This window comes from Salmonella sp. 741265116_PST (assembly GCF_046567715.1).
Lineage (GTDB): Bacteria > Pseudomonadota > Gammaproteobacteria > Enterobacterales > Enterobacteriaceae > Salmonella > Salmonella enterica.
On the sequence record NZ_JBKFPH010000012.1, the window covers coordinates 57,433 to 115,103 of the forward strand.

Below are 57,671 nucleotides of genomic sequence, written 5' to 3' on the forward strand. Positions count from 1 at the left end.
GGCGATCTGTTTTACATTCGTGCTGAAGACAAACACTCCTATACCTCCGTTAACGATCTGGTGCTGCAAAATATTATTTACTGCCCGGAGCGTTTGAAACTCAATGTAAACTGGCAGGCGATGATTCCCGGCTTTCAGGGAGCGGAGTGGCATCCTCACTGGCGGCTGGGCAGTATGGGAATGAATCAGGCGCGGCAGGTCATTAACCAGCTTGAACATGAGAATAATGGACGCGATCCGCTGGCGAATGAGATGGCGGAATTGCTGTTTGGTCAACTGGTGATGACGTTAAAACGGCATCGCTACGCGACCGACGATCTTCCGGCAACCTCCAGAGAAACCCTGTTGGATAAATTAATTACCGCTTTGGCTAATAGCCTTGAGCGTCCCTTTGCGCTGGATGCGTTTTGCCAGCAGGAACAATGCAGCGAACGGGTGCTGCGGCAGCAGTTTCGCGCCCAAACCGGGATGACGATTAATCAATATTTACGCCAGGTCCGTATTTGCCACGCGCAGTATCTGCTTCAGCATAGCCCGCTGATGATTAGCGAGATTTCGATGCAGTGCGGTTTTGAAGATAGTAATTATTTTTCAGTGGTGTTCACGCGGGAAACCGGGATGACGCCGAGCCAATGGCGTCATCTCAGTAATCAAAGCGATTAACTGGCCATGCCTAAACCGACAATATTCGCCGCGATAATAATTACCACGCAGCCGAGGCTTAATACGGCAACGGGACGGCGGCCAGCATTTTTCCACTCTTTTAGCACCAGACCGACAAGCCCCCCGCACAGCACATAGAAGCTCATGTGCAGCATCCAGCTCATGTAGTCATATTGCGCGGGAATGCGCGCGTGACCCCAGGCATAGAAAAAGAACTGTAAATACCACATCAGACCGCCAAGCGCGGACAGCAGAATATTGCTGATAATCAACGGTCTTGCCAGCGAGAAGTCGGCTTTTATCGACAGATTTTGCACTTTTGCCAGGCGGATAAAACAGAAACCGAGGTTCACCAGCGCGCCGCCGCCCATAATCACCACGTAACTCGGCAGCGCGACATAGAGCGGGTCAACGCCAAGCGCGGCAGCAGCTTCATGCATCGGTTTCGCGGCGTTCATGGCAAAAGACATCCCCGCCGAGAAAATACCGCACATCACGGCCAGCAGAAGCCCTTTCTTCAGATTGAACTCCTCCGCTTTAATGCCCATTTTGCGTTCTTTTAACTGTCCGGCGCGCGTCACAATCCCGACGCCGATCAGCGCGACAAAAACGCCAAGTAGCGTCATGCGTCCCCCTTCGGTATGAATTAACACATCGAAGTTACCGTTGATGATGGGCGTCATCAGCGTGCCGACGATAAGCGTAATGCCGATAGCGATGCCGATACCCATCGACATCCCGAGATAACGCATGGTCAGACCGTAATTAATATTGCCGATGCCCCACATGGCGCCGAACAGAAAAACCGGTAAAAGGGTGGAGAGGTCAAACTGTCCATAATAGGCCCAGAAATCAGGCAGTAACAGAGCGCTAACTGTCCACGGCAGAATAAGCCAGGAGACAATGCCGCCCACTGACCACATGGTTTCCCATGACCACTGTTTCACTTGCTTGAACGGGGCATAGAAGCAGGCTGCACTGGCCGCCCCTATCAAATGCCAGAAAATACCCATCGTAATCGCGTTACTCATGACATGTTCCTCATTATTTTTTATGGCCGGGATACCCCTTCCGTTTGCATGAGTTTAAAAATTACGCAGTCTGGTAACCTTATAACGATTGCCGCCGTTGGGTGTATTCTGGCAATCAGCACGTTAATGAAGTGATTAACTTCACGTTTTAAAAAAGTCGGAGCGCATCGTGACCGTCTGGATGTTATTTAAATCAGTGGGTAATATTGGTTTTCTAAAATACCTTCATCATAACGACACGAAACGACTTAGCTGGCAGCAATGCAAAGAAAACGCTGCGTGAGCTCACATAATGGGAATAGTCTGACTTACCGTTTGATAAAAGGGTAGTTATACAGTAATTATTTAGTTGTTTTATTTGTATTTACAATTTAAATATATTGAAATTAACGTTAGGAATCAATGAAATATAAATATAAGGAAATCCCTATATTGGCTTTGTTGATGGTGTTTTGATTTTTATGTTATATGGCGAATATAAATTTCATTTATTTTATTTTGCTTTTTGAACATTATCCCAATTTTAAATTAAAGATCTTTGCCTATATTGTCGCCATTCACATTGCGTATTATGGTTGTGATGGTCTGACATGAAACAACGTTTTAATTTTAAATTAAATGGATCCTGTTATGAGAAAATCTCTTTTCTTACTATTACCTCTTGTTGTAACAAATGCGCATGCAGTATATGTCGATGTTCGTCATGAATATCTTGACGACAGTAAAGCTAACTATGACCGTGCGTATATTTCTCATCGTTTTGCGAATGGTTTTGGTTTTGCGATAGAAGCTATCTCAAAATCAGGCGGGGATGACACCAATAAAGCGTTTAATGACCTGGAAACACAGGGTAACGAATATACGATAAGCTACCAATTTAAAACGGGTGATGTCGCCTGGCAACCGGGTTTTGTGCTGGAAACAGGCGATGGTTACTCTACCTATAAGCCTTACTTCCGCGCGACGTGGACATTAAATGAAAGCTGGTGGGTTGGTGCGCGCTATCGTTTTGAATATGTACGCCGTTCTTCTGATATCCGGGATGATGATACCATCAATCGTATGGATGTCTGGGCAGGTTATAAATGGAACAACTTTGACTGGACAATTGAAGGGATTTATAAGAAAGCCGATAAATATGATCTTTACGATGGCGGCAAAGATAATTATGAATATAACTTCAGAACTGCCTATATTATTGACCAATGGTCGCCATTCGTTGAGGTAGGTAATGTTTCCGTCAATAGCAACAGCGATGAAAGACAAACCCGTTTCCGCGTGGGTATAGGCTACACATTCTAATCATTATCCCTGTTTATTATTTATTCTCTTTTCCGGCTACTTTATAGGTAGCCGGTTTTTTTTACCTGGTGATGACCTGCGGATAATTATTATCGCGCGTTGGCCGGATAAGACGCGAATCGCCATCCGGCAACGAGATGCGCAGGAAACTATGCGCTTACATGATGCCCAGTAGACGGGGTAAAAACAGTGTGATTTCCGGAATGTAGGTAATTAATAACAGAACGCCGATAATCGCGCCGTAAAAAGGCAGCAACGGTTTAATCACTTCCTCAACTTTGACCTTACCGACGCTCGCCCCGACATATAAACCACTGCCAACTGGCGGCGTAATGGTGCCAATCGCCAGGTTATAGATCATGATAATGCCGAAATGCACCGGATCGACGCCCAGTTTAGCCATGATCGGCAGCAGAATTGGCGTAAAAATCAGAATGGCCGGACCGATATCCATAAATGCGCCGATAATCAACAAAAAGACGGTAATGACTAACAGGATAACCAGTTTATTGGCGGAAATACCGAGGATCATATCGCTCAGCGCCGCAGGAATATTGGTGATCGACATCGAGAAGGACATCGCCGAAGAGGTTGCCAGCAGGAACATGATGACCCCGGTCATTACCACTGTCTGGAGCAAAATCGAAGGCAAATCCTTAATTTTCAGCGTGCGGTAAAACACCATCGTCAGCAATAACGTATACACCACGGCAATCGCGGAGGCTTCAATGGCGGTGAAAATCCCCTGCACAATGCCGCCGACAATAATCACGATCAGTAACAGGCTGGGAATGGCCTCAACGGCAACTTTTAGCGCCATGCCTTTTTGGACGGTGAAGAAAACCCGATAATTTCGACGCTTAGCGACCACCAGCGTGACCAGCATACAGCCAACGCCCCACAGCACACCCGCAACCAGACCGCCGGCGAACAGAGCGGCAATCGATGTTCCCCCGCTTGCCAGCGCATAAAGGATAAAAGCCGTGGTGGGTGGAATTAACATTCCCGTCGGCGCGGAGGCGATATTCACCGCGGCCGCAAAGCCGCGATCGTAACCTTCGCGCGCGCTCATCGGCACCATCACGCCGCCGATGGAGGTTGAGGCGGCAATTGCCGATCCGGAAATTGCACCAAACATCATATTGCCGACGATGTTGGTGTAAGAGAGCGAGCCGGGCAGTTTGCCAGTAAACAGTTTGGCAAAATTGACCAGCCGGGCGGCAATTCCCCCGCTATTCATGATCACCCCGGACAAAACGAAGAACGGCACGGCCAGCAAGGCAAAACTGTCCAGGCTGGAGAACATTTTTTGCGCGGTGGCGAACATCGAAATATCGAAAGGCAGTACCAGCATCATGGTGCTGAAAGAGGCGATAACGATGCAGATCCCGATAGGCGCGCCCATGGCCAGTAAAACAACAAAGACGGAAATTAGCGTACAGGACGCAAAAATAGGGTCAATCATGTGATTTCTCCAGAGTGTGCTCAGTGGTATCCGTGGCGGAATGGATAGCTTTCAGGGCGTCAACGATATTCAGCAGCCCATAGAGGATGATCAGTACGCCCGCGCAGGGGAGCGCGTAATAAATTTTTCCCATCGGAATGCCCAGCGCAGGGGAGATTTGCAGCATAGAAATCGCAGAAATCTTTAAGCCGCCGATAATCAATACCCAAATGGAAAACGCGATAAAAATGACCTGCAGGATAATATCCCACCAGCCGCGAATCGTCGGCGACACCTTATCCAGTAAGAGAGTCAGACTGATATGCTGTTTCTGACCGGCGACAAAAGCCATGCCCAGCATTGATACCCACACCAGGAGAAATCGCAGCATCTCTTCGGTAAGGGTGCTGGGAACGCCCAGAATGTAGCGGCTCACCACCTGCCAGCAGGCGATGCCAACCATTATCGCCAGCACCAGGCAACAGATAGCGCCCAGCAATAAATCAAGTCCTTTTCTGAATGTGTTCATCTTAATTTCCTGATTAGATTAATTTTTTGCTGTCTGGATACGTTGATACAGCCCGTAAAGCCGCGGTTTGTTTTTCAGACCGTCGTAAATAGGCTGTACCGCCTTCTGGAAGGGCTTTTTGTCGATCTCGTAGAATTCAACGTTGAAATCTTTTACCGCCGCCAGCCTGGTTTTCTCTATTTCCTTGTCCCATGCGGCTTTCTCAAATTCGATCGACGCCTTGATGGCGGCTTCGACGATGCGTTGCTGTTCCGGCGTCAGCTTTTCCAGCGTGAGGGTACTCATTAGCAGGATATCGGGAATGCGGGTGTGCATATCGTAGGTGTAATAACGGGCGACTTCGCCGTGGCGGGCGATGGTGAGAGCGAACTCATTGTTTTCCGCACCGTCGAGAATGCCTTGTTGTAACGAGGTATAGACCTCCGCCTGGCTCATGGCGATGGGCGAAGCGCCCAGCAGTTTGAGGGTTTGGATCGCCGTCTCACTCTGCATGACGCGGATCTTCTTCCCGCGTAAATCCTCAATGCGTTTAACCGGCGCTTTGCTCATATAAAAATTACGCGCGCCGGAATCATACCAGCCTACGCCGACAAACCCCTGTGCGGCGGTGGACTGATAAACAGGCTCCATCACCTGTGGGTTATCCATTACGCGGTAGTATTCATCGACGGTGGCAAACAGGTAGGGAAGTGAGAACACGCCGTACTCAGGCGAAAAACTCTCCATCAGCCCGGACGACACTTTAGTGATGTCGACGACGCCGACCTGCGTCAACTCCACCAGTTCGCGCTCGCCGCCAAGCTGTCCGTCCGGGAAGTACTGTACTTTGATATCGCCGCCCGTTTTCTCTTCAACTTGCTGCCCCAGGAAGTGCAACGCATCTTTTACCGGCTGGCTATTTTCAGCGTAGGCCAGGCGCAAAATGGTTTCGCCGTGGGAGAAGAAAGAGAGTGTGGAGAGTAAGGCCAACGTAGCCAGACGTATAAAACCAGGTTGCTTCATAATTCCCTCGCAATTGTAATAATTTACCGGGAATGTAATTGCATGGTGAAATTATAACCTTCTTGATTTTGCCACCGCTGACAAAAATTGGCACCAAAAGAAAGATTTTGAAACCCTGTTTCACATTTCATGATTTCCAGGAATTCATCAACAGGCGGTTTCGGTTGGAGGCGTAAAAAACGATTTTTTTCAGCGGATGCCGTAACGTTTATAACCCTGGAAAAAGTACGGCATTGATAATCATTTTCAATATCATTTAATTAACTATAATGAACCAACTGCTTACGCGGCGTTAACACTGTGCCGCTCGACAATAATGGAGATGATTATGAGTTATACACTGCCATCCCTGCCGTACGCTTATGATGCACTGGAACCGCACTTCGATAAGCAGACGATGGAGATTCACCACACCAAACACCATCAAACCTATGTCAACAACGCTAACGCGGCGCTGGAAAACCTGCCTGAGTTTGCTGACCTGCCGGTTGAAGAACTGATTACTAAACTGGACCAGGTGCCAGCGGACAAAAAAACCGTGCTGCGTAACAACGCCGGCGGCCACGCTAACCACAGCCTGTTCTGGAAAGGGCTGAAAAAAGGCACCACTCTGCAGGGCGATCTGAAAGTGGCTATCGAGCGTGACTTCGGTTCCGTTGACAACTTCAAAGCTGAATTCGAAAAAGCAGCAGCAACCCGTTTCGGCTCCGGCTGGGCGTGGCTGGTGCTGAAAGGTGACAAACTGGCTGTGGTTTCTACCGCAAACCAGGATTCCCCGCTGATGGGTGAAGCCATTTCCGGCGCTTCCGGCTTCCCGATCCTGGGTCTGGACGTGTGGGAACACGCTTACTACCTGAAATTCCAGAACCGCCGCCCGGACTACATCAAAGAGTTCTGGAACGTGGTGAACTGGGACGAAGCAGCAGCGCGTTTCGCCGCTAAAAAATAATTTGCATTGCACGTCTGTAGAAGCGAGTCTGATGACTCGCTTTTTTTGTATCCGCGTAAGGAGCAGCAGATGCATTATCCGGTTGACGTGTTTATTGGCAAAATTCGTGACTATGACGGCAGCCGCCCGAGCGCTATCGCCAAAGTGCAGGCCGATGGCGAACTTATGCTGACCGAGCTGGGTCTGGCAGGCGATGAGCAGGCCGAAAAGAAAATCCACGGCGGCCCCGACCGCGCGCTATGCCATTACCCCCGCGAACACTATGCTGATTGGATTCGCCAGTTCCCCGAGCAGGCGACGCTGTTTTGCGCCCCGGCGTTTGGCGAGAATCTGTCGACGGACGGAATGACCGAACACAACGTGTTTATTGGCGACATCTACCGCTGGGGCGAGGCGTTGATCCAGGTCACTCAGCCGCGCTCTCCATGCTTTAAACTTAATTTCCACTTTGCCATCAGCGACATGGCCCTCCTTATGCAGAACAGCGGAAAAACCGGCTGGCTGTATCGGGTCATTGCGCCAGGTAAGGTCTCCAGCGATGCGCCGCTGGAACTGGCGTCGCGTCTGAGCGATGTCTCGGTTCATGAAGCGGGTGTTATCGCCTGGTCTATGCCGTTTGATGACGAACAATATCATCGGCTGTTGAGCGCCGCCGGGCTGTCGGCGAGCTGGAGCCGCACCATGCAGAAGCGTCGTTTGAGCGGCAAAATTGAAGATAGCGCCAGACGACTGTGGGGGGATAAAACTCCGCCAAAATGAAAGGAAGGATTATGACTGAAGCTGAAAATGCGGTGGCGATCGTAAAAGAATTTTTGGTGGCCTCGATGATTCCCGATGCTGAACGTGCCGCAACGTATATGCACCCGGAGGTGAAAATTACCTTCACCGGAGGCCGGGCAATGGCTGGCGCGGCAGATATCGCGCAGTTTAACGGCGCTCGCTACAAGTGGGTGAAGAAGGCGCTGGGCGAGTTTGATGCGGTGCAGCATGATGATTACGTTGTGATTTATTCCAACGGTACGCTGTATGGGGAATGGCCCGACGGTCGCCCGTTTGCCGGTAATCGCTTTATCGATCGTTTCGAAGTGCGCGATGGCAAAATTACCCGGATGGACGTGTGGAATGACAGCGCCGAGTGGATTCTGGCGCCAGACATTTCCCGGTAAATCTCGACGGCGAGATAAAAAATCGGCCTGCATTCGCAGGCCGATGGTTTTTAGGTTCGCTTGTACAGCGGTAGCCACAGCGTGAGCCGCAACCCACCCAGCGGGCTATCGTCAGCCTTCACCCAGCCGCGGTGCTGCTGCATGGCGCTTTCAACAATCGCCAGCCCCAGCCCGGTGCCGCCAGACTCGCGGTCGCGCGCCTCATCAGTGCGATAGAACGGACGGAAGATCTGCTCACGGTCTTCAGGGCTGACGCCCGGCCCGTCGTCATCGACCGTGATCGTAATACCGTCTTTATCCACCGAGAAGCCGACTTCAATCTTCGTATGTGAATAGCGCAGCGCATTACGAACAATATTTTCCAGCGCGCTTTCCAGCGCGTTTGGGTTGCCATAGAGCGGCCACGGCCCCGGCGGATAATTTACCGTTAACGACTTGCCCATCTGTTCGGCTTCAAAGGCGGCGTTATCCAGCACTTCGCCCCATAGCTGATTGGCTTTCATCGTTTCGCTGACCAGCGCGTTTTTCTGTTGGTTACGCGACATCACCAGCAGGTCATTGATCATGCTGTCCAGACGCTGCGCTTCGGTTTCAATACGCTCCAGCTCTTTGCTTTCGCCGCCACGACGACGCAGCAGCGCGGTACCCAGTTGCAGGCGCGTAAGGGGCGTTCGCAGCTCATGGGAGATGTCTGACAGCAAACGCTGCTGCGAGGTCATCATCCGTTCCAGCGCCGTCACCATCTGGTTAAAACTGGCGCCAGCGGCGAGGAACTCCTGCGGACCCGCCTCCAGCTCCGGATGCTGACGCAGGTTGCCTTGCGCCACTTCATCAGCCGCGTTTTTCAACTTACGCGCCGGTTTCGCCAGACTCCATGCCAGCCATAGCAAGAGCGGCGAACTGACCAGCATCGTGACAATGAGCAACAGAAGCGGGCGGTCAAACAGCAGATTAATAAAATCGGATTGCGAACTGCTGGCCGGTCGAATCAGGTAAAGCTGGTAATTATCCTCTCCGTCGCGAACGGAGAACGGCCCCACCATCTCTACGCGGCCATATTTTTTCTTCTGCGGATGATCGGCGTTATCCGCCTGACCAATGAAGTTACGAATGATCTGCATTTCGCTGCGTTCAGCGCCGATCACGCGTCCTTCAGAGGTCACCAGTAATAACCGCTGTCCAGGCGGCGCCCACTTATCGATCGCGCGGAACAGGCGACGCCACCACATCAGGTCGTTGGGCGGATCGTTCGCAAGTTCAGCTTCTACATGTTGCTCTATCATCAATCCCTGGCGCTGCTCGCTGTCCAGCAGCTCGGTCATCTGGCGTGAATCGAGCTTGGGCAACATCAGTACCAGCATTAGCACCAGCGCCAGCGTCAACCAGAAGATGGCGAAGATGCGCGCGGTTAAACTTCCTATCATGAAGCGGAAACCATCAGATAGCCGCGACCACGCAATGTTTTAAACCACGGGTGACCGTCTTTGCGTTCCGGCAGTTTGCGGCGCAGGTTAGAAATATGCATATCAATGGCGCGATCGAACGGCGTCAGGCGCTTGCCCAGCACTTCCTGACTTAAATGTTCTCGGGAAACCACCTGGCCGAGGTGTTGCGCCAGCAAATAGAGCAGGGTGAACTCCGTACCGGTCAGCTCCAGCGTTTGGCCATCGAAACTGGCTTCCTGGCGGCCCGGATTAAGGCTTAGCGCATCGACTTCCAGCGTCGGCGAGCCGTTGTCGCTGCTCTGCTGCTGCTCGCTCCAGTGGGAACGGCGCAAAATAGCCCTGATACGCGCTACCAGTTCGCGGTCGTTAAACGGTTTGGGTAAATAGTCGTCCGCGCCCAGCTCAAGGCCGAGAACGCGATCCAGCTCGCTGCCGCGCGCGGTCAGCATAATGACAGGCGTCTGGTGTGTCTGGCGAAGCGCTTTCAACGTATCGATACCGTTTTTCTTCGGCATCATGACGTCAAGCAAAAGTAAATCGATGCTGTCATCCAAAAGCTCAAGCGCCTGCTCGCCGTCGTGGGCCACCAGGACATTAAAACCTTCCATTTCGAGGAGCTCTTTTAACAGGGAAGTCAGCTCTCGGTCATCATCAACTAACAGGATTTTATTCATTGTTTACGTACCTCCGAGGCAGAAATTACGTCATCAGGCGTCGCTAATCCATGACTTTACGTTGTTTTACACCCCCTGACGCATGTTTGCAGCCCGAATCGTAAACTGTCTCTCGTTGAATCGCGACAGAAAAGATTTTGGGAGCAAGCGATGCGCAAAGTTACCGCTGCTGTTATGGCCTCAACGCTGGCATTCAGTTTTTTAAGCCACGCAGCTGAAGTTGTTACAAGCGATAACTGGCACCCCGGTGACGGGGCCACGCAGCGTAGCGCGCAAAATCATATGTTTGACGGCATAAGTTTAACCGAACATCAGCGTCAGCAGATGCGAGATCTTATGCAACAGGCAAGGCACGAACAGCCTCCTGTTAATGTTAGCGAAATGGAGACAATGCATCGGCTTGTCACCGCAGAAAAATTTGATGAAAGCGCTGTGCGCGCTCAGGCAGAAAAAATGGCGCAAGAGCAGGTCGCCCGCCAGGTCGAAATGGCCCGCGTGCGTAACCAGATGTATCGCCTGTTAACGCCGGAGCAGCAAGCGGTTTTGAATGAAAAGCATCAGCAACGAATGGAGCAACTGCGCGACGTGGCGCAATGGCAAAAAAGTTCATCGTTGAAATTATTGAGTAGTAGCAACTCACGTTCCCAGTAACAACCCTGTTTTCCTTGCCATAGACACCATCCCTGTCTTCCCCCACATGATGTGGGGGTTTTTTTTATCTCCAGTTTGTCATTCTGTTATTAGCTTACTGTTTTAAACCATCCGTTATACTACCGGCAGAAGATAGCGGGAGTATTTATGAATCAAACCTATGGACGGCTGGTTAGCCGGGCGGCTATCGCGGCAACGGCGATGGCATCAGCGTTACTTTTGATCAAAATTTTTGCGTGGTGGTATACGGGATCGGTGAGTATTCTGGCGGCGTTGGTGGACTCGCTGGTGGATATTGCCGCGTCATTGACGAATTTGTTGGTCGTGCGTTATTCGCTGCAACCCGCAGATGATGAACACACGTTTGGTCACGGTAAAGCGGAGTCGCTGGCGGCGCTGGCGCAAAGTATGTTTATTTCCGGTTCGGCGTTGTTTCTGTTTTTGACCAGTATCCAGAATCTGATTAAGCCGACGCCAATGAACGACCCCGGCGTGGGGATTGGCGTTACCGTCATCGCTCTGATATGCACTATTATACTGGTCACGTTTCAGCGCTGGGTGGTACGCAAGACCCAAAGTCAGGCGGTACGGGCGGATATGCTTCATTATCAGTCTGATGTTATGATGAACGGAGCGATTCTTATCGCGCTGGGGTTATCCTGGTACGGCTGGCATCGTGCGGATGCCCTGTTTGCGTTAGGTATCGGCATCTATATTTTGTATAGCGCGTTGCGTATGGGGTATGAGGCGGTGCAGTCATTATTGGATCGCGCGCTGCCCGATGCGGAACGACAGGAAATTATTGATATCGTGACGTCATGGCCGGGAGTCAGCGGCGCGCACGATCTCCGCACGCGGCAGTCAGGGCCGACTCGCTTTATTCAGATTCATTTGGAAATGGAAGATAATCTGCCGCTCGTTCAGGCGCATTTTGTGGCTGACCAGGTAGAGCAGGCGATTTTGCGGCGTTTTCCGGGTTCAGATGTCATTATTCATCAGGATCCCTGTTCAGTCGTCCCCAGGGAAGGCAGGAAGTTCGAGCTTGTATAATTGATTGTTAAAAAGTGAGCCAGGCCAGCATTTTGTGTATAAATTACCGCCATTTGGCCTGACCTGAATCAATTCAGCAGGAAGGGATTGTTATACTATCTGTATATTCGTTGGATCGTTTCGAAGTGCGAAATCGGCTTCCGGCAATAGATTTCATTTTGCATTCCAAAGTTCAGAGGTAGTCATGATTAAGAAAATCGGTGTGTTGACAAGCGGCGGTGATGCGCCGGGCATGAACGCGGCAATCCGCGGTGTTGTGCGCGCAGCGTTGACGGAAGGGCTGGAAGTCATGGGCATTTATGACGGCTATCTGGGCCTGTATGAAGATCGTATGGTGCAGCTTGACCGTTACAGCGTATCTGACATGATCAACCGTGGCGGTACTTTCCTCGGTTCTGCCCGTTTCCCGGAATTCCGTGACGAAAATATTCGCGCTGTCGCGATCGAAAACCTGAAAAAACGCGGTATCGATGCGCTGGTAGTTATTGGCGGCGACGGTTCTTATATGGGTGCAAAACGTCTGACTGAAATGGGCTTCCCGTGTATCGGTCTGCCAGGCACTATCGATAACGACATCAAAGGCACCGACTACACTATCGGCTATTTCACTGCTCTCGGCACTGTAGTGGAAGCGATTGACCGTCTGCGTGACACCTCCTCTTCTCACCAGCGTATCTCTATCGTTGAGGTGATGGGCCGTTATTGCGGCGACCTGACGTTGGCGGCGGCTATTGCTGGCGGCTGTGAGTTTATCGTGGTGCCGGAAGTTGAATTTAATCGCGAGGATCTGGTGGCGGAAATCAAAGCCGGGATCGCGAAAGGGAAAAAACACGCTATCGTCGCTATCACCGAACATATGTGCGATGTTGACGAACTGGCGCACTTTATTGAAAAAGAAACGGGCCGTGAAACGCGTGCGACGGTGCTCGGCCACATTCAGCGCGGTGGTTCCCCGGTACCTTACGATCGCATTCTGGCTTCCCGTATGGGCGCGTATGCTATTGACCTGCTGCTGGAAGGCCATGGCGGTCGTTGTGTCGGTATCCAGAACGAGCAGCTTGTTCATCATGACATCATCGATGCGATTGAAAACATGAAGCGTCCGTTCAAAAGCGACTGGATGGAGTGCGCGAAAAAACTGTACTGATTGTTTTTGCGCGCCTGATGGCGCTACGCTTATCAGGCCTACAGGTTGCAGAAACGTGTAGGCCGGATTAGGCGCTAACCGCCATCCGGCAATCCCTCAGATTTATTCCTCGAAGTTATAGCCAATCTTTTTTTATTCTTTAATGTTTGGATCTCTTTCTGGCACGCTTTGCTCATCACAACACAACATAAGCGAGTCGGGCGATGAAAAAGTGGGGCGTGGGGTTCACATTATTGCTGGCGTCAACCAGCCTTCTGGCAAAGGATATTCAGTTACTTAACGTATCGTACGATCCAACGCGTGAGCTGTACGAGCAGTACAACAAAGCGTTTAGCGCGCACTGGAAGCAGGAAACCGGCGACAACGTCGTGATCCGCCAATCGCACGGCGGTTCGGGTAAACAGGCGACTTCCGTTATTAACGGCATTGAAGCCGATGTCGTGACGCTGGCGCTGGCTTACGATGTGGACGCTATTGCGGAACGTGGTCATATCGATAAAAACTGGATTAAGCGTCTGCCGGATAACTCAGCACCTTACACCTCCACCATCGTTTTCCTGGTCCGCAAAGGCAATCCAAAACAAATTCATGACTGGAACGATCTGATTAAACCCGGTGTGTCGGTGATTACGCCAAACCCGAAAAGCTCCGGCGGCGCCCGCTGGAACTATCTGGCGGCATGGGGCTACGCCCTGCACCACAACAATAACGATCAGGCCAAAGCGCAGGACTTTGTCAAAGCCCTGTTTAAAAACGTTGAAGTGCTGGACTCCGGCGCGCGCGGCTCAACCAATACTTTCGTTGAACGCGGTATCGGTGATGTGCTGATCGCCTGGGAAAACGAAGCGTTACTGGCGACGAACGAACTGGGTAAAGATAAATTCGAGATAGTGACCCCGAGTGAATCTATTCTCGCAGAGCCGACCGTTTCCGTGGTCGACAAAGTGGTGGAAAAGAAAGACACCAAAGCGGTAGCGGAAGCGTATCTCAAGTATCTCTACTCGCCGGAAGGGCAGGAGATAGCAGCGAAAAACTTCTACCGTCCGCGCGATGCTGACGTGGCGAAAAAATACGACGATGCGTTTCCGAAGCTGAAGCTGTTCACCATTGACGAGGTGTTTGGCGGCTGGGCGAAGGCGCAAAAAGATCACTTCGCTAATGGCGGTACGTTCGACCAAATCAGCAAACGCTAAACCGTTTATAAACCCGGTAACGTATTATGTTACCGGGTTTTTTCTTTGCCACCATTTTGCGTTACTCTTCCCCGTCTATGGGTCACAGGGAACGCATAACATGAAAAAAACAGGCTACTTTTTACTGGCGGTGATAGTGATGGTCGCCGCGGCGGGCGTCGGTTACTGGAAATTTTCCGGCAATCCTGATGCGTTACGGGAAATCGTGCTTGAACAATGCCTGCCCGATCAGTTACAGCATCAAAACCCAGCGCCTTGCGCGGAAGTCAAACCTCGCGCCGGCTATGTCGTCTTTAAAGATCGTCACGGTCCGTTGCAATATTTATTGATGCCCACCTACCGTATCAACGGTACAGAAAGCCCGCTATTGCTGGAACCCGCTACGCCCAACTTTTTCTGGTTGGCCTGGCAGGCTCGCGGCTATATGAGTAAAAAATATGGGCATGATATTCCGGATAGCGCAGTCTCGCTGGCGATTAATTCGCGGCTTGGTCGTTCACAGGACCATTTGCATATCCATATTTCTTGCATCCGTCCTGACGTTCGGGAACAACTGGATAACGATCTCACGCGCATCAGCACTCGCTGGCTTCCGCTACCGGGCGACCTGATGGGGCATGAATACCTGGCGCGCCGGGTAACTGAGAGCGAACTGGCGCAGCGTAGTCCGTTTATGATGCTGGCGGAAGAGGTGCCGGAAGCGCGCGATCATATGGGACGCTATGCGCTGGCGGTGGTACGCCAAAGCGATGGCTCTTTTGTCCTGTTGGCGACCGAACGTAATTTACTGACCTTCAATCGCGCTTCTGCCGAGGAAATTCAGGATCATCAGTGTGAGATCCTGAAGTAACCCTGGCGATTCTGGCGTTTACTCTACGTGCCTGTCCCCGTATTCTTGTTGAAAAAAACAACAGGAGACAGGCATGTCGCTCTGGCTTTCGCACCCTCTGTTTCTTCCTTCATTGGTTGTCGGCATTACTATCCTGCTTTGGGCCACTTCATTGTTGCCGGAATTTATAACCGCGCTGCTCTTTTTTACTATAGCGATGGCGACGAAAATTGCGCCGCCGGAAACGATCTTCGGCGGTTTTGCTTCTTCAGCTTTCTGGCTGGTATTCAGCGGATTCGTGCTGGGGATCGCGATTCGTAAAACCGGGCTTGCGGACAGAGCGGCGTGCGCGTTATCGGCTAAATTAACGGACTCCTGGCCTCTGATGGTTAGCAGTGTGGTGTTGCTTAGCTATGCTCTGGCGTTTGTGATGCCCTCAAATATGGGGCGTATTGCGCTGCTAATGCCGATTGTCGCGGCGATGGCGAAACGCGCCGGAATAGCGGATGGCACCCGCGCCTGGTATGGGTTAGCGTTGGCTGTCGGGTTTGGTACCTTCCAGCTTTCCGCTACCATTTTGCCTGCGAACGTGCCCAACCTGGTGATGAGCGGCGCGGCAGAAGGCTCTTATGGCATCCACCTGAACTATGTGCCGTATTTACTGATGCATACGCCAGTACTGGGATGGTTAAAAGGCATCGTATTAATCGCCCTGATTTGCTGGTTATTTCCCGGTGCGCCCCATGCGCCGCATGAGGCAGAACCGCCTGCGCCAATAAGCTGCAATGAAAAGCGGCTGGCGTGGATGTTGGCGGTAGTGTTGACGATGTGGGTAACGGAAAGCTGGCACGGTATTGGCCCGGCCTGGACCGGTCTGGCGGCAGCGGTAGTAACGATGTTGCCGCGAGTAGGTTTTATCAGCGGGGATGAGTTTGCCAGTGGTATTAATATTCGCGCCTGTATTTATGTCGCCGGGATTCTGGGGCTGGCGCTCACCGTAACGCAAACCGGTATTGGTAATGCGGTGGGGGAAACATTACTGCGCGTTATGCCATTAGATACGCAAAAACCGTTTACCAGTTTCCTTGCGCTCACGGGTATCACGACGGCGCTGAATTTTATTATGACCGCGAACGGCGTACCGGCGCTCTATACGACACTGGCGGAAAGTTTTGCGGATGCTACTGGTTTTCCACTGTTATCAGTCATTATGATTCAGGTGCTGGGTTATTCCACGCCGCTATTACCGTATCAGGCGTCGCCGATTGTTGTTGCGATGGCGTTAGGAAAGGTGCCGGCAAAGGCGGGAATGTTGCTGTGTCTGGCGCTGGCGGCGGTGACGTATCTGGTACTGTTACCACTGGATTACGCCTGGTTTCGAGTTCTGGGGAGATTATAGCTTTAACAGACTGTTAATTTTTTGTTTTGTGAGATGGTGAATTGTTTTATTTGCACCGATGCCGGTTAATACCGGAGCGCAGATGTGTGCGCTGGAAACTCAAGGAATGATTCATGGACAGATTGACCCCCATTCGCTGTTGGCCTGCCATCATTTCGATCGTGATTACGCTGACCATCTGGTTTGTTATCCCTTGCCCTGCAGATGTGACTCCACAGGCGTGGCATCTGCTGGCACTGTTTATCGGCACTATCGCGGCGATTATTGGGAAAGCCATGCCGATTGGCGCTATTGCGATTGTGGCGATTATGCTGGTGGCATTGACCGGCGTCACCCATCCCGGTAAACCTTCAGCGGCGCTGAACGATGCGTTGAGCGGTTTTTCTAATCAACTTATCTGGCTGATTGGCTTATCCATCATGCTGTCGCAAAGTTTGTTGAAAACGGGACTGGGCGCGCGTATAGGCTATGGGTTTATTGCGCTGTTTGGTAAAAGAACGTTAGGAATCGCCTGGGCATTAACGCTGGCGGAAACCCTGATTGCGCCGGTGACGCCAAGTAATACCGCGCGCGGCGGCGGCATTATTCACCCGGTAATGCGGGCGATTGCGGAAAGTCTTGGTTCCCAGCCTGGAAACCGTGAGAATGGCGCAACGGGCCGTTACCTCGCGCTGGTAAATTACAATATTAATCCAATCAGTTCGGCGATGTTTATTACTGCAACTGCGCCTAACCCGTTAATTGTTAGTTTCTTGACCAAAGGAACGGACGGGGTACTGAATATGACCTGGGGAATGTGGGCTATCGCCGCGCTCCTTCCTGCGGTGGTATCGCTGGTTGTGATGCCCATTGTGATCTGGTGGCTCTACCCGCCTGCCGTTACGCGTACGCCGGATGCGCCGCAGTTCGCCCGACAAAAGCTAACTGCGCTTGGCCCTCTCTCGCTGGCAGAGAAAATCACCCTCGCGGTTTTTATTTTGCTGCTTTGTCTGTGGGCCGGCGTTCCTGCCATGCTCATGGGGAGCGGCTGGACCGTCAATCCTACCAGCGCCGCATTAATTGGCTTATCAATTCTGTTGTTGACGGGAGTATTAAGCTGGGACGACATTCTGAAATGTCGTGGGGCATGGGATACTATTGTCTGGTTCGCCGCGCTGGTGATGATGGCTGATTTTCTCAGCAAACTGGGGCTGGTCGGCTGGCTGGCGACCAGCGTTGGTAGTGCCATCAATCATCTCGGTATGCACTGGAGCATAGCAACGCTACTGCTGATCCTGCTTTATGTTTATTCACATTACTTTTTCGCCAGCACCACGGCGCACATCACCGCGATGTTTGCGGCGTTCTTTGCTGCGGGATTGGGTCTCGGCGCGCCGCCGGCGCTGCTTGGGCTGATGCTCGGTTTTTCTTCTTCATTGATGATGTCGCTCACCCACTACGGTACGGGCACCGCGCCCATTATCTTTGGCTCTGGTTATGTTACGTTGGCGGAGTGGTGGAAAACAGGGCTGGTGATGAGCGTAGTCAACCTGATTATCTGGGGCGTGACCGGCGCTTTCTGGTGGCACTGGTTGGGATACTGGTAACGCGATAATGACGGGAGGTGAGTTCCTCCCGTCGCAACAACTTAAGCCTGTTTAGCCGCTTCTGCTGCTTTCACGATCACCGCGAAGGCGTCAGCTTTCAGAGAAGCACCGCCAACCAGCGCGCCGTCGATGTCCGGCTGCGCGAACAGTTCGGCGGCGTTGGACGCATTAACAGAACCGCCGTACTGGATAATGACCTGTTCAGCGATTTTCGCGTCAGCTTTAGCAATGTGGTCACGGATGAATTTGTGAACTGCCTGCGCCTGCGCAGGAGTTGCAGATTTGCCGGTACCGATCGCCCATACGGGTTCATAAGCGATAACCGTGCCTTCAAAGGCTGCCGCGCCCTGCGTTTTCAGAACGGCGTCGATCTGGCGCGCGCACACTTCTTCTGTTTTGCCCGCTTCGTTTTCCGCTTCGGTTTCACCGATGCACAGTACCGGCGTCAGACCTTGTTCTTTCAGTACGGCGAATTTTTTGGCGATCAGCTCGTCAGATTCTTTGTGATAAGTACGACGCTCGGAGTGGCCGATAATAATGTACTGCGCGCCGATATCTTTCAGCATTTCAGCCGAAGTTTCACCGGTGAATGCGCCAGACAGATTCAGATCAACGTTCTGCGCGCCCAGCATGATGTGGCTGCCGGCAGCAGCGCGTTTCGCCAGATCGATATACATTTCCGGCGGAGCGATTGCCACGTCGCAGCCTGCTACGCCCGCCAGTTCTTTACGCAGGTTAGCCACCAGTTCGTTTACCATGTGGCGGCTGCCGTTCAGTTTCCAGTTACCCATCACTAAAGGATGTCGCATTTCATTTCTCCACGCTTAGTCAGCGAATTAAGGAAGATGGCCGCTCGTCAGAGCAGCATGGTCTGTGAAACAGTATAGAGATTCATCCCCGGAAAGGCTTTGCTTTTTGTCATCAATTCGCCCCTTCCAGATTTTCAGATAACGCCAGCTTAATCGGTTCAACCGCGAAGGTCAGCCCCTTTTCGCCGTTATCTGCGACAACATAACGTACCGCGCCTTCGGTCTCGGCGTAATAGTGTTTACCTTTACCGGCGATAAGCATCTTTTGCAGTTTTTTCTGGCTTTGCTCTTTTGTCAGCAATGGGGCGACAGTGCGAATGATGGCGGCCATATATTCCAGCGCTTTCGCTTTCGCCGCTTTCTGCTCCGGCCCCTGAATGGGCAGCCAGGTAATCTGCATACTTTTCACTTTGAGCGTACCGCGCTCCAACGCCGTGGAGGCATACAGATTTTCGTTAATCTTACTGGCGGCGCGGGTCAGATTCGCCTTATCGCGGCTATTCTCAATGGCGCGAAATTCATTGAGCGGCAGATCGGGATTCTGGCGGTTAAAGTTCTCACGAAACTGGCTAATAGAAAGATCAAAGGTTGGCGAGCCCGCCAACAGATAGGGCGCTGTCGTGGTCGATGAAGAGAGCTGCGCGTGCGCCGTTATGCTGGCGGTGAGAGCAGAAAACAACAGTAAAAACAGAGTACATCCTGGCTTCATCAATCTTACCTTTCGTTAGGACTGCTCACGATTAAAACGATAACTGTCGGGCTTGTCAAAAGGGTAAACTGTAGCGGAAGGCAAAATATAAGGAACTTACATGACCATACAGCAATGGTTATTCTCATTTAAAGGGCGTATCGGACGCCGTGATTTCTGGATTTGGATCGGCCTCTGGTTTGCCGGGATGCTGGCGCTATTTTCGCTGGCGGGGAAAAACCTGCTTGATATCCAAACGGCGGCATTTTGCCTGGTGTGCCTGCTGTGGCCGACCGCCGCCGTCATGGTCAAACGTCTGCATGACCGGGGGCGATCCGGCGCGTGGGCGTTGCTGATGATTCTGGCGTGGATGCTGCTGGCCGGAAACTGGGTGATGCTGCCGGGGATGTGGCAGTGGGTCGTCGGGCGATTTATTCCGACGCTGATCCTGGTGATGATGCTTATCGATTTGGGCGCGTTTGTCGGTGTTCAGGGGGAAAATAAGTTTGGGAAAGCGACACAGGACGTGAAGTTTAAAGCAGAGCTGTAACGGGCGGTAAACCGTAATTTGCCCGGTGGCGCTGACGCTTACCGGGTCTACAGAGTGGTGATGATTTGCAGGCCGGATAAGCCCCAGCCGCCATTCGGTAAAACATCACCAGTAATGTTCAGCCGTCATATGCCCCGGTCGGCGGCGCAGATGTTTAGTCATCTGTCGGGTCTCTTTCAGCAGTTGCTGCGTATCGCGCACCATCTGCGGGTTCCCGCACAGCATGACGTGGCTGGTCTCTTTATCCATCGGTAATCCAACGGCTTTTTCCAGCTCGCCGTTTTCAATGAGCGCAGGCACGCGTCCGGTAAGCGAGCCTGGCACGCTCTCCCGGCTGACCACCGTTTGGATGCGCAGCTTGCCTTCATAACGCTGTTGCAGTTCCAGCATTAGCGGCAGATAGCTTAAATCGGCGGCGAAGCGTGCGGCGTGGACTAAGACCAGATTTTTAAAGCGCGCGACATCCTGGCCATATTGCAGAATAGACAAATACGGGCCAATAGCGGTTCCGGTCGCCAGCATCCATAGCGTCTCGCAGTCAGGCACTTCATCCAGTACAAAGAAACCCGACGCGTCGCTGACCACTTGCACCTCATCGCCAGGTTTTAGCGCCGCCAGCCGCGGGCTGAGCTTTCCTTGCGGCACCGTCACCAGATAAAACTCTAAATTCGGATTGTCAGGCGCATTCACATAGGAATACGCGCGCTGAACGCGCTCGCCATCGATCTCCAGTCCGAGTTTGGTAAATTGGCCTGCAGTAAAAGGATTAATGGGGGCGTGAACGGTCAGGCTGAACAGTGCGTCAGTCCAGTTTTGCACCTTAGTGACTTTACCTGTTACCCAATCGGCCATGGTTTTCTCCTGTTCTGAATCGCTAACCTTATCTTCGTTCGTCAGGAGAAAGATTTCCAGCCCCGCGAGGCTGGAAGGCTCTAACTAACAAATGCGCTAGAGGATATGCGCCTGTACATCCGGATCTTTACGATCAAGATAGTGGATCGACTGAATGCGGCGGATGGTGCGTGATTTGCCGCGGATCAGCAGTGTTTCCGTCGTGGCGATATGGCCTTTCCGGCTAATTCCTTCCAGCAGATCGCCTTTCGTGATGCCGGTCGCGGAGAAAATAACGTTATCGCTACGCGCCATATCGCCCAGGCATAACGCCTTGCCCGCTTCAATGCCCATTGCTTTGCAGCGCGCCAGTTCCTGTTCGCCAATGCGGCGGTTTTCTTCGCTGTCGCCTTTCACGTCATGGCGCGCCAGCAGACGCCCCTGCATATCGCCGTCCAGCGCGCGGATCACCGCTGCGGATACCACGCCTTCTGGTGCGCCGCCAATCCCGTACAGCACGTCGACTTCGCTATCCGGCATACAGGTCAGAATTGAGGCCGCGACGTCGCCGTCAGGAATGGCAAACACGCGTACGCCCAGTTTGGCCATCTCTGCGATGACCTCGTCATGACGCGGTTTTGCCAGAATGGTCACGGTCAGATCGCCAAGCGGTTTACCCAGCGCATCCGCGATGTTGCGCAGGTTATCCGCCAGCGGCAGATTGAGATCGATTGCCCCTTTGGCGCCCGGACCGACAATCAGTTTTTCCATATACATATCGGGCGCATTCAGGAAACAGCCTTTATCGCCGACCGCCAGCACCGCCAGCGCGTTCGCCTGACCCATCGCCGTCATGCGCGTGCCCTCAATCGGATCGACGGCGATATCTACCGCATCGCCGTGGCCGGTACCGACTTTCTCGCCGATATAGAGCATCGGGGCCTCGTCGATTTCGCCTTCGCCAATCACGATGGTGCCGTCAATGTTGACCTGGTTGAGCATGATACGCATGGCGTTGACCGCCGCGCCGTCCGCGGTATTTTTATCGCCGCGTCCCAGCCATTTGTAGCCAGCCAGCGCCGCCGCTTCGGTCACACGGGAAAATTCGATGGCAAGTTCTCGTCTCATAAAAAACTCGTAGCAAAAAGGAGTGGCGCGCAGTGTAACACAGGGGAAGGAGGGAATAATTGATGTGTGTGCGGAGTTGCCCCCGCACAAAGATTTTGCCGGATGGCGACCTTACTTGTCGTGATCTTCCCACGCCATTGCGCGTTTAACCGCTTTCTTCCAGCCGCTGTAACGGTAGTTACGCTCGGTGGTTTCAATGCCGGGGCGGAATTCTCGCTCAATGACGGCTTTTTCCTGCAGCTCGTCCAGGTTCTGCCAGTAACCGACGGCCAGACCAGCCAGATAGGCGGCGCCCAGCGCGGTCACTTCGCGCACTTCCGGGCGTTCCACCCGCGTGCCGAGAATATCTGACTGGAACTGCATCAGGAAGTTGTTGGCCACTGCACCGCCGTCCACACGCAGAGCGTGCAGGCGGATGCCGGAGTCGGCCTGCATCGCTTCCAGTACGTCGCGGGTCTGGTAAGCGATGGATTCGAGCGTCGCGCGGATAATGTGATTAGAGTTCACGCCGCGGGTCAGGCCAAAAATGGCGCCGCGGGCATACGGGTCCCAGTACGGCGCGCCCAGACCGGTGAAGGCCGGAACTACGTAGACACCGTTGGTATCTTTCACTTTCGTGGCGAAATATTCGGAGTCGAACGCGTCGCTGATGAGCTTCATTTCATCACGCAGCCATTGAATGGACGCTCCCGCCATAAACACCGCGCCTTCCAGCGCATAGTTGACTTCGCCGCTTGGTCCGCAGGCGATGGTGGTCAGCAGGCCGTTTTCCGATTTTACCGCTTTCTCGCCGGTGTTCATCAGCATAAAGCAGCCGGTGCCGTAGGTATTCTTTGCCATTCCTTCCTTTACGCACAGTTGGCCGAATAGCGCGGCCTGCTGATCCCCGGCAATCCCGGCGATAGGAATACGTGTACCGCCTTTACCGCCAATATTGGTCTGGCCGTAGACTTCGGAGGACTTACGTACCTGGGGCAGCATCGCGCGTGGGATATCCAGCACATCCAGCATTTTATCGTCCCAGTCCAAATCATGGATGTTGAACAGCATGGTTCGTGAGGCGTTGGTGTAATCCGTAACGTGGACGCGGCCCTGCGTCATCTTCCAGATAAGCCAGGTATCCACCGTACCGAACAGCAGCTCGCCACGCTTCGCGCGTTCGCGCGAACCTTCCACATGGTCAAGGATCCATTTCACTTTAGTGCCAGAGAAGTACGGGTCGACGACCAGACCGGTATTGTCGCGGATGTAATCTTCCAGACCGTCGCGTTTAAGCTGTTCACAAATATCGGCGGTACGACGGCACTGCCAGACAATAGCGTTGTATATCGGTTTGCCGGTTTCACGTTCCCAGACGATCGCGGTTTCACGTTGGTTGGTGATACCGATAGCGGCAATCTGATCGGAACTGATATCGGCCTTAGCCAGCACTTCTACCAGCGTTGAGCTTTGGGACGCCCAAATTTCCATCGGGTCGTGTTCTACCCAGCCTGGCTTAGGATAAATTTGCTCAAATTCACGCTGTGATACGCTGACGATATTCGCGTCATGATCCATAACGACCGCGCGGGAGCTGGTGGTACCCTGGTCGAGCGCAACGATATATTTTTTTTCAGTCATAATTTTGTCCCGTAATCAGATTACAGCGAAGCATTTTGTTGTGTGGTCGCGGTGGAGTCCTTCTCTTCCACGACGCAGGTATCGCACGGCAAATGACGGCCAATAAATTTGCGATAAGCAAACGCGCCCAGAATGGCGCCGACGATGGGGCCAAACAGCGGCACCAGGAAGTAAGGAATGTCTCTACCGCCGGTAAACGCAATTTCACCCCAACCGGCAAGCCCGGCGAACATTTTGGGGCCAAAGTCACGCGCCGGATTCATCGCAAATCCGGTCAACGGCCCCATAGAGGCACCGATAACGGCGATCAATAAACCAATGAGCAGTGGCGCAAGCGGACCGCGAGGTACGCCGTTGCCGTCGTCGGTTAGCGCCAGAATCAGCCCCATCAGAATAGCGGTAATCACCATTTCAACCGCGAAGGCCTGCACAAAATTGATATGAGGATTCGGGTAAGTTGAGAAAATGCCTGCGAGATCGAGGCTTTCAACGCTGCCACGGACGATATGGTGGGTTTGTTCGAAGTCCACAAAAAGATTGTAATAAAGCCCGTAAACTAACGCCGCTGCGCAAAAGGCGCCGGCAACTTGAGAAATAATAAAAGGAACAACTTTACGTTTGTCGAAACAGGCAAATAGCCAGAGTGCGATGGTCACTGCCGGGTTCAGGTGTGCGCCAGAAACACCTGCCGTCAGGTAGATAGCCATCGCTACTCCCAGACCCCAGATGACGCTGATTTCCCACTGTCCAAAAGTAGCTCCGGCAACTTTAAGCGCAGCGACACAACCCACACCGAAAAAAATCAACAACCCGGTACCGAGGAATTCAGCAATGCACTGGCCTTTTAAGGTTGATGTTTGACTCATAATCGGATCCTGAAGAGTATGTAATGTTTATTGGTATGCGAGGAGGTCATGGACATCCACGATGCCCTGTAGGCACACTGTTAATTTATCGTTAACGAGCAAAAACGAGAAATATCGAAATCAAAATGTGTGTACTGCGTCAATAAAATGAGCGTTATCGCGCCATGAGGCGCATTTTGAGACAGCAGAAGAGTGTGAATTGAATCATTTCATTAACCAATATGTTAACAATTTTAAGTTATTGAATGAATGTTACCAGGAGATGGATGAAAATTGCTGCAAACCGCGATCTACGCGGTATGTCGCTGGACAGCGAGAGCGGGGCTTCATACAATCGACACTATATATTGTGCGCGTTTACGTGAAGCGTCGCCTTGCAATTCAGGAGAGGTAAGATCATGTCTTTAGAAGTGTTTGAGAAACTGGAAGCAAAAGTACAGCAGGCGATTGACACCATCACCCTGTTACAGATGGAAATTGAAGAGCTGAAAGAAAAGAACAACAGCCTGACGCAGGAAGTGCAGTCTGCACAGCATCAGCGTGAAGAACTCGAGCGTGAAAATAATTCTCTGAAGGAACAGCAGAGCGGCTGGCAGGAACGTTTGCAGGCGCTGCTTGGTCGTATGGAAGAAGTCTAATCCTCGTCATATTTCACGTTATGGCGGCGTTGGCTGCGTGCGTTCACCCCAGTCACATAGTGGCCTATGCTCCTGGGGATTCACTTACTTGCCGCCTTGCCCTGACGCGAAATCTATAGAGGATTTAGAATGCGGACACTGGTGGGCCGGATAAGGCGTAAGCTGCTATCCGGCAATCAGCGACAACGCATAAAAAAGGCGCCGTAAGGCGCCTTTTTTGATCACTCGATATCAAGCGGGTCTTCGGAAAGGATAATCCCGGTGTTGTCGGCATAGAGATGATCGCCGGAGAAGAACGTCACGCCGCCGAAATTGACGCGCACATCGCTTTCCCCAATGCCTTCACCTGCGGCACCAACCGGAATGGCGGCGATCGCCTGAATGCCGATATCCAGCTCTTCCAGATCGTCCACCTGACGCACCGCGCCATAGATAACCAGCCCTTCCCATTCATTTTGCGTAGCCAGACGCGCCAGCTCCGCATCGACTAATGCACGACGGACAGAACCGCCGCCATCGACCAGCAGAACCCGGCCACGGCCATTTTGTTCGAGCAGATCGTACAGCAACCCGTTGTCCTCGAAACATTTTACCGTGATGATTTGTCCGCCAAACGACGACCGCCCTCCAAAATTAGAGAACAGCGGTTCCACGACGTTGACATCTTCCTGATAGATGTCACAAAGCTCGGAAGTATCGTATTTCATAGGCTTAACGTTCAGTTGCTGCGAGAATTTTCAGTATATCGCGCTAAGTATACTGTTGGCAAAATCATCAATTGTTAATTGATATTTGTCAGTTAAACGGCCCACTGACTTAAGAGTATCCCAATCACAAATAACAGGTTGGTTAACAACGCGCCTTTAACGGTACGTTCAAGCATCGGACGCATTGCCGCAGGCTCCCTTTCGCGCATTACGTAGCGCGCTTGTTTAATGAGCAATGGTGCGGCCAGAATAAACAACCATCCCCACGGACTGTGTAGCGAGAGCAGATTAAACAGCGCCAGACAGAGCAGCGCGCCTAGCAACAGGCAGGCGTGATAACGACGCGCGTTGACATCGCCCAGCCGTACCACAAGGGTGTTTTTGCCGTTCTCTCTGTCGCTATTAATATCGCGCAGGTTATTAATATTCAGCACTGCCGTCGCCAGTAAACCGCAGGCGGTGGCCGGGAGAATCAGCGCCGGAATCAGCGTATGCGCCTGGAGATACCAGCTCCCCATGACACTTAGCCAGCCAAAGAATACGAGGACAGAGATATCACCCAGCCCGATATAACCGTAGGGCCGATTACCCACGGTGTAGGTGATGGCGGCGATAATCGACAGCCCGCCCAAAATCAGGAAGCCGACAAAATCGGTTAACGTATGGCACGCGACCGCCACCAGCGCCAGTCCGGAGATACAGATCAGCACGACGGTAATGATTAACGCCCGCCTCATCTCCTGCCGGGTGATGACGCCTTTTTGCATCCCCCGCAGCGGCCCGATGCGATCCGGTTTATCACTGCCTTTGACAGCGTCGCCGTAATCGTTGGCGAGGTTGGATAAAATTTGCAGCAGCCCGGCGGTGATAAGGGCCAGCAGTGCGACCAGAGGATCGAAATAGCCTTGCCACCATGCCAGGGCCGTACCGACGATAATCGCCGCGAAGGCGAGGGGTAAGGTTTTGGGTCGTAAGCTTTCCAGCCAGGCCTGGGTGCGGCTAATTTGTTGTTGTTCAGTCATATTTAGCGCCAATAAAAATGGGGCTTTTCAGCCCCATCAACAGTGATGAAAATGCATTGGACGCGATTATAAGATAAAACGGCTTAGATCTTCATCTGCGACCAGCGCATCCAGATGTTTGCTCACATATTCCGCATCAATTGTGATGTTTTGGCCGTGCAGATCGCTGGCGTTATAGGAAATCTCTTCCATCAGACGCTCCAGTACGGTATGCAGACGGCGCGCGCCGATGTTTTCGGTGGTTTCGTTAACCTGCCAGGCGGCTTCGGCAATACGTTTAATACCGGAATCGGTGAACTCGATATTGACGCCTTCAGTTGCCATCAGCGCTTTATACTGCACGGTGACGGAGGCGTTTGGCTCGGTCAAAATGCGTTCGAAATCGCTGGTGGTCAGCGCCTGAAGTTCAACGCGAATCGGCAGACGGCCCTGCAGTTCCGGGATCAGATCAGACGGCTTCGCCACCTGGAACGCGCCAGAGGCGATAAACAGAATATGATCCGTTTTGACCATCCCGTGTTTGGTCGAAACCGTGCAGCCTTCTACCAGCGGCAGTAAGTCGCGCTGTACGCCTTCGCGTGAAACATCCGGGCCGGAGGTTTCGCCACGCTTACAAATTTTGTCAATTTCATCGATAAACACGATGCCGTGCTGTTCAACCGCGTCAATAGCGTCCTGTTTCAGCTCTTCCGGGTTGACCAGCTTAGCAGCCTCTTCTTCAACCAACAGTTTCATCGCGTCTTTAATTTTCAGCTTACGCGGTTTCTGTTTCTGACCGCCCAGGTTCTGGAACATAGACTGCAACTGGCTGGTCATCTCTTCCATGCCCGGAGGCGCCATAATCTCTACGCCCATCGGCGCGGCGGCGAGGTTAATCTCGATCTCTTTATCGTCGAGCTGGCCTTCGCGCAGTTTTTTGCGGAACGTTTGACGGGCGGCAGAAGGCTCCTGCTGCTGTTCGGCCTGGCCCCAGTTATTTTTTGCGGGTGGGATCAGTACGTCGAGAACACGTTCTTCCGCCAACTCTTCCGCACGATAGCGGTTTTTCTCGATAGCCTGTACGCGAACCATTTTCACAGCGGCATCGGTCAGATCGCGGATGATAGAGTCCACTTCTTTACCGACATAGCCCACTTCGGTGAATTTGGTGGCTTCAACTTTAATGAACGGCGCGTTGGCGAGTTTTGCCAGACGACGGGCGATTTCGGTTTTACCGACGCCGGTCGGGCCAATCATCAGAATATTTTTCGGCGTTACTTCGTGGCGCAGCTCTTCATCAAGCTGCATACGACGCCAGCGGTTACGCAATGCAATCGCCACGGAACGCTTTGCGTTATCCTGGCCGATAATGTGTTTGTTCAGTTCGCTGACAATTTCGCGTGGGGTCATTTCAGACATGAGAGGTCCTTACGCTTTGGCGGTCAATTCTTCAATGGTGTGGAAATGGTTGGTGTAAATGCAGATATCGCCTGCAATATCCAACGCTTTTTCAGCAATTTCGCGCGCGCCGAGCTCGGTATTTTCCAACAGAGCGCGAGCGGCAGCCTGGGCATAAGGACCGCCGGAGCCGATAGCAATTAAATCGTTTTCAGGTTGCACGACATCGCCGTTACCCGTGATGATGAGCGAGGCGGTTTCATCCGCGACGGCCAGCAACGCTTCCAGTTTGCGTAGCATACGGTCGGTACGCCAGTCTTTCGCCAGTTCAACGGCGGCTTTGACCAGGTGCCCCTGATGCATTTCCAGTTTACGTTCAAACAGCTCGAACAGCGTGAATGCATCCGCAGTACCGCCCGCAAAGCCCGCAATGACCTTGTCGTTGTAGAGGCGGCGGACTTTCTTCACGTTGCCTTTCATTACTGTGTTACCCAGTGTGGCCTGACCATCACCGGCGATTACCACGTGGCCGTTACGGCGTACGCTTACTATTGTTGTCACGAGCAGACCCCTTGGTTACTAATGCTGAATTGCGGCCCCGTACGGCGTACGGGGCATAATGCAAGTATAGATGGGGGAGATTTTGAGGGTTTCAACCCCCGGTGGCGAGTCGAATGCAGTTTGTATGGCCCGCCATCTTCAGACGGTTAATGGTGCTGTCGGCATTTTCTTTACCTTTCACCGGCCCGATAACCACGCGATTCCAGCCGTTATTGGTGGTAATTTTGGAGTCAAAGCCTTCAAACGCCAGCTGAGCGCGGACGCTTTCTGCCTGCTCGGCGCCTTTGAATGAACCACATTGCACCATCCAGCGACGTTCATCTTTTTTCTCTGCTGTCGCCTTCGGCGCTTCAGGCGCGCGCGTAATTGGCGCGGCTTTCGGCGCTGCCGCGCTGGTATGCGCCGGCGTTTGCAGCAAATCCTGATAAGGTTGCTGCGAGGCCGTCTGCTTCGGCGGCTGACTTTGGCGCGCAGGTTGCGCCGGGGCGGACTGTACCGTGCGCGTTTGCGGCTGCTCGTTTACCCGCGGCTGCGTGCGTGGTTGCTGAACAGGCTGCGTTTGAGCCCACTGCTGCTGCGCCTGACGCTGGCGCTGTAGCGTTTGCTGGCGTTGTTCTGGCGTCTGTTCGTTCCACGGCACTTCGTTAAGTTGCGTCGGCTGCTGACGCATATCCGCCTGCATCTGTTCCAGAAGTTGACGCTGCTCGCTGGTGAGCTGATTCGGATTCATGACTTCGCCGCCGGCGGACGGTTCCGTTGGCGTACGCACGCCCGGCTGGCGACTTTCCAGCTCTTTGATGTAACGCCAGCGCTCTTCCGGTTTTGGCGGAAGCCCATTGCCGGTGACTTTCTGGTTTTGTAGCGTTTCGGACTCTTCTTTCTTATGGTGAGTAATGAAGTACAGACCGCCGATAAAGGTCACAAGGACGGCTGCCGCAATCGCGACCATTGCCGGCGAGACGGCAGGCATGTTGCTTTGCTTCTTCCGTGAGTTCCGTGAGGTGCTCTTTTTGCGCCGCGAAGGAGCCGGTTGGCCGCGACGTACATAATCTCGTTGTGCCACTATCGTTTCGCTGTATTTATTCGTTCGTCAGCCCGTCATGTTACTGAAGCGGCGGGCCTTTGACCAGACAGGTGAGTCTTAAAGCTATTTACTTTAGGGTAAAGCGCGCGTAGAACCGCGAATAATCAGCTCGCAATCCATTAAACGCGAGCCGCTGCTCACATTTTGCCCCTGCATCTGATCGAGCAACAGCAGCATCGCCTCGCGACCAATGTCAAAACGCGGCTGCGCCACGGTTGTCAACGGAGGGTCGCAAAACTCGGCCAGCGCGATATTGTCAAAGCCGATAATCGACAGATCGTCAGGCACTTTCAGACCCTGGCGCTTGGCCCAGGAGAGGGCGCCCAGCGCCATTACGTCGCTATGACAAAAGACGGCGGTAGGCGGCAACGGTTGCTCAAGCAACTGCTTTAATGCGTTTGCCCCGGCTTCAAAGGTAAAGTCGCCACGGGCGATGTAATGCGGATCGACCACAATGCCACTGCGCCTTAATGCCTGTACGTAACCTTGTAAGCGATAGTGACAGAGCGGCATATCTTCCGGCCCCGCAATACAACCAATCCGCTTGTGGCCCAAATCCAACAGGTAGTTCATGGCATTGAACGCGGCGGTCAGGTTATCGATATGTACCGTCGGCAGTTCAAGCTCCGGCGCGAACTCATTCGACATCACCATCGGAGGCAAATTGCGCTGCTCCTCAACGCTGGCGTCAAAGGGCAGTCGGGAACTGAGAAGTACCATGCCGTCGATCTGTTTGGTGATGATGAGATTAAGAAAGGTTTTTTCTTTCTGGTTTTGATGGGCGCAATCGCCAATCAGCACCAGATACCCCTGTTCTGCCGCGGTCACTTCGATACCGCGGATAATTTCACTGAAGAAGGGATCGCAAATATCCGGGACAATCACCAGAATCGTACGGGATTCATTGCGTTTTACATTTCGCCCCATCGACTGCGGGAAATAACCCACTTCAAGCGCGGCCTGTTCAACCCGGCTACGGGTCGACTGGGAGACTTTATCGGGGTTCATTAACGCGCGGGATACGGTTGCCGTAGAGACTTTCGCCTTCAACGCAACATCCTTCATCGTAGCGGCAGTAACCTGCTTGTTCGATTTCACTCTTTCTCCTCGCCTGGGAACTGCTGGCGCAGATCTATCCCTGGTAACACTCATCGAAAACATTTTTATCAGATAGTGCGTGGAAGCGGTTACAGAATTTTCATAAAAAGTGTGATGGATCTTTAATTTTACGATCCGCCTCGCATCGTGGGGACTATCCTTCAATCGGATCGACGTCCAGAACCCATTTAACTTTCCGCGCTTCAGGGAGCGTATTGATCAACGCCAGCGTGCCGCTGATGATGTGTTGCAGGCGAATCCGTGAAGGATGCTGAAGTAAAATTTGCCAGCGATAGCGGCCGCCGCGTTTTGGCGCGAGGGCCGGAACCGGACCTAAGATCCACAGCTTATCGTCTGATAGCGGGCTGGCCTGAATCAGATTACGCAACTGCTGGAGAAAGACGGGCGCCTGCTGATTGTTGTGATCCTCTGCGCGAATAATGACGTGGCTGGTCCACGGCGGAAGCTGGAGCGTTTGCCGTTCCGCCAGCGCCTGCTCCGCAAACGCATCATAGCCTTTATACAGTAACGTTTGCAGCAGGGGATGCTCAGGATGGTGCGTTTGGAGCACCACTTCGCCCTGTTTGCCCGCGCGCCCGGCGCGGCCGGAAACCTGAGTGTAGAGCTGGGCAAAGCGTTCCGCCGAACGAAAATCTGCGGAAAAAAGCGCGCCATCGACGTCCAGCAACGCCACCAGCGTGACGTCCGGAAAGTGATGGCCTTTCGCCAGCATTTGTGTGCCTATCAGAATGCGCGCTCCGCCGCGGTGAACTTCCGCCAGATGCTGCTCCAGCGCGCCTTTACGACTGGTGGTATCACGGTCGATTCGTGAGATCGGCACGCCGGGGAAGAAGGGCGCCAGCGCCTGCTCCAGCTGTTCCGTCCCTAACCCAACCGGTAGCATATGTGTGGAGCCGCAGGAGGGGCACTGACGCGGTACCGGACGCTGGCTGTCGCAGTGATGACAGCGTAAATGATGCTGCGCCTGGTGCAGCGTGTAGTAGTGATCGCAACGCGGGCACTCCGCAATCCAGCCGCAGTCGTGGCAAAGCAGCGCGGGCGCGAATCCCCGGCGGTTAAGAAATAAAATTACCTGATTGTCGGCCTGGAGATGTTGGCGCATACGGGCGATAAGGGCGGGCGCCAGTCCCGCCTGAAGACGCTGGCCTTTTAAATCCAGCACATGCTGCAGGGCTGGGCGGGCGTTGCCTGCGCGCCGCGTCAGACGCAGCATCCGGTATTTTTTCTGCCGCACGTTGCATAACGTTTCCAGGGCTGGGGTGGCGGAGCCGAGAATAATCGGGATCTGCTCGCTATGGGCGCGATACACTGCTAAATCGCGGGCATGGTAGCGCCACCCTTCCTGCTGTTTATAAGAGCTGTCGTGCTCTTCGTCGATGACAATCACGCCAAGATTTTTAAACGGCGTAAACAGCGACGAGCGCGTGCCGATGACAATCGCCGCTTCGCCGTTTTTCGCTTTCAGCCATGCCGAAAGACGCTCGCTGTCGTTTAGCCCGGAATGCAGCACTTCCACCGGCGCGTTAAAACGTTCGCGAAAACGGGCGATCGTTTGCGGCGTCAGGCCGATTTCCGGCACCATCACCAGCGCCTGTTTGCCCTGGGCGAGGACGTTTTCCAGCACGCTCAGATACACTTCGGTCTTGCCGGAACCGGTTACGCCTGCCAGCAACCAGGCGGAGAAACCGTCCGACGCGCTGTGAATCGCGCCGACTGCTGTCGCCTGTTCGGTATTCAGCCGCAGGCGCTCTCCTGCGACGGCATAATGCTCCCGCCAGTCGGTAAACGCGGGCATTTCACTGGCAAGCTCACAAAGCCCCTTACGCCGCAGCGTTTGCAGCGTGGCGTCAGTAAAATCAAGCTCGGCTACCTGATAGCGCCAGATCTTTCCTTGCCGTAGCGCCGCCAGCGCCTGTTGTTGTTTGGCGGAGCGTTTCAGGCTGTTGATGTCGACGGCTTGCCCCTCTTCGGTGGCGAACCAATACCATAGGGGCGCGTTGCTGGCTGGTTTTCCCTGACGCAGTAAAACCGGCAGAGCGTGAAACAGAACGTCGCCGAGGGGATGGTGGTAGTAATCCGCCGCCCAGAGGAGTAAGCGCCAGATGGAGGGAGAAAAGATTGGCTCGTTATCCAGGATTTCAATGACCGATTTTAATTCATCGAGCGGCAATTCGCTGTGGTCGCTAACCGAGACGACAATGCCCACGCGCTCTTGCTGCTTGCCGAACGGCACGCGCACGCGGCACCCGGCTTTGGCGACCCCGCCTTCCGGCAGCAGGTAATCAAAGGTTCGGGGAAGCGGAACGGGCAAGGCAACGTGCGCGACGGACATAGCATCTTCCTGACTTGAAATTTCGTCGGGTAGTATACACATTACGATAAGGGAGCGCGGATCAGTTTGCATACGGTGGTCAAATTCTGTATGATTCGCCGCCTTTGGTGCGTGTTGTGAGCATCAAACCCTTTACTATTAACTTCGCGTGGTGTCTGGCGTTAGGGCTGGAAGAGCGACGCGGCCTTACACTGAGGTTCCCCATGAAAAAAGGTATTCACCCGAATTACGTAGAAATTACTGCAACCTGTTCTTGCGGTAATGTTATCAAAACCCACTCTACCGTGGGTCACGACCTGAACCTGGACGTGTGCGGCAAATGCCACCCGTTCTTCACTGGTAAGCAGCGTGTTGTTGATACCGGTGGTCGTGTTGAGCGCTTCAACAAGCGCTTCAGCATCCCTGGCAGCAAATAAGTTACCGCCAGAAAAAAAGCGCCGCAGGGCGCTTTTTTTGTTTTCTAGGGATAACAGTATTTGTTCAGACACATTCTGTGATCCGTAATCGCTTTCATTACGCTTCCTGCCGTGAGTTTTAACGAAGGATTTATAGTCAGTCCCGCGCTTTCCAGCCCCTTCGCTGTCCATTTATTGCAGGTATTGAGTATGCCGTAGCGGCCATTCGCGGCGTAAAACTGGCTATCGCCGTAAATTCCTTGTTTTAACGGAATCAGATTACCCTCTGCGTCACGCGCAAAGCTGCGGCCCAGATAACGCATCAGACTGTTACGCTGGTTTGTGTGCAGGAGCAGTGATTTTATCTCGCTACCGGCGAAATAGCGTTCTGGTTGACCGGAAAAGGCGACGATGTGCATAACCGCGCCGGATGACCAGAACATGGCCTGGAGCGTAAGCGCGGTGGTTATTTCTTGTGACTGATAAAAGCCCTTATCGCCCCAGCCGATTTCATACCACTGCGTCTCCTGAGCGAACCGTTTTTTAAGCTGTGGCAGAACGGTATTAACATCATGGGCCGGCGCAATAATTCCCGTGTGCCAGCCATGACTGACGATATAGATTTCCGTCGGGGAGGGCTGTCCGCCTGTCGTAGGTTTTACGGCTTGTGGAAAGGTTGTGCAGCCATATAGCAATAAACTTAGAGCCTATCCCATTAGGGCTATTTTACTTGCCATTCTGGTCCTGGGCAGTGCTCAAAATCCTCACGTACTACGTGTACGCTCCGGTTTTTGCGCGCTGTCCGTGTCCAAACTGGCTGCGCCAATAACGCCTAATGGGATAGGCTCTTAACCAGGCGATAAAGAGATTTTTCATGACATATCACCAGCAAAGGCGCGGTATGTTGCGGCGTTTGTCTAATGACGCTGCGCTTATCGGGTCGGTGCTGGATTGGTAATCCATTGATATTTTTGCATTCCTCTTCGAGGGCAATAAGGTGAATGTCGTAACTACAATACGTTTTAACCATTCAGGCGGAAGTTGGCTTCCGCCTGTTTTACTTTTACTATCACGCTTTATTTTTTAAACATCTGCTCTGGATCGATAATCAGCGCCCGATAGCCCAGCATACCGGCACGGTTACTGTGTACTTTTAGCTCCAGCATCACATCCTGAGTACCGTCTTTGACTTCATCCAGAACGGAGACGATTGGATTTGTACCGCTCATTCCCGCTGTGGCCGAGTACATGAACATCGTTTTGGTTTCCGGGCGATATTCCGTGACGGAAGTAATGGCGCTGTACCAGTCAAAACCGCGCTCTTTACCATATTCCCACATTTGGGAAACCGTCATATTTTTTTCGTCAATCTGATATTCCACGCCGCGGGAATATTTCATTGACGGCATGGCCGGTTGTTCCATGCCGCGCGCATCGCCGTTATCAAAGGCGGTCACGACGGTGTTACCTCCGGTACTTTTGGATGGCACTAACCAACCGGTATGCTGTGTCCATGTCCAGTCAAATCCACCGTCGCAGTGGTGCGCTTCGCAGGTTAGCGGTTTACCGTTGCTGTCTACGGGTTTCAGCACTTTTTTCGCCAGTTCGCCTTTCCAGCCGGATGGATCGGAAAGTATCCATTTCACTTTTTTATCGCGGCCAATTTTGATGATGGCAGACTGGTGGCGCGAGCTAATGATAATGCTGTCGTCGCGAGGATCGTAGCTGACGGAGTTAACATGCGCCCAGTTGCGGCCCGGGCCGGAGCCCGCGATATCGCCGAAGGGTTGTTTTGCAAGCTGCTCTTTGGTCATGACCTGACCGGAATGTTCGGCATCGACGCTCAAACATACCGCTCCCTGATCCATCGCCAGAATAACGTCGTCACGATAGGGGTCGAGGATTTTTGGCAGATCCCAGTAATCGACGGTATCGCCGTTCTGGTCAACTTCAAGAATATGATCACGCACAGTATTGATTGTGAATTTATCATTTAATGGATAATTTTCTTTTGCGACACGCAGCAGGTAGGTGCCTTTCGGCGTTTCGGTAATGGCGTGCGAAAAATCAATAAATCCTTTTGGCAGTCGTTTATCAGAAATAACGCGGCCTAAGAAATCATATTTAAAGTAACGTTGACCCTGGCCAAAAATAAGATTGCCATCGTTAACCTGATGGAAGCTCATCATGGAACCAAAGCGCGTTATATCATCCTGGTTACGGAATTTATCAATATTCATATAGCCGCGAACATCGCCATTCGTATCGCTAATCCAGTTGATACCGGTATAATCCCAGTTCGCCGCGCCGCCTGCGACATGCATAATGTGGCCTGCTCTTGGCATCCCCGTTATATGGTTAAAAAGATATAAGCGTTTTTTAAGCGAGCTATCGACTTTAACCGGTTCTACTGTAGGAAGAACGGCGGTTTGCCCGGTAGTCGAGGGTAATGATACCGGTGCGGCGTAAATGGACCACGTATAAGTTTGTTTTTTACCTTCTTCAGTCCAGTCTACTTTAACTTTATTGACATAATCTGGATACAAGCCAAATACAGGTATGCCGTCATGGGTATTTATAGCCTGCGGGCCGACATCATAACTGATCGGTATACCTTTTTCCCCTTTCCCTAAAACGGTAACCTTCACGTTCTGCACATTATGATTGGCTTTATTAATGATTGCTGTTAATGGGAAAACGCCGCCGTAGGGTGCGACATCGACCATACCTAATGGCCCTTCATGGACTGGAATGACATCTGATGATGCGACCATTGGCCTGTTTGGGTCTAAAACGCCTGAGGCTAAAACGCTGCCGCTCAAACACAGGCAGCATAATACAGGTAAGACTTTCCTTGTAAATAACATATTTATTTCCCCATTCGATATTATCGATAAAATGAATGTATATTGACCTTCTTATTTATCGGAGATGAAAAACATTTAAGAAAGTAAAGCAATCCGCGGAGAGGAATAATGATGTTGGTCACAAATATGAGGTGTTCATGGTGTTTTTAACAATAATCATCATTATTCTATTTATTCAGTAAATATATGGCGGTGTATTATTGTTCATGGGCGCTTTGCTACGTGAAACATTAAATAAATATTGGAAATTTAAATATAATAAAATTATATCGGTTATGGCATTCCGGGGATTTTTTTCAGGGAAATAACGAAGATAAATTTATCTATCGAGGGCTATTCGGGAAGATGAACGTTTAGAAAAATGTCGGAGATAGCCGTGTACAGGGGGAATCGTTAAAAAAGCGCGGCCAGAGGCGTTCTGACCGCATGCTTTGCTATCAGTATTCCCACGTTTCCGGGTCAATCCCCATCTCACGCATGATCTCTTTTGCCGCTTCCGGGATTTCATCGCTGCGCTCTTTTCGCAGATCGGCATCATCCGGTAAGGGTTGCCCGGTAAAGGCGTGCAGAAATGCTTCACACAACAGCTCGCTGTTGGTGGCGTGGCGCAGGTTGTTCACCTGACGACGCGTACGTTCATCGGTGAGGATTTTTAACACCTTCAGAGGAATGGAAACCGTAATTTTTTTGACTTGCTCACTCTTCTTACCGTGCTCAGCGTATGGGCTGATATATTCGCCGCTCCATTCAGCCATGAGATACTTAATCCTCTTCGTCATTAATATTGAGGTCTGAACCTGAGCCCGGACCATAATCGCGCGTAGTTTACCGTAGTGGCGCGGCCCTGACACGAAGTTAGCGGTCGCAGATGTGCGCTAATGCATATAATTTTAACGGCTATTTGCGGTTTGCTCAATCTATACGCAAAGAAGTTTAGATGTCCAGATGTATTGACGTCTATTGTGGTAGTGGTTAATCTGTGGCCTGACTTTCACCGACTCAGCCAGGAATATCTTCATATGACGCGTAAACAGGCCACTATCGCAGTGCGTAGCGGATTAAACGACGACGAGCAATACGGCTGCGTTGTGCCGCCAATCCATCTCTCCAGTACCTATAACTTTACCGGTTTCAATGAGCCGCGCGCGCATGATTATTCCCGCCGCGGTAATCCCACGCGTGATGTGGTTCAGCGCGCATTAGCGGAACTGGAAGGCGGCGCGGGCGCGGTATTGACGAATACCGGCATGTCGGCGATTCATCTGATCACCACCGTTTTCCTCAAGCCGGGCGATCTGCTGGTCGCGCCGCATGATTGCTATGGCGGCAGTTATCGTCTGTTTGACAGTCTGGCGACACGCGGCTGTTATCGTGTGCGGTTTGTCGATCAGAGCGATGAACGCGCCTTACAGGCGGCGCTGGAAGAAAAACCGAAGCTGGTACTGGTAGAAAGTCCAAGTAATCCATTGTTACGCGTGGTGGATATTGCGAAAATCTGTCGGCTGGCGCGCGAGGCGGGCGCAGTGAGCGTCGTTGATAACACGTTTTTAAGCCCGGCGCTGCAAAATCCGCTGGCGTTGGGTGCCGATCTGGTGTTGCATTCATGCACGAAATATCTCAACGGTCATTCGGATGTCGTGGCCGGCGTGGTGATTGCTAAAGATCCGGAAATGGTCACTGAACTGGCGTGGTGGGCGAATAATATTGGCGTCACTGGCGGGGCGTTTGATAGCTATCTGCTGCTGCGTGGCCTGCGTACGCTGTCGCCGCGTATGGAGGTGGCGCAGCGTAATGCGCAAGCGATTGTGGATTACCTGCAAACCCAGCCGCTGGTGAAAAAGCTGTATCATCCGTCGCTGCCGGATAATCAGGGACATGAGATTGCCGCGCGTCAGCAAAAAGGCTTTGGCGCAATGTTGAGTTTTGAACTGGATGGGGATGAGGAGACGCTGCGTCGTTTTCTGGGCGGGCTGTCGTTGTTTACGCTGGCGGAATCTTTAGGGGGAGTGGAAAGTTTGATCTCTCACGCCGCCACCATGACGCATGCCGGTATGTCGCCGCAGGCGCGTGCCGCCGCCGGGATCTCCGAAACGCTACTGCGTATCTCCACCGGTATTGAAGATGGCGAAGATTTAATTGCCGACCTGGAAAATGGCTTCCGGGCTGCAAACAAGGGGTAAACATGAGTGTGATTGCGCAGGCAGGGGCGAAAGGTCGTCAACTGCATAAATTTGGCGGCAGTAGTCTGGCGGATGTGAAGTGTTACCTGCGTGTCGCAGGCATTATGGCGGAGTATTCGCAGTCTGACGATATGATGGTAGTGTCCGCCGCAGGCAGTACCACCAACCAGTTGATTAGCTGGCTCAAGTTAAGCCAGACCGATCGCCTTTCTGCGCATCAGGTATTACAGACGTTACGCCGCTACCAGTGCGATCTGATTAGCGGGCTGCTTCCCGCCGACGCGGCAGATGATTTAACCAGCGCTTTTATCAGCGATCTGGAACGTCTTGCCGCCTTGCTCGACGGCGGCGTAACGGATGCCGTCTATGCTGAGATCGTCGGACACGGCGAAATTTGGTCGGCGAGATTGATGTCCGCCGTCCTGAATCAGCAGGGGCTGGATGCCGCCTGGCTGGACGCGCGCGCATTTTTACGCGCCGAACGCGCCGCACAGCCGCAGGTTGATGAAGGGTTATCTTATCCTTTATTGCAACAGCTACTGGCGCAGCATCCTGGCAAACGTCTGGTCGTGACCGGTTTTATCAGCCGCAATCATGACGGCGAAACGGTCCTGCTGGGCCGCAACGGTTCCGACTATTCCGCCACGCAAATCGGCGCGCTGGCGGGCGTTTCCCGCGTGACCATCTGGAGCGATGTCGCGGGCGTTTATAGCGCCGACCCGCGCAAAGTGAAAGATGCCTGCCTGCTGCCGTTGCTGCGTCTGGACGAAGCCAGCGAGCTGGCGCGTCTGGCGGCACCTGTTCTGCACGCCCGCACGCTACAGCCAGTGTCCGGCAGCGATATCGATTTGCAGTTGCGCTGTAGCTACACGCCGGATCAAGGGTCAACCCGAATTGAACGAGTGCTGGCTTCCGGAACGGGCGCGCGTATCGTGACCAGTCACGATGATATCTGTCTGATTGAGTTTCAGGTGCCCGCCAGCCAGGATTTCAGGCTGGCGCACAAAGAGCTCGACCACATTTTAAAACGGGCGCAGGCGCGTCCGCTGGCGGTGGGCGTGCATCGCGATCGCCAGTTATTGCAGTTCTGCTATACCGCCGAGGTAGCGGATAGCGTACTGAAACTCCTCGACGATGTCGGGCTGCCGGGCGAATTGCGCCTGCGGCAGGGGCTGGCGCTGGTGGCGATGGTCGGTGCGGGCGTCACTCGCAATCCGCTACACTGCCATCGCTTCTGGCAGCAGCTTAAAGGTCAGCCAGTGGAGTTTACCTGGCAGTCGGAGGAGGGCATCAGTCTGGTGGCGGTGCTGCGTACCGGCCCGACTGAGAGCCTGATTCAGGGGCTGCATCAGTCGGTTTTCCGCGCCGAAAAACGCATTGGCCTGATGCTGTTCGGTAAGGGGAACATCGGTTCCCGTTGGCTGGAACTGTTTGCCCGTGAGCAAAGCACGCTTTCCGCGCGTACTGGTTTTGAGTTTGTGCTGGCGGGCGTGGTGGATAGCCGCCGTAGCCTGCTGAATTATGAAGGGCTGGATGCCAGCCGCGCGCTGGCATTCTTTGATGATGAAGCCGTTGAGCAGGATGAGGAGTCGCTGTTCCTGTGGATGCGCGCTCATCCGTATGATGATTTAGTGGTGCTGGATGTGACAGCAAGTGAGCAACTGGCCGATCAGTATCTGGATTTCGCCAGCCACGGTTTTCATGTGATTAGCGCTAATAAACTGGCGGGCGCAAGCGCCAGCGATAAGTATCGCCAGATTCATGACGCGTTTGAAAAAACCGGGCGTTACTGGCTGTATAACGCCACCGTGGGCGCGGGATTGCCGATCAACCACACGGTGCGGGATCTGATTGACAGCGGCGATACGATTCTCTCGATCAGCGGGATCTTCTCCGGGACGCTATCCTGGCTGTTCCTGCAATTTGACGGTACGGTGCCGTTTACCGATCTGGTGGATCAGGCCTGGCAGCAGGGGCTGACCGAACCCGATCCGCGCGTCGATCTTTCCGGAAAAGATGTCATGCGTAAGCTGGTGATTCTGGCGCGCGAGGCGGGATACGACATCGAGCCGGATCAGGTGCGTGTAGAATCGTTGGTGCCAGCGCATTGTGAAGAAGGGTCTATCGATCACTTTTTCGAAAACGGCGACGCGCTGAATGAACAGATGGTGCAGCGTCTGGAGGCAGCCCGCGAACTGGGGCTGGTGTTGCGTTACGTGGCGCGTTTCGACGCCAATGGCAAAGCACGCGTCGGCGTTGAAGCGGTGCGTCCGGAACATCCGCTGGCGGCGCTGCTACCGTGCGATAATGTCTTTGCTATTGAAAGCCGCTGGTATCGCGATAACCCGCTGGTGATCCGTGGGCCGGGCGCGGGTCGCGATGTGACCGCCGGGGCGATTCAGTCGGATATCAACCGCCTGGCGCAGTTGCTGTAATAAAGGTAAGTTCGTGAGCGAAGCGCCGGGTTGCGCTTCGCTCCCTCATCAATACGTTATGCAGTCATTCTGTAGATACTGATATACGAAGCGCCATCCGATTGCTGACGAAACATTATGGCGTGATGCTTTTTACATTCTCAACCCGGACATCCATCCGGGGGTAAGGAATATTGATGCCGTTTTCATCCATTGCTTCCTTGATATTTTCCAGAAGATCGTAGTAAGTACTCCAGTACTGAGCGTTGGGCACCCATACGCGAACATAGAAATTCAGGCTAGAGGGCGCAAGTTCGCCCAGGCGGACCGTAATATCGCGGGTTTTATCAATGCGATGATCTTGTTCAATAATACGATGTATCACGCTTTTTACGTCAGCAATACGGCTTTGGTAATCCACGCCAATAATCAGATCAATACGTCGATAGGGGTGTCGTGAATAGTTGATAATATTATCAGCAATAATTTTACCATTCGGGATGACAACTTCTTTGCTATCCGCAGTGAGCAGAGTGGTGGAGAAAATATGGACCTTTTCTACTGTGCCGATAACCAGGCCAATTTGTACAATTTCCCCGGCGCGGAAAGGGCGCAGGGAGACAAGCAGTACGCCTGCGGCAAAGTTGGAAAGTGACCCTTGCAGCGCCAGGCCAATGGCTAAACCCGCCGCGCCGATAACGGCAATAATTGAGGAGGTTTCTATACCGATACGGCCAAGAGCGGCTACTGCCGTGAAAGCTATCGTGATGTAGCGAACCAGCGCGGAGAAAAAGTGGACAATAGTGGCATCCACTTGCCGCCTGAGAAGTAATTTTTCCAGCCCCCTCGATAGTAAGCGAGCTATTAACTTACCGATGAAAAGTAGAATGATGGCGGCAACAACATTCCAGCCAAAATGAATTACCGAGTCACTGTGCTCGGCCATCCATTTGATCGCGCCTTTAATTTTTGGAAATAACTCAAAACCTTCCATGTTTATCCTCTGTCAGCAGTATCCGCGGTATTAGCGGTAATAAAACGGTTCATTTTTGCCTGGATAATCGCCGCGCCGACGGGTGGCAGCAGTAACGCCCAGAATAGTGTCCAGCCGGTTCGTATTCCGCCATCTTCGTTTTTATTCGCCAGCAGAGCGCGGATTTCATCGCTAAGCGTCAGACACAATATTGCTGTGCCAAACGGCATAATTGCTGACAGCCATACCGCGCCACATGCGGTCATGAGTCGGGGCGAAGGCGCCACAAACTGCATTTCCCGGTGAATTCTGAAGAACCAATAAATAATATAAAATGGAATGAAAAAGGCCAATAATGCGACGACAACGGGTTCTGCGCACTCAGGGCGCTGGGTTGATGAGAACCTTTTGGGTGGTGCAATATAGAAAAGTTCTTTTTTGAGCGGTAATAGTAGCAAAAGCGCGATAACCGCTAAAGTCATCGCGATTATTCCTATATAAGGAATTGAGTATATAAATATAGACAGATAGCTAGCGATGATAAATTTGAACAGTAAGCAGAGGCTAAATAAAATAACAAATGTCTGTGCACTGCCGATAGCGCTGAAAAGCAGCATGGGGACTAACAGCGTTATGATCCCCACACCCAGACTAATTAAAAACTGCGCTATAATAAGCCTGTCTACGTCAGATGGGCCATTTACGCAGAAGGAACAGACCACGCCAATGATTACCAGTAGCGCAACAAAGTAGAAGGGGTAACAATTTTTTATATGGCAGACAAACCAGCTGGCAACCATACCCAGGAGGTATCCCAGTTGGCCGCCAACGAGAATAACACCAATACGATCGGCTGGAATAGACAGTGATTTACTCCAAAAATAAACACCATACGACGATCCCAGCGAACTGATAAAAGAGAGCACCAAAAAGAAAAAAGTGATCCCCCAGAATCGATAGCTACTCAGGAGATCGGCGCAGGTCCATTTTTTATCTGACATTGACGGTAAAGTAATTTCCATATTTATCCCTTGTTTCCCATAGAAAATAAGAATGTATAGAACTATTTAAATTGATAATAAATATTGATTATGTGAATAACGTTTATAGCCGATTTTAACTTAAAACGAAGGGCCATTTTATCAAATAGTTCTATTCTTTTTCAGCGTATAAAAGCAGGATGTGAGGTGATTAAATCTATAGCGCCTTCTGAATGATAATCTGTGATTTTTTATGCGTGGCATTACATCATTGGGTTAAATGTGATTCCATTGTGAGTTATATTTTTCCGTCAGCAAATACAGAATTTGCGTGACGCGTTTGGCGGAATAGTGGGCGCTTTGCTGGAATTCAGGTTGTTGCCATAGCCAGGTAACAAAGCGGCGACTGGCCGCCAGATTAACGGCGACACCTTGTTCTAAGTGGGAACCAGTTAACGAACAGACCATTTTGCGGTTGTGACCTTGCCCCCAGAGTTGCCACTGATTTTGCCACCATCCCTGCCATGTTTTGCCTAACAGTTGCCACTCTGCGCGGCAATCGTCATCGTTTATCTCTTCCTCAACGAACCACAGCGAGGAGAGACGCTGGCGAAACCGCTCCGCCCATGCCGTAATGACCGCGCCGCGCAAAAAACACTCATGGGCAATGATGTGTGTCGTGACATCAGGAAAGCGGTTTTTCAGCACCCGAAAATGACCATGCGCCGTAATGACCGGGCGAAGTATTGTTCCTTGCGCGTTACGTTTAAGCGCCGCCGGGCCATACTGAATCTCATCGAACTGACTACGCTGTAAAAATTGCCGTTCTTTAATGGCGATACGGTGAATAATATCGCCATCCTCACCCTCGGGCGGCGCAATTCCTTTCCAGTGGTAATGCAAACTCTTTCCGGCAGAAAGTAACGTGAAATTGCTGGAAAGGTGAAGAATATTGCCGCGAACAGCGTCAAAACTGAATAAAAAGTACAATTGTTGGAAGGCATTCGCTCCCTGAAACGGTACGAGCAGCGGAATACTGCAAATCTGTTCCGGCGTTTCGGCGGCATTCAGCGCGTGCTGTTTTGGCGTCCAGACCTTCTTACAGTACTGGCACTGAAGTCGCTGCGTTCCGCCGGGATTACGTCCATAGCGAATCCATGTTTTTTGATAGCAGTCGGGACAAAAGTGACCATACTCTTTGGCATATTGCGCGATATAAGCAGACGCCCAGCGGCGAAATTCCCCCTCGTTGAAGAGCGGCGGATAACTGCCGCAGGCTCGACAATGCAATGCCGGATAACCCAGGCGATAGTCCGGCCACACATAATCCGGCGAGTCAGGCAGCCCAAGATTGCGACAACCAGCGCTTTTGCAGGCATTAATGGTGAACAGAGGCGGCATACATTTTACCAACGATTTTGGCAGGTCGTTGATTCTGCCTTCATAAAACGGTACGCGGGTGTGAGGACTCTCACATAAAAAAACCTTTCAGAACGTAACGTAGCGAATCTTTATATGACTGAAAGGGACTTATTTATGAAAGTAAAACTGCTTGCTGCCGGTATTTTGTTCACGCTGCCGTTCTGGGCCTGCGCCAAAGATGTCACCATTATTTACACCAACGATCTTCATGCTCACGTAGAGCCTTATAAAGTGCCGTGGATTGCTGACGGTAAACGCGATATTGGCGGTTGGGCCAATATCACTACGCTGGTGAAGCAGGAAAAAGCCAAAAATAAGGCGACGTGGTTTTTTGATGCCGGAGATTACTTTACCGGACCGTATATCAGCAGCCTGACGAAGGGTAAAGCGATTATCGATATTTTGAATACCATGCAGTATGACGCTGCCACTATCGGTAATCATGAGTTCGATCATGGCTGGGACAATACATTGTTGCAACTGAGCCGGGCAAAATTCCCTATCGTGCAGGGCAATATTTTTTATGAGGACAGCAGTAAATCCTTCTGGGATAAGCCGTACACCATTGTTGAAAAAGATGGCGTAAAAATTGGCGTAATCGGTTTACACGGCGTATTTGCTTTTAATGATACGGTTTCTGCGGCGACGCGCGTGGGCATTGAGGCACGCGATGAAATTAAGTGGCTGCAACGTTACATTGATGAACTTAAAGGTAAAGTCGATCTGACCGTGGCGCTGATTCACGAAGGCACCCCGGCCCGCCAGTCCAGCATGGGAAATACCGATGTGCGACGCGCGCTGGATAAAGATATTCAGACCGCAAGTCAGGTAAAAGGGCTGGATATTTTGATTACCGGCCACGCGCATGTCGGTACGCCGGAACCGATTAAAGTCGGTAATACGCTGATCCTCTCAACGGACAGCGGCGGTATTGATGTCGGCAAACTGGTGCTGGACTACCAGGAAAAGCCGCACCACTTTACGGTGAAAAACTTCGAGCTTAAAACCATTTTTGCTGATGAGTGGAAGCCCGATCCGCAAACGAAACAGGTGATCGACGGCTGGAACAAAAAGCTCGATAAAGTCGTGCAGCAGACGGTGGCGCAGTCGCCGGTTGAGCTGACCCGCGCGTATGGCGAATCGTCGTCGCTGGGGAATCTGGCGGCGGATGCGCTGCTTTTTACGGCGGGGAAAGACACCCAGTTAGCGCTTACTAACTCTGGTGGTATCCGCAACGAAATCCCGGCTGGCGCGGTGACGATGGGGGCGGTAATCAGTACCTTCCCGTTCCCTAATGAACTGGTCACGATGGATTTAACCGGTAAACAATTGCGCAGCCTGATGGAGTATGGCGCTGGATTAAGCAACGGCGTATTGCAGGTGTCTAAAGGGCTGGAGATGAAGTATGACAGCAGCAAACCTGTCGGCCAACGGGTTACCGTGCTGACACTCAATGGCAAGCCGATTGACGATGCTACGGTTTATCACATCGCTACCAACAGCTTCCTTGCCGACGGCGGCGATGGTTTTGCGGCATTCACGGAAGGCCAGGCGCGGAATACCTCCGGCGGCTACTATGTGTCGAATGCGATAGTTGATTACTTTAAGGCGGGCAACACCATCACGGATGAGCAGCTCAAAGGAATGCGCGTTGCGGATGTGAAGAAGTAATTTCCCCTGCCGCGGCGCGTTCAGTGCCGCGGCGTGACATGAAGAAAATTCATCTTTGCTGAATATTCCTCATTCTTTGGCGTGATTTTTCAGTTGACGTCCTTCCGCTTTTCCGTCATTTTTACATCTGGACGTCTAAACGGATAGATGTTTACAACACAACAAATAATAACATGCGATTGATGAGGTAAGGTATGAGCTTTTTTCACGCCAACCAGCGGGAAGCCCTGAATCAGAGCCTGGCGGAAGTACAGGGTCAGATTAACGTTTCGTTTGAATTTTTCCCGCCGCGCACCAGTGAAATGGAGCAAACCCTGTGGAACTCCATCGATCGCCTGAGCAGTCTGAAACCGAAGTTTGTTTCGGTAACGTATGGCGCCAACTCCGGGGAGCGCGACCGCACTCATAGCGTTATTAAAGGCATTAAAGAGCGTACTGGGCTTGAGGCCGCGCCGCACCTTACCTGTATTGACGCCACGCGCGATGAACTGCGCACCATCGCCCGCGACTACTGGAATAACGGTATCCGCCACATTGTCGCTTTGCGCGGCGATTTGCCGCCGGGCAGCGGTAAGCCGGAGATGTACGCCGCCGATCTGGTTGGTTTGCTCAAAGAGGTGGCCGATTTCGATATTTCAGTAGCGGCCTATCCGGAGGTACATCCGGAAGCGAAAAGCGCGCAGGCCGATCTGCTTAATCTGAAGCGTAAAGTGGATGCTGGCGCTAACCGCGCGATAACCCAATTTTTCTTCGATGTGGAAAGCTACCTGCGTTTTCGCGACCGCTGTGTTTCCGCCGGTATCGACGTAGAAATTATTCCCGGCATTTTACCGGTGTCTAACTTTAAACAGGCGAAAAAATTTGCCGATATGACCAATGTCCGCATTCCGTCCTGGATGTCACTGATGTTTGAGGGGCTGGATGATGACGCAGAAACCCGCAAGCTGGTGGGCGCTAACATTGCGATGGACATGGTGAAAATTTTAAGTCGCGAAGGAGTGAAGGATTTCCACTTCTACACGTTGAATCGTGCGGAAATGAGTTATGCCATTTGCCACACGCTGGGCGTAAGACCCGGTTTATAATTTCCAGCTCCCTGCCGGGAGCTTTATTACACCTCATATTGATCTACATCTCTGTAACTAAAAATATAAAAGGTATTAGCTATCGAATCTGTGGATTAATTCAACTATATCTATTTGCTCCTGGTGTATATCGTAACGGTAACACTTTAAAAGGGAGCTGAGATATGAGCACGACCGACGATACCCATAACACGTTATCCACTGGAAAATGTCCTTTCCATCAGGGGGGGCATGACCGAAGCGCAGGCGCAGGGACAGCCAGCCGCGACTGGTGGCCGAACCAGCTTCGTGTGGATCTTTTGAATCAACATTCCAACCGTTCTAACCCGCTGGGTGAAGACTTTGACTACCGCAAAGAGTTTAGCAAGTTAGACTACTCCGCCCTGAAAGGGGATCTCAAGGCGCTGCTGACCGATTCACAACCGTGGTGGCCCGCCGACTGGGGCAGCTATGTCGGTTTGTTTATTCGTATGGCCTGGCATGGCGCTGGCACCTACCGTTCTATTGATGGTCGTGGCGGCGCGGGTCGTGGTCAACAGCGTTTTGCGCCGCTTAACTCCTGGCCGGATAACGTCAGCCTGGATAAGGCGCGTCGTTTGTTGTGGCCGATTAAGCAGAAATATGGCCAGAAAATTTCCTGGGCCGACCTGTTTATTCTGGCGGGTAACGTGGCGCTGGAAAACTCCGGCTTCCGTACCTTCGGTTTCGGCGCCGGGCGTGAAGATGTCTGGGAACCGGATCTGGATGTGAACTGGGGCGATGAAAAAGCCTGGTTGACTCACCGACACCCTGAAGCGCTGGCAAAAGCGCCGCTGGGCGCGACCGAGATGGGCCTTATCTACGTTAACCCGGAAGGGCCGGATCACAGCGGCGAACCACTTTCTGCCGCCGCCGCTATTCGCGCTACCTTTGGCAATATGGGGATGAACGACGAAGAGACCGTGGCGTTGATCGCTGGCGGGCATACCCTCGGTAAAACCCACGGCGCGGCAGCGGCATCCCATGTAGGGGCCGATCCGGAAGCCGCGCCGATTGAAGCGCAGGGCTTAGGTTGGGCCAGCAGCTATGGTAGCGGCGTTGGCGCGGATGCTATCACCTCCGGGCTGGAAGTGGTCTGGACGCAGACGCCGACCCAGTGGAGCAACTATTTCTTCGAGAACCTGTTCAAATATGAGTGGGTACAAACCCGTAGTCCGGCTGGCGCTATCCAGTTTGAAGCGGTAGACGCGCCGGACATCATCCCGGACCCGTTCGATCCGTCGAAAAAACGTAAGCCAACCATGCTGGTCACCGACCTGACGCTGCGTTTTGATCCGGAGTTCGAGAAGATTTCCCGTCGTTTCCTTAACGATCCGCAGGCCTTTAATGAAGCCTTTGCTCGTGCCTGGTTCAAACTGACGCACAGAGATATGGGACCAAAAGCGCGTTACATCGGACCGGAAGTGCCGAAAGAAGATCTGATCTGGCAGGACCCGTTGCCGCAACCGCTCTACCAGCCAACGCAGGAAGACATTATCAACCTGAAAGCGGCGATCGCTGCATCCGGGCTTTCTATTAGCGAGATGGTTTCGGTTGCCTGGGCATCCGCGTCTACTTTCCGCGGCGGCGATAAGCGTGGCGGCGCTAACGGCGCGCGTCTGGCATTAGCGCCTCAGCGCGACTGGGATGTCAACGCCGTTGCGGCTCGCGTTCTGCCGGTATTAGAAGAGATCCAGAAAACGACGAATAAAGCCTCGCTGGCCGATATTATTGTGCTGGCGGGCGTGGTCGGTATCGAGCAGGCGGCCGCTGCTGCGGGTGTCAGCATCAGCGTACCTTTTGCGCCGGGCCGGGTGGATGCGCGTCAGGATCAGACCGACATCGAGATGTTCTCGCTGCTTGAACCGATTGCCGATGGATTCCGTAACTATCGTGCGCGTCTGGATGTGTCGACGACCGAATCGCTGTTGATTGATAAAGCGCAGCAGTTAACGTTGACCGCGCCGGAAATGACGGTACTGGTTGGCGGGATGCGTGTGCTGGGAACCAACTTTGACGGCAGCCAGAACGGTGTCTTTACCGACAGACCGGGCGTGCTCAGCACAGACTTCTTCGCTAATCTGCTGGATATGCGTTACGAGTGGAAGCCCACCGACGACGCTAATGAGCTGTTCGAAGGCCGGGATCGTCTGACTGGCGAGGTAAAATACACGGCAACCCGCGCCGATCTGGTGTTTGGTTCCAACTCCGTACTGCGCGCGCTGGCGGAAGTTTACGCGTGTAGCGATGCGCACGAGAAGTTTGTGAAGGACTTCGTCGCGGCATGGGTGAAAGTGATGAACCTGGACCGTTTCGATCTGTTGTAAATCTTATGCCGGATGACGCTAACGCTTATCCGGCCTACCGTCTCATATGCCCACCGGGCAAAAAAATCCCCGCGCAATTGCGGGGATTTTTCATTGCAAGCAGACCTTATTCCCATTCCTGCAAGAAGCGTTGACCGTACTGGTCGGCGACCAGCAGCGCGGCGTACACTTCATCCGGCGTTGCGCCGCCAGGCATGTTATGAATAGTTTCACCTTCTGCGCAGGAGGCTTCCGCGACGGTGCGCATTTTTGCCGGAATATCCTGTTTAATATCCAGTTGCGCCAGCGTAATCGGCAGGCCAACGGAATGGCACAGCGCCGCAACGGTTTCGATTTCTTCGACCGGCGCGTTTTCCAGCACCAGTTGCGTCAGCGTACCGAAAGCGACCTTCTCACCGTGATAATAGTGGTGCGCATCCGGAATCGCCGTTAAACCGTTATGAATCGCGTGCGCTGCGGCCAGACCGCCGCTTTCAAAACCGACCCCGCTCAGGTAGGTGTTGGCTTCGATGACGCGTTCCAGCGCTGGCGTGACGACGTGCTGTTCGGCGGCCAACATGGCTTTTTCGCCTTCTTCGATCAGCGTGTTATAGCATAGCTCCGCCAGCGCCAGCGCGGCCTGTGTACACTTGCCGCCCGCCATTGTGGTGGCGCCGCTGCGTGAGCAGGCGCGCGCTTCAAACCAGGTCGCCAGCGCATCGCCGATACCGGCTGCCAGCAGACGCGCCGGCGCGCCCGCCACTATCTGCGTATCGACAATGACCATATTCGGGTTATGCGGCAGCAACAGATAACGGTCAAACTCACCGGCATCGGTATAAATAACCGAGAGCGCGCTGCACGGTGCGTCGGTAGAGGCGATGGTCGGCGCGATAGCGACCGGGACGTTCATAAAATGCGCCAGCGCTTTGGCGGTATCCAGCGTTTTACCGCCGCCGATACCCAGTACGGCGCCACACTGACTTTTCTCGGCGACGGCGCGCAGCCTGTCGATCTCATTTTGCGAACATTCGCCGCCAAACGGGGCGATTTCTACTGACAAACCGACACCCGTCAGGCTTTTGCGCAGCGTCTCTTCGGCAAATCCCAGCACGAATTTATCGCCCACAACCAGCCAGTTGTTCGCCATTGGTTTTAAATAATCGCCAAGACGCGCGATGACGTTTGCACCCTGAATATACTTACCTGGTGACTGAATAATGCGATCCATACATTTCTCTCCTACAGGTTCAGATTACCAAAAGCGTTTTTCCAGTCTTGCTCAAACTTCTCTATTGCTGACTCTACCGCAGGCGTATTGAGCATTTGTTGCGCTACATCTAAAGGAAGGGTAATCGCCTGGCAACCTGCCAGTAAGCAATCCAGCGCCTGCCGCGGCGTTTTAAAGCTGGCCGCCAGCACCATGCTGTCGGGTGCGTGATGTTCCAGTAGCGTTTGTAGCTCCTGAACCATACGAATGCCATCGCCGCCCTGCGCATCAACGCGGTTGACGTAGGGAGCGACATATTTTGCGCCCGCCAGCGCCGCCAGCAGGCCCTGCGATGCGCTGTAGACGGCTGTGCCCAGCGTCACGATGCCTTCTTTTTTCAGCAATTTAATCGCTGCAAGACCTTCGGCGGTCACCGGAATTTTAACCACAATGCCGGGGATGGCGTTATTCAGTCGTTTGGCTTCTTCCACCATCCCTTTCGCGTCGCGGCTCATGGTCTGCGCAAATAAAGTGCCTTCTTCGCCGATGGCGTTTTGCAGCCTGGGCAGCACATCCCAGATAGATTCTTTGCTGGCTGCCACAATGCTTGGATTGGTGGTGACGCCGGCAATCGGGAAAATGCGCGCCAGACGTTCAACTTCCGCCACGTTAGCGGTATCCAGATAGAGTTCCATAGTCTTTCCTTTACAGTTCAAGTTCATGTTGCAGCAGGCTGGCGATAGCGTCGGCGGAAGCGGCGTTAACCAGCGTGTTGCGGAATTCTTCGTGCATGATGCGGCGGGCCAGGCGCGAGAAAATACGCATATGCTGGTCGCCCGCGGCGTGTTTGTTAAGCGTCAGCATAATGATGAACTGCGCCTCGTCATCTCCCCAGCGTACTGGCGCGTTCAGGCGCGCCACGCTGATGGTGGACTGTTCGATATGTTCCGATTTGCTGTGCGGAATGGCAAAGCTAAAGCCCAGTCCGGTGGAGAATACCGCCTCACGCGCCCATAGATCGGCTTCCAGTTTGCGTGGGTAGCGGCAGCGGCCCGCCAGCAGCAGATTGTCGGTCATGCCTTTAATCACCTCCTCTTTGCTGCGCCAGTCGCTATCAAGCGTTATGCATTGGGCGGTAACCAGCGGGGCATCCTGCTGCGACATGCGGAACTGCGCCAGCAGATGCTCCACCTCCAGCGAGGTGCGGCAGGCCATCGCCTGATTCAGCAACTGGCGGCAGGCTCGGCTGTCGAGTTGTGCCATCCGCGCTTTGGCGGCGGGAATCGACGGCGCGCCCATGCTGATCTCGTCCAGCCCCAGACCTACCAGCAATGGCAGAACCGAACCTTTGGCCCCCAGTTCGCCGCACAGACCAATCCATTTGCCCTGACGATGTACCGCCTGCACCGCGAAATCCAACGCGCGCAGGAAGGCGGGATTCAGGCTGTTGTAGTGACGAGTGACTTTGGCGTTATCACGGTCTACCGCCAGCAGGTATTGTGTTAGATCGTTACTACCAATACTAAAGAAATCAATCACTTCACAGCATTGATCGATGATAAACATCACCGACGGCACTTCCAGCATAATGCCGAGTGGGATCTTCTCATCGAACGGGATGTGTTCATTACGCAGCTGCTGTTTGGCTTCCGCCAGCTTCTCTTTGACCCACAGAATCTCTTCCATAGAGGAGATCATCGGGATCATGATTTTCAGGTTGCCGTGGGCGGACGCGCGGAGGATCGAGCGTAGCTGGGTGGTAAACAGAGAGGCGTACTCTTCATAAATACGGACGGCGCGATAGCCGAGGAATGGGTTGGCTTCGGCAGGAATATTCAGATAATCAACGGGCTTATCGCCGCCTATATCCATTGTGCGCACAATAATGCTGCGTCCCTTTGCGGACTCCAGCGCCTGGCAAAAAATATTGTACAGTTCGTTTTCGTCCGGCGCGCAGGCGCGGTCCATATACAGCATTTCTGTGCGGAACAGGCCAACCGCTTCCGCGCCGTTACTAAAGGCCGCTTGCGCCTCGACGGAGTGCGCGATGTTGGCAGCGACCTCCATGCGGATGCCGTCAGCGGTGCGCGCTTCCTGGGTCAGCCAGATGCGCTGCTGTTCGCGCAGGGCGTCTTGCACGCGGGCTTCCTGCTGATAGTAACGAGCGACAGGCTCGTCAGGCGCAACGACAATCGCGCCTGCGTTGCCGTCAATATAAACCGTCTGCTGACGCCACGGCGTTAAGGCCTCAATCTCCACGCCAACCAGGGTGGGAATGTTGAATGAGCGGGCGAGAATCACCGTGTGCGAAGTGGTGCCGCCGCTTTTTAACAACAGACCTTTGAGAAAGGTTTTATCCAGTTCGAGGAACTGGCTTGGCGTCAACTCTTCCGCCATACAGATAGATGGCCGGGTCAACTGGCCCGGCGCCGGAAAGCGCTGCTCACCGTAAATGTGTTGCAGTAACTGGAAGCAAACGTCACGAACATCCAGCGCGCGTTCCTGTAAATAGCTGCTGCTGGCGCGGGCGAACTCATTGCAGAAATGGTTCGCGCTTTCCACGATTGCCTGCGCGCAGCTTAAACCGCGCAGAACGCCGTCCAGTAAATGCTGACGCAGTGAGGCGTCGCCTGCCAGCGAACGATGGGCTTCCAGAATCGCGCTGGCGGCACCGTCACTGTCGAGCTGACGAAACTCAATATGCTTTATCAACATCGCTAAGCCATTGTCCAGCGCGGCTTGTTCCGTCTCTGTGTCGTTGGCGGTCGGGAGTTCGCCGAGCGCATTGAGATCCAGGGAAGAGAGTGGCGTCAGTACGCCGCCCGCGCTGCCGCTACACACGCTACGGGCGCGGTAAATCTGCGGATTCAACTGGGTCAACGACGCCGGAAGCGGCTCCAGTTCGCTGTTTTTAGCCTCCGCCAGCGGCGCGTCGCAGAGTGGGAATTCATCGCGCAGCCATTGACTCAGGCGCTGGCAGGCAACCTGTTCATCGGCACCGGAAATCACCAGCTGACAGTGGTCGCCAGCCAGCGTGTCGGTGCCAATCAGCGCCAGCGCGCTTTTGGCGCTGCCTTTGCGATCGGTGCGCAGGTTGTGCCACACAATTTGCGACGTGAAGGTATTACACAGCGTTTCTACGTGGCTTGCCGGGCGCGCATGTACGCCATTCGGCAGTTCACAGGTAAATTCCACAATCAGGGGCATTGCCTCTCTCCCATAACGATTCTCTCGCTACAGCATAAAAGGAGGTAGCCGGAATACGCCATGTGACAAATCTGTCAAAAGCTGGATAAATGTAATGTAGCGCAAAAAGTGCGAGTTGTCTCACAACTTAGCGTGGTAGCGCGGGTTTCATCTTTTTCAGAAGTTATGAAGCGGATCGCATTTTTATACTGATATTACAAAAATCCAGTAAATGGCCTTTTTATCCACTGTCTGCACGGCAATGGATTGCCTATTGTTTTCCGCAGTAACTTTATGGACATGGGCTTTATCCAGCCCGGGAGCGACTTATGAAAGAGTTGGTACAGATCCTGAAAAATACCCGCCAGCACCTGATGACCGGTGTTTCGCATATGATCCCCTTTGTGGTGGCTGGCGGAATTTTGCTGGCAGTCTCCGTCATGCTATATGGCAAGGGCGCCGTACCCGATGCCGCCACCGATCCGAATCTTAAAAAACTATTTGATATCGGTGTCGCCGGGCTGACGCTGATGGTGCCTTTCCTCGCCGCATACATCGGCTACTCCATTGCCGAACGCTCCGCGCTGGCTCCTTGCGCGATTGGCGCCTGGGTGGGTAACAGCTTCGGAGCGGGCTTTTTCGGGGCACTTATCGCCGGACTTATCGGCGGGATCGTGGTGCATTACTTGAAGAAAATCCCGGTACATAAGATGCTGCGTTCTGTGATGCCTATTTTTGTGATTCCCATCGTTGGCACTTTTATCACCGCGGGCATCATGATGTGGGGGCTGGGCGAACCGATCGGTGCGCTGACAATCAGCCTGACCCAATGGCTGCAAGGGATGCAGCAGGGCAGCATCGTGCTGCTGGCGGTGATCATGGGGCTGATGCTGGCTTTTGATATGGGCGGCCCGGTTAACAAAGTCGCTTATGCGTTCATGCTGATTTGCGTGGCGCAGGGCGTATATACCGTGGTGGCTATCGCCGCGGTGAGCATCTGCGTACCGCCGCTGGGACTGGGGCTGGCGACGCTGATTGGCCGCAAGAATTTTTCTGTTGAAGAGCGCGAAGCCGGTAAAGCCGCGCTGGTCATGGGCTGCGTGGGCGTAACGGAAGGGGCGATTCCTTTCGCCGCGGCCGATCCGCTGCGTGTGATCCCATCCATTATGGTGGGCTCCGCTTGCGGTGCGGTAATGGCCGCGATGTTTGGCGCGCAGTGTTATGCCGGTTGGGGCGGTTTAATTGTTCTGCCAGTCGTGGAAGGCAAGCTGGGTTATATCGCGGCGGTTGCCGTTGGTGCTGTAGTGACCGCCGTGTGCGTTAACGTACTGAAAAGTCTGGCGCGTAAGAATGTGTCGCAAGTTGACGAAAAAGAAGACGACCTGGATTTAGATTTTGAGATGAATTAAGCGAGGAATAAGCCATGACTAAAATTATTGCAGTAACCGCGTGTCCTTCTGGTGTTGCGCATACCTATATGGCGGCTGAAGCGCTGGAAAGCGCAGCCAAAGCGAAAGGTTGGGATGTGAAAGTGGAGACTCAGGGATCGATCGGGCTGGAAAATGAACTGACGGCAGAGGATGTGGCGAGCGCCGATATGGTGATTTTGACTAAAGATATCGGCATCAAGTTCGAAGAGCGTTTTGCGGGCAAAACTATCGTTCGCGTCAATATCAGCGATGCAGTGAAACGTGCCGACGCCATTATGAACAAGATTGGCGCGCATCTGGCGCAAACCGCTTAACCGTTAAAATGCCCGATGGCGCAAGTTTATCGGGCCTGCTCACAGGCCCGATAAGAGATTTATGCCGCCATCCGGCGCTCGTGTCCACAGGAGCTCCTCATGACCCATCGTATTCAACGCCTCAAAGCCGCTCTGTTTCAGAATCACCGTGAAATTTCTCTGGAGCGCGCGCTGCTTTATACCGCCAGCCATCAGCAGACGGAGGGCGAACCGGTCATTTTGCGCCGCGCCAAAGCGACGGCGTATATTCTTGAGCACGTTGAGAATTCGATTCGTGATGAGGAGCTGATTGCCGGAAACCGAACCGTTAAGTCGCGCGCGGGTATTATGTCACCGGAAATGGACCCGTATTGGCTGCTTAACGAGCTGGATCGGTTCCCGACGCGTCCGCAGGACCGTTTTGACATCAGCGAAGAGGATAAACATCTCTATCGCGATGTGCTGTATCCGTACTGGGAAAAGCGGTCGATGAAAGATTTCATCAACGGTCAGATGACCGATGAGGTGAAAGCCGCCGTCAGCACCCAGATTTTTAGCATTAACCAGACGGATAAAGGGCAGGGGCATATCATTATTGATTATCCACGCTTGCTCAATAACGGGCTGGGTGAACTGGCGGCGCAGATGCGCGCGCGCTGCGAGCAACAGCCGGAAAACGACTTTTATCAGGCCGCGCTGTTGTTACTTGAGGCATCGCAACGCCATATCCTTCGTTATGCCATACTGGCGGAACACCAGGCGGAGCGCTGCCCGGACGCTCGTCGTCGTCAGGAACTGCTCACTATTGCCGCCAATTCGCGGCATAACGCGCAGCACAAACCACAGACGTTCTGGCAAGCATGTCAGCTGTTCTGGTACATGAACATTATTTTGCAGTACGAGTCCAACGCCAGTTCGCTGTCGCTCGGGCGCTTCGACCAGTACATGCTGCCGTTTTATCAGACTTCGCTCACCCAGGGCGACGATCCGGCGTTCCTGAAAGAGTTGCTTGAGTCGCTGTGGGTGAAATGCAACGATATCGTGCTGCTGCGTTCCACCAGTAGCGCGCGCTATTTTGCCGGTTTCCCGACGGGTTACACCGCGCTGCTGGGCGGATTGACGGAAAGCGGACGCAGCGCGGTAAACGTGCTCTCTTTTCTCTGCCTGGATGCCTACCAGAGCGTGCAGTTGCCGCAGCCGAATCTCGGCGTGCGCACTAACGCGCTGATTGATACGCCGTTCCTGCTCAAGGCCGCCGAGACCATTCGCCTCGGCACCGGCATTCCACAGATTTTCAATGACGAAGTGGTGGTTCCCGCGTTCCTTAACCGTGGCGTGTCGCTGGAGGATGCGCGCGATTATGCGGTGGTGGGATGTGTTGAGCTGTCGATTCCGGGCAGAACCTACGGACTGCATGACATCGCCATGTTTAATCTGCTGAAAGTGATGGAAATCAGCTTGTATGAAAATGAGGGCAACGAGACTCTTACTTATGAGGCGTTGCTGGCGCATATTCGCGCCAAAATCAGTCACTACATTACGCTAATGGTAGAAGGCAGCAATATTTGCGATATCGGCCATCGTGACTGGGCGCCGGTGCCGCTGCTCTCTTCGTTTATCAGCGACTGCCTGGAGAAAGGGCGAGACATCACCGATGGCGGCGCGCGCTATAACTTTTCGGGCGTACAGGGCATCGGTATCGCCAACCTGAGTGATTCCCTTCATGCGCTCAATGGGCTGGTATTCGATCAGCAGCGCTTGAGTTTTGATGCGCTGCTGTCGATCCTGAAAAACAACTTCGCCACGCCGGAAGGGGAAAAGATCCGCGCCAGGCTTATCAACCGCTTCG

General features: G+C 53.0%; 51 protein-coding genes (2 of these 51 only partly in view). 23 read left to right on the forward strand and 28 right to left on the reverse strand.

The features are described 5' to 3' along the window. A protein-coding gene (rhaR, locus tag ACLD11_RS10605; protein WP_411011689.1) for an HTH-type transcriptional activator RhaR crosses the window boundary here: on the forward strand, positions 1–663 show its 3' portion. It extends 186 nt beyond the left edge of the window; the window shows 663 of its 849 coding nt (coding positions 187–849); its start codon lies beyond the left edge, outside the window; the stop codon is at positions 661–663. On the opposite strand, the gene rhaT is transcribed toward rhaR, so the two are convergent. Continuing rightward, a complete protein-coding gene (gene rhaT / locus ACLD11_RS10610; protein ID WP_411011688.1) occupies positions 660–1,694 on the reverse strand; it encodes an L-rhamnose/proton symporter RhaT in 1,035 nt (344 codons plus the stop codon). The genes rhaR and rhaT overlap by 4 nt on opposite strands. A 618-nt stretch (positions 1,695–2,312) precedes the next feature. On the opposite strand from rhaT, the gene ACLD11_RS10615 reads away from it, so the two are divergent. After that, positions 2,313–2,996, forward strand: a complete 684-nt coding sequence (locus ACLD11_RS10615) for an oligogalacturonate-specific porin KdgM family protein (RefSeq protein WP_411011687.1) — start codon at positions 2,313–2,315, stop codon at positions 2,994–2,996. A 157-nt stretch (positions 2,997–3,153) separates the two neighbouring features. On the opposite strand, the gene ACLD11_RS10620 is transcribed toward ACLD11_RS10615, so the two are convergent. The 3 genes from ACLD11_RS10620 to ACLD11_RS10630 are packed head-to-tail and all read right to left on the reverse strand — an operon-like array spanning position 3,154 to position 5,971. Continuing rightward, a complete protein-coding gene (locus tag ACLD11_RS10620) occupies positions 3,154–4,461 on the reverse strand; it encodes a TRAP transporter large permease (RefSeq protein ID WP_411014885.1) in 1,308 nt (435 codons plus the stop codon). Further along, positions 4,454–4,969 (reverse strand): TRAP transporter small permease, encoded by a 516-nt coding sequence (locus ACLD11_RS10625; RefSeq protein WP_001091413.1) that lies wholly within the window; start codon positions 4,967–4,969, stop codon positions 4,454–4,456. Before ACLD11_RS10625 ends, ACLD11_RS10620 begins: the two co-directional genes overlap by 8 nt. Positions 4,970–4,987: 18 nt before the next feature. Further along, positions 4,988–5,971 carry a TRAP transporter substrate-binding protein gene (locus ACLD11_RS10630; RefSeq protein WP_000812816.1) on the reverse strand — a complete coding sequence of 328 codons (984 nt, stop codon included), beginning with the start codon at positions 5,969–5,971 and terminating at the stop codon, positions 4,988–4,990. Between the two features lie 328 nt (positions 5,972–6,299). On the opposite strand from ACLD11_RS10630, the gene sodA reads away from it, so the two are divergent. The 3 genes from sodA (at position 6,300) to ACLD11_RS10645 (ending at position 8,086) form a co-directional block, all read left to right on the forward strand. After that, positions 6,300–6,920 (forward strand): superoxide dismutase [Mn], encoded by a 621-nt coding sequence (gene sodA, locus ACLD11_RS10635; RefSeq protein ID WP_023138884.1) that lies wholly within the window; start codon positions 6,300–6,302, stop codon positions 6,918–6,920. 69 nt (positions 6,921–6,989) lie between these two features. Beyond that, positions 6,990–7,679 carry a 6-hydroxyaminopurine reductase gene (yiiM, locus tag ACLD11_RS10640; RefSeq protein WP_061383746.1) on the forward strand — a complete coding sequence of 230 codons (690 nt, stop codon included), beginning with the start codon at positions 6,990–6,992 and terminating at the stop codon, positions 7,677–7,679. A gap of 11 nt (positions 7,680–7,690) precedes the next feature. Beyond that, the gene (locus ACLD11_RS10645) at positions 7,691–8,086 is read left to right on the forward strand and encodes a nuclear transport factor 2 family protein (protein ID WP_079957852.1); all 396 of its coding nucleotides are present in this window, start codon (positions 7,691–7,693) and stop codon (positions 8,084–8,086) included. Between the two features lie 50 nt (positions 8,087–8,136). Here the strand turns inward: ACLD11_RS10645 and cpxA are convergent, their stop codons facing one another. After that, a complete protein-coding gene (gene cpxA / locus ACLD11_RS10650; RefSeq protein ID WP_000580402.1) occupies positions 8,137–9,510 on the reverse strand; it encodes an envelope stress sensor histidine kinase CpxA in 1,374 nt (457 codons plus the stop codon). Continuing rightward, a complete protein-coding gene (gene cpxR / locus ACLD11_RS10655; protein WP_001033731.1) occupies positions 9,507–10,205 on the reverse strand; it encodes an envelope stress response regulator transcription factor CpxR in 699 nt (232 codons plus the stop codon). Before cpxR ends, cpxA begins: the two co-directional genes overlap by 4 nt. A 150-nt stretch (positions 10,206–10,355) precedes the next feature. On the opposite strand from cpxR, the gene cpxP reads away from it, so the two are divergent. From cpxP to ACLD11_RS10690, 7 genes are all read left to right on the forward strand, one after another. Then, on the forward strand, positions 10,356–10,856 hold the full coding sequence (cpxP, locus tag ACLD11_RS10660; protein WP_001233463.1) for a cell-envelope stress modulator CpxP: 501 nt from the start codon (positions 10,356–10,358) through the stop codon (positions 10,854–10,856). A gap of 147 nt (positions 10,857–11,003) precedes the next feature. Beyond that, complete coding sequence (fieF, locus tag ACLD11_RS10665) at positions 11,004–11,906, forward strand: CDF family cation-efflux transporter FieF (RefSeq protein ID WP_001077321.1); 903 nt, start codon at positions 11,004–11,006, stop codon at positions 11,904–11,906. A gap of 184 nt (positions 11,907–12,090) precedes the next feature. After that, entirely contained in the window at positions 12,091–13,053 is a 963-nt protein-coding gene (pfkA, locus tag ACLD11_RS10670) for a 6-phosphofructokinase (RefSeq protein WP_000591793.1), read from the forward strand. A gap of 203 nt (positions 13,054–13,256) precedes the next feature. Then, entirely contained in the window at positions 13,257–14,246 is a 990-nt protein-coding gene (locus tag ACLD11_RS10675) for a sulfate ABC transporter substrate-binding protein (RefSeq protein WP_411014886.1), read from the forward strand. A gap of 100 nt (positions 14,247–14,346) precedes the next feature. Further along, the gene (locus ACLD11_RS10680) at positions 14,347–15,096 is read left to right on the forward strand and encodes a CDP-diacylglycerol diphosphatase (RefSeq protein ID WP_411014887.1); all 750 of its coding nucleotides are present in this window, start codon (positions 14,347–14,349) and stop codon (positions 15,094–15,096) included. 73 nt (positions 15,097–15,169) lie between these two features. Beyond that, entirely contained in the window at positions 15,170–16,474 is a 1,305-nt protein-coding gene (locus ACLD11_RS10685; protein WP_411014888.1) for an SLC13 family permease, read from the forward strand. A gap of 113 nt (positions 16,475–16,587) precedes the next feature. Further along, complete coding sequence (locus tag ACLD11_RS10690; RefSeq protein ID WP_080095359.1) at positions 16,588–18,060, forward strand: DASS family sodium-coupled anion symporter; 1,473 nt, start codon at positions 16,588–16,590, stop codon at positions 18,058–18,060. A 41-nt stretch (positions 18,061–18,101) separates the two neighbouring features. Here the strand turns inward: ACLD11_RS10690 and tpiA are convergent, their stop codons facing one another. Continuing rightward, on the reverse strand, positions 18,102–18,869 hold the full coding sequence (gene tpiA, locus ACLD11_RS10695; protein ID WP_080095360.1) for a triose-phosphate isomerase: 768 nt from the start codon (positions 18,867–18,869) through the stop codon (positions 18,102–18,104). Between the two features lie 112 nt (positions 18,870–18,981). Then, entirely contained in the window at positions 18,982–19,578 is a 597-nt protein-coding gene (locus tag ACLD11_RS10700; protein WP_000802241.1) for a YiiQ family protein, read from the reverse strand. 100 nt (positions 19,579–19,678) lie between these two features. Here ACLD11_RS10700 and ACLD11_RS10705 point away from each other — a divergent pair, with 100 nt between their 5' ends. After that, positions 19,679–20,107 carry a DUF805 domain-containing protein gene (locus tag ACLD11_RS10705; RefSeq protein ID WP_000155236.1) on the forward strand — a complete coding sequence of 143 codons (429 nt, stop codon included), beginning with the start codon at positions 19,679–19,681 and terminating at the stop codon, positions 20,105–20,107. 105 nt (positions 20,108–20,212) lie between these two features. Here the strand turns inward: ACLD11_RS10705 and fpr are convergent, their stop codons facing one another. The 4 genes from fpr to ACLD11_RS10725 form a co-directional block, all read right to left on the reverse strand. Further along, on the reverse strand, positions 20,213–20,959 hold the full coding sequence (fpr, locus tag ACLD11_RS10710; RefSeq protein ID WP_000796303.1) for a ferredoxin--NADP(+) reductase: 747 nt from the start codon (positions 20,957–20,959) through the stop codon (positions 20,213–20,215). A gap of 96 nt (positions 20,960–21,055) precedes the next feature. Further along, positions 21,056–22,066, reverse strand: coding sequence for a class II fructose-bisphosphatase (glpX, locus tag ACLD11_RS10715; RefSeq protein ID WP_001250624.1), 1,011 nt, complete (start codon positions 22,064–22,066; stop codon positions 21,056–21,058). 111 nt (positions 22,067–22,177) lie between these two features. Further along, positions 22,178–23,686 (reverse strand): glycerol kinase GlpK, encoded by a 1,509-nt coding sequence (gene glpK / locus ACLD11_RS10720; RefSeq protein ID WP_000136808.1) that lies wholly within the window; start codon positions 23,684–23,686, stop codon positions 22,178–22,180. A 20-nt stretch (positions 23,687–23,706) separates the two neighbouring features. Further along, positions 23,707–24,552 carry an MIP/aquaporin family protein gene (locus ACLD11_RS10725; protein ID WP_000084285.1) on the reverse strand — a complete coding sequence of 282 codons (846 nt, stop codon included), beginning with the start codon at positions 24,550–24,552 and terminating at the stop codon, positions 23,707–23,709. A 398-nt stretch (positions 24,553–24,950) separates the two neighbouring features. Between ACLD11_RS10725 and zapB the strand changes: the two genes are divergently transcribed. After that, a complete protein-coding gene (gene zapB / locus ACLD11_RS10730) occupies positions 24,951–25,190 on the forward strand; it encodes a septal ring assembly protein ZapB (RefSeq protein WP_000051370.1) in 240 nt (79 codons plus the stop codon). 221 nt (positions 25,191–25,411) lie between these two features. Here the strand turns inward: zapB and rraA are convergent, their stop codons facing one another. The 7 genes from rraA to priA form a co-directional block, all read right to left on the reverse strand. Beyond that, complete coding sequence (gene rraA, locus ACLD11_RS10735) at positions 25,412–25,897, reverse strand: ribonuclease E activity regulator RraA (RefSeq protein ID WP_000872918.1); 486 nt, start codon at positions 25,895–25,897, stop codon at positions 25,412–25,414. 92 nt (positions 25,898–25,989) lie between these two features. Continuing rightward, positions 25,990–26,919 (reverse strand): 1,4-dihydroxy-2-naphthoate polyprenyltransferase, encoded by a 930-nt coding sequence (gene menA / locus ACLD11_RS10740; protein ID WP_411014889.1) that lies wholly within the window; start codon positions 26,917–26,919, stop codon positions 25,990–25,992. Between the two features lie 66 nt (positions 26,920–26,985). Beyond that, entirely contained in the window at positions 26,986–28,317 is a 1,332-nt protein-coding gene (gene hslU / locus ACLD11_RS10745; RefSeq protein WP_183060162.1) for an HslU--HslV peptidase ATPase subunit, read from the reverse strand. A gap of 9 nt (positions 28,318–28,326) precedes the next feature. Next, complete coding sequence (gene hslV / locus ACLD11_RS10750) at positions 28,327–28,857, reverse strand: ATP-dependent protease subunit HslV (protein ID WP_000208240.1); 531 nt, start codon at positions 28,855–28,857, stop codon at positions 28,327–28,329. A 91-nt stretch (positions 28,858–28,948) separates the two neighbouring features. Then, positions 28,949–29,920 carry a cell division protein FtsN gene (gene ftsN / locus ACLD11_RS10755; RefSeq protein WP_000068814.1) on the reverse strand — a complete coding sequence of 324 codons (972 nt, stop codon included), beginning with the start codon at positions 29,918–29,920 and terminating at the stop codon, positions 28,949–28,951. Between the two features lie 93 nt (positions 29,921–30,013). Further along, positions 30,014–31,039: a DNA-binding transcriptional regulator CytR gene (gene cytR / locus ACLD11_RS10760; protein ID WP_000841337.1), complete on the reverse strand. Its 1,026-nt coding sequence runs from the start codon at positions 31,037–31,039 to the stop codon at positions 30,014–30,016. A gap of 154 nt (positions 31,040–31,193) precedes the next feature. Next, positions 31,194–33,392: a primosomal protein N' gene (priA, locus tag ACLD11_RS10765; RefSeq protein ID WP_411014890.1), complete on the reverse strand. Its 2,199-nt coding sequence runs from the start codon at positions 33,390–33,392 to the stop codon at positions 31,194–31,196. 203 nt (positions 33,393–33,595) lie between these two features. Here priA and rpmE point away from each other — a divergent pair, with 203 nt between their 5' ends. Beyond that, on the forward strand, positions 33,596–33,808 hold the full coding sequence (gene rpmE / locus ACLD11_RS10770) for a 50S ribosomal protein L31 (protein ID WP_000715284.1): 213 nt from the start codon (positions 33,596–33,598) through the stop codon (positions 33,806–33,808). Positions 33,809–33,852: 44 nt separating this feature from the next. Here the strand turns inward: rpmE and ACLD11_RS10775 are convergent, their stop codons facing one another. The 3 genes from ACLD11_RS10775 to metJ form a co-directional block, all read right to left on the reverse strand. Next, positions 33,853–34,482, reverse strand: a complete 630-nt coding sequence (locus ACLD11_RS10775; protein WP_411014891.1) for a TIGR02117 family protein — start codon at positions 34,480–34,482, stop codon at positions 33,853–33,855. 381 nt (positions 34,483–34,863) lie between these two features. Then, positions 34,864–36,654, reverse strand: coding sequence for an aryl-sulfate sulfotransferase (locus tag ACLD11_RS10780; protein WP_411014892.1), 1,791 nt, complete (start codon positions 36,652–36,654; stop codon positions 34,864–34,866). Between the two features lie 437 nt (positions 36,655–37,091). Further along, positions 37,092–37,409: a met regulon transcriptional regulator MetJ gene (gene metJ, locus ACLD11_RS10785; protein ID WP_000852811.1), complete on the reverse strand. Its 318-nt coding sequence runs from the start codon at positions 37,407–37,409 to the stop codon at positions 37,092–37,094. 264 nt (positions 37,410–37,673) lie between these two features. Between metJ and metB the strand changes: the two genes are divergently transcribed. Together metB and ACLD11_RS10795 are read left to right on the forward strand one after the other, a co-directional pair. Beyond that, a complete protein-coding gene (gene metB, locus ACLD11_RS10790) occupies positions 37,674–38,834 on the forward strand; it encodes a cystathionine gamma-synthase (protein ID WP_183060160.1) in 1,161 nt (386 codons plus the stop codon). A gap of 2 nt (positions 38,835–38,836) precedes the next feature. Next, complete coding sequence (locus ACLD11_RS10795) at positions 38,837–41,269, forward strand: bifunctional aspartate kinase/homoserine dehydrogenase II (RefSeq protein ID WP_183060159.1); 2,433 nt, start codon at positions 38,837–38,839, stop codon at positions 41,267–41,269. Positions 41,270–41,384: 115 nt separating this feature from the next. Here ACLD11_RS10795 and mscS read toward each other — a convergent pair whose 3' ends face one another. From mscS to ACLD11_RS10810, 3 genes are all read right to left on the reverse strand, one after another. Beyond that, positions 41,385–42,242 (reverse strand): small-conductance mechanosensitive channel MscS, encoded by an 858-nt coding sequence (gene mscS, locus ACLD11_RS10800; protein ID WP_000398244.1) that lies wholly within the window; start codon positions 42,240–42,242, stop codon positions 41,385–41,387. Positions 42,243–42,244: 2 nt separating this feature from the next. Beyond that, positions 42,245–43,243, reverse strand: coding sequence for a hypothetical protein (locus ACLD11_RS10805; RefSeq protein ID WP_411014893.1), 999 nt, complete (start codon positions 43,241–43,243; stop codon positions 42,245–42,247). 234 nt (positions 43,244–43,477) lie between these two features. Continuing rightward, complete coding sequence (locus ACLD11_RS10810; protein ID WP_411014894.1) at positions 43,478–44,602, reverse strand: cytoplasmic protein; 1,125 nt, start codon at positions 44,600–44,602, stop codon at positions 43,478–43,480. 135 nt (positions 44,603–44,737) lie between these two features. Between ACLD11_RS10810 and ACLD11_RS10815 the strand changes: the two genes are divergently transcribed. The 3 genes from ACLD11_RS10815 (at position 44,738) to katG (ending at position 49,724) form a co-directional block, all read left to right on the forward strand. Beyond that, entirely contained in the window at positions 44,738–46,294 is a 1,557-nt protein-coding gene (locus ACLD11_RS10815; RefSeq protein WP_411014895.1) for a bifunctional metallophosphatase/5'-nucleotidase, read from the forward strand. Positions 46,295–46,488: 194 nt separating this feature from the next. Then, on the forward strand, positions 46,489–47,379 hold the full coding sequence (metF, locus tag ACLD11_RS10820; RefSeq protein WP_000007507.1) for a methylenetetrahydrofolate reductase: 891 nt from the start codon (positions 46,489–46,491) through the stop codon (positions 47,377–47,379). A gap of 164 nt (positions 47,380–47,543) precedes the next feature. Then, on the forward strand, positions 47,544–49,724 hold the full coding sequence (gene katG / locus ACLD11_RS10825; RefSeq protein WP_000108102.1) for a catalase/peroxidase HPI: 2,181 nt from the start codon (positions 47,544–47,546) through the stop codon (positions 49,722–49,724). 106 nt (positions 49,725–49,830) lie between these two features. Here the strand turns inward: katG and ACLD11_RS10830 are convergent, their stop codons facing one another. Genes ACLD11_RS10830 through ptsP form a run of 3 tightly spaced genes read right to left on the reverse strand, consistent with a single transcriptional unit; the run spans position 49,831 to position 54,120 of the window. Then, positions 49,831–50,934, reverse strand: a complete 1,104-nt coding sequence (locus tag ACLD11_RS10830) for a glycerol dehydrogenase (protein ID WP_411011675.1) — start codon at positions 50,932–50,934, stop codon at positions 49,831–49,833. A gap of 11 nt (positions 50,935–50,945) precedes the next feature. Next, a complete protein-coding gene (fsa, locus tag ACLD11_RS10835; RefSeq protein WP_000424866.1) occupies positions 50,946–51,608 on the reverse strand; it encodes a fructose-6-phosphate aldolase in 663 nt (220 codons plus the stop codon). 10 nt (positions 51,609–51,618) lie between these two features. Next, positions 51,619–54,120, reverse strand: coding sequence for a phosphoenolpyruvate--protein phosphotransferase (gene ptsP, locus ACLD11_RS10840; protein ID WP_411014896.1), 2,502 nt, complete (start codon positions 54,118–54,120; stop codon positions 51,619–51,621). A gap of 308 nt (positions 54,121–54,428) precedes the next feature. Here ptsP and ACLD11_RS10845 point away from each other — a divergent pair, with 308 nt between their 5' ends. The 3 genes from ACLD11_RS10845 to ACLD11_RS10855 all read left to right on the forward strand — a co-directional run. Beyond that, the gene (locus ACLD11_RS10845; RefSeq protein WP_411014897.1) at positions 54,429–55,508 is read left to right on the forward strand and encodes a PTS fructose transporter subunit EIIC; all 1,080 of its coding nucleotides are present in this window, start codon (positions 54,429–54,431) and stop codon (positions 55,506–55,508) included. A 14-nt stretch (positions 55,509–55,522) separates the two neighbouring features. Then, positions 55,523–55,843 (forward strand): PTS fructose-like transporter subunit IIB, encoded by a 321-nt coding sequence (locus ACLD11_RS10850; protein WP_411014898.1) that lies wholly within the window; start codon positions 55,523–55,525, stop codon positions 55,841–55,843. Positions 55,844–55,942: 99 nt separating this feature from the next. After that, positions 55,943–57,671: the 5' portion of a formate C-acetyltransferase gene (locus tag ACLD11_RS10855; protein WP_411014899.1), read on the forward strand. The gene runs 569 nt beyond the window's last position; the window shows 1,729 of its 2,298 coding nt (coding positions 1–1,729); its start codon is at positions 55,943–55,945; the stop codon falls past the right edge of the window.

What these genes read in the sequence shown, in the direction of transcription:
- katG (WP_000108102.1), top strand. Translation starts at nt 47,544, where the DNA reads ATGAGCACGACCGACGATACCCATAACACGTTATCCACTGGAAAATGT.
- metJ (WP_000852811.1), bottom strand. Translation starts at nt 37,409, where the DNA reads ATGGCTGAATGGAGCGGCGAATATATCAGCCCATACGCTGAGCACGGT.
- cpxR (WP_001033731.1), bottom strand. Translation starts at nt 10,205, where the DNA reads ATGAATAAAATCCTGTTAGTTGATGATGACCGAGAGCTGACTTCCCTG.
- glpX (WP_001250624.1), bottom strand. Translation starts at nt 22,066, where the DNA reads ATGAGACGAGAACTTGCCATCGAATTTTCCCGTGTGACCGAAGCGGCG.
- ACLD11_RS10780 (WP_411014892.1), bottom strand. Translation starts at nt 36,654, where the DNA reads ATGTTATTTACAAGGAAAGTCTTACCTGTATTATGCTGCCTGTGTTTG.
- fpr (WP_000796303.1), bottom strand. Translation starts at nt 20,959, where the DNA reads ATGGCCGATTGGGTAACAGGTAAAGTCACTAAGGTGCAAAACTGGACT.
- fsa (WP_000424866.1), bottom strand. Translation starts at nt 51,608, where the DNA reads ATGGAACTCTATCTGGATACCGCTAACGTGGCGGAAGTTGAACGTCTG.
- ACLD11_RS10630 (WP_000812816.1), bottom strand. Translation starts at nt 5,971, where the DNA reads ATGAAGCAACCTGGTTTTATACGTCTGGCTACGTTGGCCTTACTCTCC.
- hslU (WP_183060162.1), bottom strand. Translation starts at nt 28,317, where the DNA reads ATGTCTGAAATGACCCCACGCGAAATTGTCAGCGAACTGAACAAACAC.
- ACLD11_RS10615 (WP_411011687.1), top strand. Translation starts at nt 2,313, where the DNA reads ATGGATCCTGTTATGAGAAAATCTCTTTTCTTACTATTACCTCTTGTT.
- sodA (WP_023138884.1), top strand. Translation starts at nt 6,300, where the DNA reads ATGAGTTATACACTGCCATCCCTGCCGTACGCTTATGATGCACTGGAA.
- metF (WP_000007507.1), top strand. Translation starts at nt 46,489, where the DNA reads ATGAGCTTTTTTCACGCCAACCAGCGGGAAGCCCTGAATCAGAGCCTG.
- yiiM (WP_061383746.1), top strand. Translation starts at nt 6,990, where the DNA reads ATGCATTATCCGGTTGACGTGTTTATTGGCAAAATTCGTGACTATGAC.
- cpxP (WP_001233463.1), top strand. Translation starts at nt 10,356, where the DNA reads ATGCGCAAAGTTACCGCTGCTGTTATGGCCTCAACGCTGGCATTCAGT.
- cpxA (WP_000580402.1), bottom strand. Translation starts at nt 9,510, where the DNA reads ATGATAGGAAGTTTAACCGCGCGCATCTTCGCCATCTTCTGGTTGACG.
- ACLD11_RS10815 (WP_411014895.1), top strand. Translation starts at nt 44,738, where the DNA reads ATGAAAGTAAAACTGCTTGCTGCCGGTATTTTGTTCACGCTGCCGTTC.
- menA (WP_411014889.1), bottom strand. Translation starts at nt 26,919, where the DNA reads ATGACTGAACAACAACAAATTAGCCGCACCCAGGCCTGGCTGGAAAGC.
- ACLD11_RS10620 (WP_411014885.1), bottom strand. Translation starts at nt 4,461, where the DNA reads ATGATTGACCCTATTTTTGCGTCCTGTACGCTAATTTCCGTCTTTGTT.
- ACLD11_RS10645 (WP_079957852.1), top strand. Translation starts at nt 7,691, where the DNA reads ATGACTGAAGCTGAAAATGCGGTGGCGATCGTAAAAGAATTTTTGGTG.
- ACLD11_RS10795 (WP_183060159.1), top strand. Translation starts at nt 38,837, where the DNA reads ATGAGTGTGATTGCGCAGGCAGGGGCGAAAGGTCGTCAACTGCATAAA.
- rhaT (WP_411011688.1), bottom strand. Translation starts at nt 1,694, where the DNA reads ATGAGTAACGCGATTACGATGGGTATTTTCTGGCATTTGATAGGGGCG.
- ACLD11_RS10810 (WP_411014894.1), bottom strand. Translation starts at nt 44,602, where the DNA reads ATGCCGCCTCTGTTCACCATTAATGCCTGCAAAAGCGCTGGTTGTCGC.
- ACLD11_RS10830 (WP_411011675.1), bottom strand. Translation starts at nt 50,934, where the DNA reads ATGGATCGCATTATTCAGTCACCAGGTAAGTATATTCAGGGTGCAAAC.
- ACLD11_RS10680 (WP_411014887.1), top strand. Translation starts at nt 14,347, where the DNA reads ATGAAAAAAACAGGCTACTTTTTACTGGCGGTGATAGTGATGGTCGCC.
- priA (WP_411014890.1), bottom strand. Translation starts at nt 33,392, where the DNA reads ATGTCCGTCGCGCACGTTGCCTTGCCCGTTCCGCTTCCCCGAACCTTT.
- ACLD11_RS10805 (WP_411014893.1), bottom strand. Translation starts at nt 43,243, where the DNA reads ATGGAAATTACTTTACCGTCAATGTCAGATAAAAAATGGACCTGCGCC.
- ACLD11_RS10725 (WP_000084285.1), bottom strand. Translation starts at nt 24,552, where the DNA reads ATGAGTCAAACATCAACCTTAAAAGGCCAGTGCATTGCTGAATTCCTC.
- ACLD11_RS10845 (WP_411014897.1), top strand. Translation starts at nt 54,429, where the DNA reads ATGAAAGAGTTGGTACAGATCCTGAAAAATACCCGCCAGCACCTGATG.
- tpiA (WP_080095360.1), bottom strand. Translation starts at nt 18,869, where the DNA reads ATGCGACATCCTTTAGTGATGGGTAACTGGAAACTGAACGGCAGCCGC.
- rraA (WP_000872918.1), bottom strand. Translation starts at nt 25,897, where the DNA reads ATGAAATACGATACTTCCGAGCTTTGTGACATCTATCAGGAAGATGTC.
- ACLD11_RS10690 (WP_080095359.1), top strand. Translation starts at nt 16,588, where the DNA reads ATGGACAGATTGACCCCCATTCGCTGTTGGCCTGCCATCATTTCGATC.
- rpmE (WP_000715284.1), top strand. Translation starts at nt 33,596, where the DNA reads ATGAAAAAAGGTATTCACCCGAATTACGTAGAAATTACTGCAACCTGT.
- ACLD11_RS10700 (WP_000802241.1), bottom strand. Translation starts at nt 19,578, where the DNA reads ATGAAGCCAGGATGTACTCTGTTTTTACTGTTGTTTTCTGCTCTCACC.
- ptsP (WP_411014896.1), bottom strand. Translation starts at nt 54,120, where the DNA reads ATGCCCCTGATTGTGGAATTTACCTGTGAACTGCCGAATGGCGTACAT.
- ACLD11_RS10705 (WP_000155236.1), top strand. Translation starts at nt 19,679, where the DNA reads ATGACCATACAGCAATGGTTATTCTCATTTAAAGGGCGTATCGGACGC.
- ACLD11_RS10625 (WP_001091413.1), bottom strand. Translation starts at nt 4,969, where the DNA reads ATGAACACATTCAGAAAAGGACTTGATTTATTGCTGGGCGCTATCTGT.
- glpK (WP_000136808.1), bottom strand. Translation starts at nt 23,686, where the DNA reads ATGACTGAAAAAAAATATATCGTTGCGCTCGACCAGGGTACCACCAGC.
- ACLD11_RS10850 (WP_411014898.1), top strand. Translation starts at nt 55,523, where the DNA reads ATGACTAAAATTATTGCAGTAACCGCGTGTCCTTCTGGTGTTGCGCAT.
- mscS (WP_000398244.1), bottom strand. Translation starts at nt 42,242, where the DNA reads ATGGAAGGTTTTGAGTTATTTCCAAAAATTAAAGGCGCGATCAAATGG.
- ACLD11_RS10685 (WP_411014888.1), top strand. Translation starts at nt 15,170, where the DNA reads ATGTCGCTCTGGCTTTCGCACCCTCTGTTTCTTCCTTCATTGGTTGTC.
- pfkA (WP_000591793.1), top strand. Translation starts at nt 12,091, where the DNA reads ATGATTAAGAAAATCGGTGTGTTGACAAGCGGCGGTGATGCGCCGGGC.
- zapB (WP_000051370.1), top strand. Translation starts at nt 24,951, where the DNA reads ATGTCTTTAGAAGTGTTTGAGAAACTGGAAGCAAAAGTACAGCAGGCG.
- ACLD11_RS10675 (WP_411014886.1), top strand. Translation starts at nt 13,257, where the DNA reads ATGAAAAAGTGGGGCGTGGGGTTCACATTATTGCTGGCGTCAACCAGC.
- metB (WP_183060160.1), top strand. Translation starts at nt 37,674, where the DNA reads ATGACGCGTAAACAGGCCACTATCGCAGTGCGTAGCGGATTAAACGAC.
- fieF (WP_001077321.1), top strand. Translation starts at nt 11,004, where the DNA reads ATGAATCAAACCTATGGACGGCTGGTTAGCCGGGCGGCTATCGCGGCA.